General features: G+C 65.3%; 53 protein-coding genes (2 of these 53 only partly in view). 28 read left to right on the forward strand and 25 right to left on the reverse strand.

Annotated features, from left to right (window positions below):
- The 6 genes from ACZ1JW_RS17905 to ACZ1JW_RS17930 all read right to left on the reverse strand — a co-directional run.
- Positions 1-307: the 5' end (the start) of a putative bifunctional diguanylate cyclase/phosphodiesterase gene (locus ACZ1JW_RS17905; protein ID WP_465126648.1), read on the reverse strand. 1,676 nt of this gene lie to the left of the window's left edge; only the first 307 of its 1,983 coding nucleotides appear in the window; it begins with the start codon at positions 305-307; its stop codon lies off the left edge, out of view.
- A gap of 95 nt (positions 308-402) precedes the next feature.
- A complete protein-coding gene (locus tag ACZ1JW_RS17910; protein ID WP_465143007.1) occupies positions 403-1,116 on the reverse strand; it encodes a DUF3142 domain-containing protein in 714 nt (237 codons plus the stop codon).
- Positions 1,113-3,248 (reverse strand): PA5441 family protein, encoded by a 2,136-nt coding sequence (locus ACZ1JW_RS17915; RefSeq protein ID WP_465143008.1) that lies wholly within the window; start codon positions 3,246-3,248, stop codon positions 1,113-1,115. Before ACZ1JW_RS17915 ends, ACZ1JW_RS17910 begins: the two co-directional genes overlap by 4 nt.
- A gap of 90 nt (positions 3,249-3,338) precedes the next feature.
- Positions 3,339-4,994, reverse strand: a complete 1,656-nt coding sequence (locus ACZ1JW_RS17920; RefSeq protein ID WP_465143009.1) for a choline dehydrogenase — start codon at positions 4,992-4,994, stop codon at positions 3,339-3,341.
- Positions 4,995-5,086: 92 nt separating this feature from the next.
- A complete protein-coding gene (locus ACZ1JW_RS17925) occupies positions 5,087-5,845 on the reverse strand; it encodes a glucose 1-dehydrogenase (RefSeq protein ID WP_465143010.1) in 759 nt (252 codons plus the stop codon).
- Between the two features lie 23 nt (positions 5,846-5,868).
- The gene (locus tag ACZ1JW_RS17930; protein ID WP_465126653.1) at positions 5,869-6,372 is read right to left on the reverse strand and encodes a nuclear transport factor 2 family protein; all 504 of its coding nucleotides are present in this window, start codon (positions 6,370-6,372) and stop codon (positions 5,869-5,871) included.
- A 151-nt stretch (positions 6,373-6,523) separates the two neighbouring features.
- Here ACZ1JW_RS17930 and ACZ1JW_RS17935 point away from each other — a divergent pair, with 151 nt between their 5' ends.
- Genes ACZ1JW_RS17935 through ACZ1JW_RS17960 form a run of 6 tightly spaced genes read left to right on the forward strand, consistent with a single transcriptional unit; the run spans position 6,524 to position 12,773 of the window.
- Complete coding sequence (locus ACZ1JW_RS17935; protein WP_465143011.1) at positions 6,524-7,549, forward strand: zinc-dependent alcohol dehydrogenase; 1,026 nt, start codon at positions 6,524-6,526, stop codon at positions 7,547-7,549.
- Complete coding sequence (locus ACZ1JW_RS17940; protein WP_465143012.1) at positions 7,546-8,802, forward strand: sulfotransferase family protein; 1,257 nt, start codon at positions 7,546-7,548, stop codon at positions 8,800-8,802. Before ACZ1JW_RS17935 ends, ACZ1JW_RS17940 begins: the two co-directional genes overlap by 4 nt.
- Positions 8,803-8,804: 2 nt before the next feature.
- On the forward strand, positions 8,805-10,037 hold the full coding sequence (locus ACZ1JW_RS17945) for a DUF1214 domain-containing protein (protein WP_465143013.1): 1,233 nt from the start codon (positions 8,805-8,807) through the stop codon (positions 10,035-10,037).
- Positions 10,037-10,903 carry a sugar phosphate isomerase/epimerase family protein gene (locus ACZ1JW_RS17950; protein ID WP_465143014.1) on the forward strand — a complete coding sequence of 289 codons (867 nt, stop codon included), beginning with the start codon at positions 10,037-10,039 and terminating at the stop codon, positions 10,901-10,903. The genes ACZ1JW_RS17945 and ACZ1JW_RS17950 overlap by 1 nt, the downstream gene beginning before the upstream one ends.
- On the forward strand, positions 10,900-12,024 hold the full coding sequence (locus tag ACZ1JW_RS17955) for a Gfo/Idh/MocA family protein (protein WP_465143015.1): 1,125 nt from the start codon (positions 10,900-10,902) through the stop codon (positions 12,022-12,024). Before ACZ1JW_RS17950 ends, ACZ1JW_RS17955 begins: the two co-directional genes overlap by 4 nt.
- A complete protein-coding gene (locus ACZ1JW_RS17960; protein ID WP_465143110.1) occupies positions 12,024-12,773 on the forward strand; it encodes an SDR family NAD(P)-dependent oxidoreductase in 750 nt (249 codons plus the stop codon). Before ACZ1JW_RS17955 ends, ACZ1JW_RS17960 begins: the two co-directional genes overlap by 1 nt.
- A 209-nt stretch (positions 12,774-12,982) precedes the next feature.
- Here the strand turns inward: ACZ1JW_RS17960 and ACZ1JW_RS17965 are convergent, their stop codons facing one another.
- Positions 12,983-15,547 carry a TonB-dependent receptor gene (locus ACZ1JW_RS17965; RefSeq protein ID WP_465126660.1) on the reverse strand — a complete coding sequence of 855 codons (2,565 nt, stop codon included), beginning with the start codon at positions 15,545-15,547 and terminating at the stop codon, positions 12,983-12,985.
- 321 nt (positions 15,548-15,868) lie between these two features.
- On the opposite strand from ACZ1JW_RS17965, the gene ACZ1JW_RS17970 reads away from it, so the two are divergent.
- Both ACZ1JW_RS17970 and ACZ1JW_RS17975 read left to right on the forward strand, forming a co-directional pair.
- Complete coding sequence (locus tag ACZ1JW_RS17970) at positions 15,869-16,627, forward strand: SDR family NAD(P)-dependent oxidoreductase (protein WP_465126661.1); 759 nt, start codon at positions 15,869-15,871, stop codon at positions 16,625-16,627.
- A gap of 5 nt (positions 16,628-16,632) precedes the next feature.
- A complete protein-coding gene (locus tag ACZ1JW_RS17975) occupies positions 16,633-17,928 on the forward strand; it encodes an MFS transporter (RefSeq protein ID WP_465126662.1) in 1,296 nt (431 codons plus the stop codon).
- Here ACZ1JW_RS17975 and ACZ1JW_RS17980 read toward each other — a convergent pair.
- Genes ACZ1JW_RS17980 through ACZ1JW_RS17995 form a run of 4 tightly spaced genes read right to left on the reverse strand, consistent with a single transcriptional unit; the run spans position 17,925 to position 20,654 of the window.
- Complete coding sequence (locus ACZ1JW_RS17980) at positions 17,925-18,284, reverse strand: type II toxin-antitoxin system RelE/ParE family toxin (RefSeq protein WP_465126663.1); 360 nt, start codon at positions 18,282-18,284, stop codon at positions 17,925-17,927. The two genes, ACZ1JW_RS17975 and ACZ1JW_RS17980, sit on opposite strands and share 4 nt — an antisense overlap.
- Positions 18,262-18,540, reverse strand: a complete 279-nt coding sequence (locus tag ACZ1JW_RS17985; RefSeq protein WP_465126664.1) for a type II toxin-antitoxin system Phd/YefM family antitoxin — start codon at positions 18,538-18,540, stop codon at positions 18,262-18,264. Before ACZ1JW_RS17985 ends, ACZ1JW_RS17980 begins: the two co-directional genes overlap by 23 nt.
- 52 nt (positions 18,541-18,592) lie before the next feature.
- Positions 18,593-19,171, reverse strand: a complete 579-nt coding sequence (gene folE / locus ACZ1JW_RS17990; protein WP_465143016.1) for a GTP cyclohydrolase I FolE — start codon at positions 19,169-19,171, stop codon at positions 18,593-18,595.
- Between the two features lie 4 nt (positions 19,172-19,175).
- A complete protein-coding gene (locus tag ACZ1JW_RS17995) occupies positions 19,176-20,654 on the reverse strand; it encodes a flavin-containing monooxygenase (RefSeq protein ID WP_465143017.1) in 1,479 nt (492 codons plus the stop codon).
- A gap of 159 nt (positions 20,655-20,813) precedes the next feature.
- On the opposite strand from ACZ1JW_RS17995, the gene ACZ1JW_RS18000 reads away from it, so the two are divergent.
- On the forward strand, positions 20,814-21,575 hold the full coding sequence (locus tag ACZ1JW_RS18000; protein ID WP_465143018.1) for an SDR family NAD(P)-dependent oxidoreductase: 762 nt from the start codon (positions 20,814-20,816) through the stop codon (positions 21,573-21,575).
- A gap of 442 nt (positions 21,576-22,017) precedes the next feature.
- On the opposite strand, the gene ACZ1JW_RS18005 is transcribed toward ACZ1JW_RS18000, so the two are convergent.
- Positions 22,018-22,569 (reverse strand): nuclear transport factor 2 family protein, encoded by a 552-nt coding sequence (locus tag ACZ1JW_RS18005; protein ID WP_465143019.1) that lies wholly within the window; start codon positions 22,567-22,569, stop codon positions 22,018-22,020.
- Positions 22,562-23,332: an SDR family NAD(P)-dependent oxidoreductase gene (locus tag ACZ1JW_RS18010; RefSeq protein WP_465143020.1), complete on the reverse strand. Its 771-nt coding sequence runs from the start codon at positions 23,330-23,332 to the stop codon at positions 22,562-22,564. Before ACZ1JW_RS18010 ends, ACZ1JW_RS18005 begins: the two co-directional genes overlap by 8 nt.
- Positions 23,333-23,540: 208 nt before the next feature.
- On the opposite strand from ACZ1JW_RS18010, the gene ACZ1JW_RS18015 reads away from it, so the two are divergent.
- From ACZ1JW_RS18015 to ACZ1JW_RS18030, 4 genes are all read left to right on the forward strand, one after another.
- Positions 23,541-25,259, forward strand: coding sequence for a class I adenylate-forming enzyme family protein (locus tag ACZ1JW_RS18015; RefSeq protein ID WP_465143021.1), 1,719 nt, complete (start codon positions 23,541-23,543; stop codon positions 25,257-25,259).
- A 1-nt stretch (position 25,260) separates the two neighbouring features.
- Entirely contained in the window at positions 25,261-26,127 is an 867-nt protein-coding gene (locus tag ACZ1JW_RS18020; RefSeq protein ID WP_465126671.1) for an amidohydrolase family protein, read from the forward strand.
- 87 nt (positions 26,128-26,214) lie between these two features.
- Positions 26,215-27,288 (forward strand): Rieske 2Fe-2S domain-containing protein, encoded by a 1,074-nt coding sequence (locus ACZ1JW_RS18025; protein ID WP_465126672.1) that lies wholly within the window; start codon positions 26,215-26,217, stop codon positions 27,286-27,288.
- Entirely contained in the window at positions 27,288-28,793 is a 1,506-nt protein-coding gene (locus ACZ1JW_RS18030; protein WP_465143022.1) for an amidase, read from the forward strand. Before ACZ1JW_RS18025 ends, ACZ1JW_RS18030 begins: the two co-directional genes overlap by 1 nt.
- 201 nt (positions 28,794-28,994) lie before the next feature.
- Here the strand turns inward: ACZ1JW_RS18030 and ACZ1JW_RS18035 are convergent, their stop codons facing one another.
- The 4 genes from ACZ1JW_RS18035 to ACZ1JW_RS18050 all read right to left on the reverse strand — a co-directional run bounded on the left by ACZ1JW_RS18035 (position 28,995) and on the right by ACZ1JW_RS18050 (position 32,057).
- Positions 28,995-29,516, reverse strand: a complete 522-nt coding sequence (locus ACZ1JW_RS18035; RefSeq protein ID WP_465143023.1) for an Lrp/AsnC family transcriptional regulator — start codon at positions 29,514-29,516, stop codon at positions 28,995-28,997.
- A complete protein-coding gene (locus ACZ1JW_RS18040) occupies positions 29,513-30,007 on the reverse strand; it encodes an Lrp/AsnC family transcriptional regulator (RefSeq protein WP_465126675.1) in 495 nt (164 codons plus the stop codon). Before ACZ1JW_RS18040 ends, ACZ1JW_RS18035 begins: the two co-directional genes overlap by 4 nt.
- Positions 30,008-30,073: 66 nt before the next feature.
- Positions 30,074-31,246 (reverse strand): acyl-CoA dehydrogenase family protein, encoded by a 1,173-nt coding sequence (locus ACZ1JW_RS18045; protein WP_465143024.1) that lies wholly within the window; start codon positions 31,244-31,246, stop codon positions 30,074-30,076.
- 10 nt (positions 31,247-31,256) lie between these two features.
- Positions 31,257-32,057: an SDR family NAD(P)-dependent oxidoreductase gene (locus ACZ1JW_RS18050; RefSeq protein ID WP_465143025.1), complete on the reverse strand. Its 801-nt coding sequence runs from the start codon at positions 32,055-32,057 to the stop codon at positions 31,257-31,259.
- Between the two features lie 310 nt (positions 32,058-32,367).
- Between ACZ1JW_RS18050 and ACZ1JW_RS18055 the strand changes: the two genes are divergently transcribed.
- Positions 32,368-33,480: an acyl-CoA dehydrogenase family protein gene (locus tag ACZ1JW_RS18055; RefSeq protein WP_465143026.1), complete on the forward strand. Its 1,113-nt coding sequence runs from the start codon at positions 32,368-32,370 to the stop codon at positions 33,478-33,480.
- 150 nt (positions 33,481-33,630) lie between these two features.
- Here ACZ1JW_RS18055 and ACZ1JW_RS18060 read toward each other — a convergent pair whose 3' ends face one another.
- Genes ACZ1JW_RS18060 through ACZ1JW_RS18075 form a run of 4 tightly spaced genes read right to left on the reverse strand, consistent with a single transcriptional unit; the run spans position 33,631 to position 38,276 of the window.
- Positions 33,631-35,085 (reverse strand): flavin-containing monooxygenase, encoded by a 1,455-nt coding sequence (locus tag ACZ1JW_RS18060; protein WP_465143027.1) that lies wholly within the window; start codon positions 35,083-35,085, stop codon positions 33,631-33,633.
- Positions 35,082-36,344 carry a dihydrolipoamide acetyltransferase family protein gene (locus tag ACZ1JW_RS18065; protein ID WP_465143028.1) on the reverse strand — a complete coding sequence of 421 codons (1,263 nt, stop codon included), beginning with the start codon at positions 36,342-36,344 and terminating at the stop codon, positions 35,082-35,084. Before ACZ1JW_RS18065 ends, ACZ1JW_RS18060 begins: the two co-directional genes overlap by 4 nt.
- 11 nt (positions 36,345-36,355) lie before the next feature.
- The gene (locus tag ACZ1JW_RS18070) at positions 36,356-37,339 is read right to left on the reverse strand and encodes an alpha-ketoacid dehydrogenase subunit beta (protein WP_465143029.1); all 984 of its coding nucleotides are present in this window, start codon (positions 37,337-37,339) and stop codon (positions 36,356-36,358) included.
- Positions 37,329-38,276 carry a thiamine pyrophosphate-dependent dehydrogenase E1 component subunit alpha gene (locus tag ACZ1JW_RS18075; RefSeq protein WP_465126682.1) on the reverse strand — a complete coding sequence of 316 codons (948 nt, stop codon included), beginning with the start codon at positions 38,274-38,276 and terminating at the stop codon, positions 37,329-37,331. Before ACZ1JW_RS18075 ends, ACZ1JW_RS18070 begins: the two co-directional genes overlap by 11 nt.
- 306 nt (positions 38,277-38,582) lie before the next feature.
- Between ACZ1JW_RS18075 and ACZ1JW_RS18080 the strand changes: the two genes are divergently transcribed.
- The 5 genes from ACZ1JW_RS18080 to ACZ1JW_RS18100 are packed head-to-tail and all read left to right on the forward strand — an operon-like array spanning position 38,583 to position 44,623.
- Positions 38,583-40,634 carry an oxidoreductase gene (locus ACZ1JW_RS18080; protein WP_465143030.1) on the forward strand — a complete coding sequence of 684 codons (2,052 nt, stop codon included), beginning with the start codon at positions 38,583-38,585 and terminating at the stop codon, positions 40,632-40,634.
- Complete coding sequence (locus tag ACZ1JW_RS18085) at positions 40,631-41,833, forward strand: MFS transporter (protein ID WP_465143031.1); 1,203 nt, start codon at positions 40,631-40,633, stop codon at positions 41,831-41,833. The genes ACZ1JW_RS18080 and ACZ1JW_RS18085 overlap by 4 nt, the downstream gene beginning before the upstream one ends.
- Positions 41,830-42,591 (forward strand): SDR family NAD(P)-dependent oxidoreductase, encoded by a 762-nt coding sequence (locus ACZ1JW_RS18090; protein ID WP_465126685.1) that lies wholly within the window; start codon positions 41,830-41,832, stop codon positions 42,589-42,591. The genes ACZ1JW_RS18085 and ACZ1JW_RS18090 overlap by 4 nt, the downstream gene beginning before the upstream one ends.
- Positions 42,592-42,599: 8 nt before the next feature.
- A complete protein-coding gene (locus ACZ1JW_RS18095; RefSeq protein ID WP_465143032.1) occupies positions 42,600-43,553 on the forward strand; it encodes an alpha/beta hydrolase in 954 nt (317 codons plus the stop codon).
- Complete coding sequence (locus ACZ1JW_RS18100; protein ID WP_465143033.1) at positions 43,550-44,623, forward strand: DUF1214 domain-containing protein; 1,074 nt, start codon at positions 43,550-43,552, stop codon at positions 44,621-44,623. Before ACZ1JW_RS18095 ends, ACZ1JW_RS18100 begins: the two co-directional genes overlap by 4 nt.
- Before the next feature lie 43 nt (positions 44,624-44,666).
- Here ACZ1JW_RS18100 and ACZ1JW_RS18105 read toward each other — a convergent pair whose 3' ends face one another.
- Positions 44,667-45,446 carry an SDR family oxidoreductase gene (locus ACZ1JW_RS18105; protein WP_465143034.1) on the reverse strand — a complete coding sequence of 260 codons (780 nt, stop codon included), beginning with the start codon at positions 45,444-45,446 and terminating at the stop codon, positions 44,667-44,669.
- A 204-nt stretch (positions 45,447-45,650) separates the two neighbouring features.
- On the opposite strand from ACZ1JW_RS18105, the gene ACZ1JW_RS18110 reads away from it, so the two are divergent.
- The 5 genes from ACZ1JW_RS18110 to ACZ1JW_RS18130 all read left to right on the forward strand — a co-directional run bounded on the left by ACZ1JW_RS18110 (position 45,651) and on the right by ACZ1JW_RS18130 (position 49,803).
- Positions 45,651-46,112, forward strand: coding sequence for an Lrp/AsnC family transcriptional regulator (locus tag ACZ1JW_RS18110; RefSeq protein WP_343071083.1), 462 nt, complete (start codon positions 45,651-45,653; stop codon positions 46,110-46,112).
- Positions 46,099-46,566: an Lrp/AsnC family transcriptional regulator gene (locus ACZ1JW_RS18115; protein WP_465126690.1), complete on the forward strand. Its 468-nt coding sequence runs from the start codon at positions 46,099-46,101 to the stop codon at positions 46,564-46,566. The genes ACZ1JW_RS18110 and ACZ1JW_RS18115 overlap by 14 nt, the downstream gene beginning before the upstream one ends.
- Before the next feature lie 95 nt (positions 46,567-46,661).
- Positions 46,662-47,120 (forward strand): nuclear transport factor 2 family protein, encoded by a 459-nt coding sequence (locus ACZ1JW_RS18120; protein WP_465126691.1) that lies wholly within the window; start codon positions 46,662-46,664, stop codon positions 47,118-47,120.
- Complete coding sequence (locus tag ACZ1JW_RS18125) at positions 47,117-48,826, forward strand: FAD-binding protein (RefSeq protein ID WP_465143035.1); 1,710 nt, start codon at positions 47,117-47,119, stop codon at positions 48,824-48,826. Before ACZ1JW_RS18120 ends, ACZ1JW_RS18125 begins: the two co-directional genes overlap by 4 nt.
- Positions 48,823-49,803: an SDR family oxidoreductase gene (locus ACZ1JW_RS18130; protein ID WP_465143036.1), complete on the forward strand. Its 981-nt coding sequence runs from the start codon at positions 48,823-48,825 to the stop codon at positions 49,801-49,803. The genes ACZ1JW_RS18125 and ACZ1JW_RS18130 overlap by 4 nt, the downstream gene beginning before the upstream one ends.
- 36 nt (positions 49,804-49,839) lie before the next feature.
- Here the strand turns inward: ACZ1JW_RS18130 and ACZ1JW_RS18135 are convergent, their stop codons facing one another.
- Entirely contained in the window at positions 49,840-50,406 is a 567-nt protein-coding gene (locus tag ACZ1JW_RS18135; protein WP_196276605.1) for a nuclear transport factor 2 family protein, read from the reverse strand.
- Between the two features lie 123 nt (positions 50,407-50,529).
- Here ACZ1JW_RS18135 and ACZ1JW_RS18140 point away from each other — a divergent pair, with 123 nt between their 5' ends.
- From ACZ1JW_RS18140 to ACZ1JW_RS18155, 4 genes are all read left to right on the forward strand, one after another.
- Positions 50,530-51,693: a sulfotransferase family protein gene (locus ACZ1JW_RS18140; protein ID WP_465143037.1), complete on the forward strand. Its 1,164-nt coding sequence runs from the start codon at positions 50,530-50,532 to the stop codon at positions 51,691-51,693.
- A gap of 3 nt (positions 51,694-51,696) precedes the next feature.
- Complete coding sequence (locus tag ACZ1JW_RS18145; RefSeq protein WP_465143038.1) at positions 51,697-52,518, forward strand: Coq4 family protein; 822 nt, start codon at positions 51,697-51,699, stop codon at positions 52,516-52,518.
- Positions 52,511-52,963 (forward strand): nuclear transport factor 2 family protein, encoded by a 453-nt coding sequence (locus ACZ1JW_RS18150; RefSeq protein WP_465126697.1) that lies wholly within the window; start codon positions 52,511-52,513, stop codon positions 52,961-52,963. Before ACZ1JW_RS18145 ends, ACZ1JW_RS18150 begins: the two co-directional genes overlap by 8 nt.
- Positions 52,964-53,105: 142 nt before the next feature.
- Entirely contained in the window at positions 53,106-55,379 is a 2,274-nt protein-coding gene (locus ACZ1JW_RS18155; RefSeq protein WP_465143039.1) for a TonB-dependent receptor, read from the forward strand.
- Positions 55,380-55,453: 74 nt separating this feature from the next.
- Here the strand turns inward: ACZ1JW_RS18155 and ACZ1JW_RS18160 are convergent, their stop codons facing one another.
- Positions 55,454-55,933 carry a VOC family protein gene (locus tag ACZ1JW_RS18160; RefSeq protein WP_465143040.1) on the reverse strand — a complete coding sequence of 160 codons (480 nt, stop codon included), beginning with the start codon at positions 55,931-55,933 and terminating at the stop codon, positions 55,454-55,456.
- A gap of 23 nt (positions 55,934-55,956) precedes the next feature.
- On the reverse strand, positions 55,957-56,101 hold the final stretch of the coding sequence (locus ACZ1JW_RS18165; RefSeq protein ID WP_465143041.1) for an SDR family NAD(P)-dependent oxidoreductase. Its footprint extends 668 nt past the window's final position; only the last 145 of its 813 coding nucleotides appear in the window; its start codon lies off the right edge, out of view; it ends in the stop codon at positions 55,957-55,959.

Raw genomic sequence — 56,101 nt, forward strand, 5'->3', positions numbered from 1 at the left:
TCATCAGCACAGCCAGCGTGCAGGTACGCCGGAGGTAGTGGCCGATCTGGGCGTCAGTGAGCTTGGCCGGATCACCCTGACGCCACCACCAGACCGCACGCGAGATGGCGATGCTGCAGATCACGGCGGGCAGGACGACCGTCTTGACCATCATTTGCAGATTGAAGAACGAGACCGTGATCGCCACCGCGTTGCACACGAGGATCGCGTAGAGCAGCGGCATGTGAACCGAGAACGAGCGGAATTGCGCGCGGGCAAGCTCGGCATCGCTGGTGTCCAGCCGGAAGAAGTCCAGTAATGCCCGCATCGCGTCGCTTGTTGGCTGCCACCCGTTTCAGCTTGGTTAAGCTGCGGACAATGCAACCGATTTTCTAACAATCCGGACGTGGAGGTTGCGTAACTTCACCTAGGTGCGGCCAGCAGGAACAGCGCATAGCCGCGGAACCCGGGATGGCGTTCGAGGCCCGGCGGGGCCTGCCATTCCCCGCCTTCGACAAGGGCCACGCGGAACGGGATCGGGAAGTTGTCCATCCTTGCGAAATAGGCTTCGTAGCCGGGGATGGTCGTGCGGGCCTGGTAGGTCTGGATGACGACCTCGTCGACAGTTCCAGCCAGCTGGTGGAGCGCCTGCGGATCGCCGTGCGCGCTCCAGTCCATCAGCCCGGTGATCGACAGGCGCACGTCCGTGGGCAGACGGGCGCGCAGGTCTTTCAGGAACGCGGCATAGCCTGACAGGCCCTTGGTCGTGGCGTCGAAATCGACCTGCAGGCCTGCGACATCGTTGCCCGCCGCGCGCCACTTCGCCAGATCGGCAAGGATCGCGGCGCGTGTGGCGTCGGTCCAATCGAGCCGTTCGGCGCGCACCACCAGCCAGAGGGTGCGGCCGGGCAGGCGCGGGGTGCCCATGCGCAAGCGGTGAAGCCGCACTGCGCCTTCGCGGCGGATTTCGCCATCGAGCAGATAGACGGTGCGGGCCTTGATTCCGGGCGCGGGGTGGACGCCGGGCCAGACGAAGATGGCGTCGGCGGTTTCGGCAGTCACGCGCGGGGCCTCAACCTGCCGTTCGCAGCAGGCCAGAAGCAGCGACAGCAGCAGGATGGGCGCGCGCCAGTTCACCAGTAGAAGCGCAGCGCCCTGGCCCACTGGCTTTGCGGGTAGCGCTTCTTCAGCTCGTCGTACCAGCCCTTGCGCGTGGCCAGCGGCACCTGAGCGGCTTCGAGTTCCGCCGTGGTGTGCGCTGGCCCTGCACAGCCGTTGTAGCCCGCAGGCGCATAGCAGCGGACGGCGCGGTAGAGCGCATAGGCGCGGATGTCAGCAGGCGCGGCCTTGTCGGCAATGATCGCAGCGTAGATGGCGTCGCGATAGCTTGCCTTGCCGGGGAAGAGGTCCGGCCCCTTCCCAAGCACGTTCGCACCATCGCCGGGCGCGTGCAGGGCGAAACCATCGAACCCGTTGAGGCGCCAGAAGTCGCCAAGGCACAGGCGGGCGCGCTGGTCGGCAGGGTTGCGGGCGAGCGTGGCGGCGGTCTGCGCGATGGAAGGACAGACAAAGCCATCGGACCACCGGCCCTTGGTGAACAGGCCGACGGGCACGCGCTCCTGCTGGGCAAAGCCCCACAAGCCACCGTCGACATTCGCATCGGCAGGCACCAGCGCCACGTCGCGCGTGAAATCGGCAAAGGCACCGCGCGTCAGGTCCTTGTGGAGCAGGGCGAAGCGGGCGACGTCGCGTTCATGGCCTGAACGCGAGGCGTCCGCCGCACTGGCGCGCAGGATCGCGGGGCTGGCCACGGTCTGCAGCAGCACTTCGCGGATCGATTGCTCCTGCACCGGCGATCCGGGGGCGAAGACCTGATCGACCCGCCCGTCGCGCTGCCAGCGCAGGGCAAGGCCAAGTTCGGCCAGCGGGCGTTGGTGGAACGGGCTGGCGGCACCGATCAGCTCGCGCCAGAACCCGGCCTCGTTGGGATCGCGCAGGGCGGAAAGCGCCTGTCCGCGCACGAACTGGCGGCTGAAGGCGAGCGGGGTCATGCCTTTTGCCCGCGCGGCATCGGGCAGGAGGGCGAGGATCGGCCTGGCGTTCTCGCCCGCATAAGTGATGCGGGTCGCTTCGAGCAGGCCGTAGAGATCGGGATGGGCGGCGAACTGCGGCTGGTGCGCGGCCAGATCGGCGGCGGAAAGGCCCACCGCTGGCCCGTCGTAAACAGGCCGCATCTTCTTCATGTCGGCCAGCGCCAGCAGCAAGGGCGCGTTGCCCTGCTTCGCTACCACGGCAGCAGCGTCTTCGCGGTCGAGCAGCTTGCGGTCGATCTCCTCGGCGAGATAGGCCGCCTCGACGCTGGTGGCCGGCGTTGCCCTGAGCAGCGCTTCATAGGTGGCGACGAGCGTATCGGTATCGCCGCCAAGCCATGCCACGCGGCGCTTCAGGCCTCGGGCGGATGCGGCGTAGCGGCCCTTGGGATAGGCGGCGAGGTAGGCGTCGATCGCCTTGGCCGCCGAGGTCAGTGCTGCCCGGTCAACCTTGTCCGGACCGGCAAAATCGCCCCATTCATCGAGCGACGTTGCCGCCGCGCCGCGCAGGCCGATGCGGATCGGCATGTAGCGCGCGGTTTCAGCGATCCATGCGTTTTCCGCCTTCTCCAGCGCGGCAAAGCCTGCTTCCGCCGCCGCATAGTCTGCCTTGTGGAATGCATCGGCGGCCTTGAGATAGGCGAGGAAGGCGCGGCCCTGTTTGCTGGTGATGGCGGCATCGTTCCATTCGCCCTCGTGGCATCCGGCGGCCTCACGCATGGTCTTGAGCAAGGCGCGTTCGCCTGCGGGAACAGACGCTTCAGCCGCCAGCGCGGCGAGGAAATCGGCGCTTCCGGGTTCGGCCTCGTAGCATTTCTTCTCGTCGTACTCCGCCGTCTCGTCCACGGCAGGTTCGGGCCAGAGCGACCCGCGCAGGCCTTCCCATGACAGGAACACCTTGCCGAACTGCGGATCATTGGGATCGACCCTCGCCTCGGCGGGCAGCGCCGCGCCCGGCTGAACGCTCTGCATCAGCATGACGAGATTGATGCGGGTATCGTTGCCGGGGCTGATCAGCGCGCGGCCTGCGCAGTCATACTCCAGCGCGCCCAATTGCCAGCCGGGATAGCAGGAACTGTCGGCACAGGCCCACACGGCCCCGCCAATGCCTGCGCTGCCCAGAACGAGCGCGCCGACCGTGCCGAGAACGGGATGCTTGCGGAAGAATGGCTTGATCATGGCCGCAATTCTTGCGCGCGCGACCGGCGCGGCGCAATGGCGTTCGTCACATCGTCACTGGCATCACATCGGCACGCGCTTCGCCTTGCGTCAGACGAACTCCGCCGCCCTTGTCTCGGCGGGCGCAAGCGGAGGCAGGCCGCGCAGCTGGTCGGCGATCTTTTCCGCGATCATGATCGTGGGCGCGTTGGTGTTGCCGCCGATCAGCGTGGGCATGACCGAGGCATCGATTACGCGCAGGCCCTGAAGCCCGATCACGCGGCAGTCCTTGTCGACCACGGCCATGGGATCGTCGCTCGTGCCCATCTTCGCGGTGCCGACGGGGTGGTAGATCGTCTCGCCCTTGGCGCGGACCCAGGCGTCGATCTCCTCGTCGCTCTGCACGTGCGTGCCGGGCCAGATCTCCTCGCCGCGATAGGGGGCGAAGGCCTCCTGCGCCGCCACATGCCGCGCGATGCGGATGCCTTCGCGCACGGCGCGGCGGTCTTCCTCGGCGGCCATGAAGTTGGTGAGGATTGCAGGATCGGCATAAGGGTCTGCCGAGGTCAGGCCGACGTGCCCACGGCTCTCCGGGCGCAGCTGGCAGACATGGATGGTGAAGCCGTCGCGGTTGGCCTTGACCTTGGCGTGCTCCTGCATGATCGCGATGACGAAGTGGATCTGCAGGTCGGGCCGGTCGAGATCGGGGCGGGACTTGAGGAAGGCGCCTGCTTCCAGCCCGTTCTGGCGGCCGGTGCCCTTGCCGGTCAGCAGGTATTGCAGTCCGACCTTCAGCTGCCGCAAGCCCTTGATCTCGTTGTAGAGCGAGATCGGCTGGGTGCAGGCCCAGTTGAGCGTGACGTCGAGATGGTCCTGCAGGTTCTCGCCCACTCCCTTGAGCGCATGGACCGGGGCAATGCCGTGGGCCTTGAGCTTGTCCGGATCGCCGATTCCCGAAAGCTGGAGGATCTGCGGGGACTGGAACGCACCCGCGCTGAGCAGCACTTCGCGCCTGGCATCGGCGCGGGTCACAGGTTTGCCCTGCCCCAAGGAATACTCGACGCCAGTCGCTCGCCCGTTCTCGACGACGATGCGGTGGACGCGCGCGCCGGTCACAACCGTCAGGTTGCTGCGCTTGCCAGCAATCGGGGCGAGGTAGCCGCGCGCCGCGCTCCAGCGCTGGCCGTCGTGGATGGTCAGCTGATAGCGGCCGAAGCCTTCCTGATCCGCGCCGTTGAAATCGGGCGTGACCTTGTGCCCGGCCTGCCGCCCCGCCTCGATCACGCCGCGATAGAGCGGATGATCCGAATTCTCGCCCCAGCTGACCTTGAGCGGGCCGCCTGCGCCGTGGAACTGGTCGGCGCCGCCAACGTAATCCTCGGCCTTGCGGAAATAGGGCAGGACATCGGCATAGGACCAGCCTTCGAGGCCCAGCTGCCGCCACTGATCGTAATCGCGGGCGTGGCCGCGGATATAAACCATGCCGTTGATCGCCGACGATCCGCCAAGGCCCTTGCCGCGCGGGTGCCACATGCGGCGGTTGTCCATGTGCGGTTCTGGTTCAGACCAGAAGCCCCAGTTGTGCTTGCTCTTCTGCTTGATCAGCGTGCCCACGCCTGCGGGCATGCGCACCAGCACCGAGGTGTTGCGCCCGCCCGCTTCGAGCAGGAGCACGCGCACGTGGGGGTCTTCGGTCAGCCGTGCGGCCAGAACCGATCCGGCACTGCCCGCACCGATCACGATATAGTCGAACGCGCCTTCAGCCATTTCGCCACCTGTCCCGAATCCGCTTGTTCTGCGGTTACTGCTTTGGGGTTATTGGCACAGGGGTAATTAAGCGGCCGATTAAAGGCAAGTGATCAGAAGGCTGTAGCGCCCCCGTCCACCACCATGGCATGGCCGGTGACAAAGCTTGCCGCAGGCGAGCAGAGCCAGACCACGGCTTCGGCAATTTCGCTAGCCGAGCCCATGCGCCCCATCGGCGTCATCGAGTCCATGAGGGACTTGATTTCCGGGTTCTGCAAGAGTGGCGCGGTCATCGGGGTTTCAATCACGCCAGGGCACACCGCGTTCACACGAATTCCAGCCTTCGCCCAGCGCAGAGCGCCGTGGCGGGCAAGGCCGACGACGCCGTGCTTGGCGGCGGTGTAGGCAGGCTGTGCGCCATTGCCGACAAGGCCGTTGATCGAGGCAGTGTTGACGATGGCACCGCCCCCGGTCTGCAGCATGACCGCGGCTTCCTCGCGCATGCAGCGCATCACGCCCGAGAGGTTGATCGCGATGTCGCGCTCCCAGATGGCGTCGTCATACTGGTCGTCGGTCACGCGGTTGATGCCGGCGTTGTTGAACGCGCAATTGAGCCTGCCGAACGTGGCAACAGTGGCGGCGACCATGGCCTTGACCTGTTCGGCGTTGCTGACATCGCAGCGCACGAAGGCCGCCTTGCCGCCTGCCGCTTCGATCAGCGCGACAGTTTCGGCGCCGCCTGCCTCGTTGACGTCGCTGACCATGACGCTGGCGCCGGAACGCGCGAAGACTTCCGCCGCCGCACGGCCAATGCCGCCACCTGCGCCGGTGACGAGCGCGACTTTGCCTTCGAGGCCGTAATTGATTGCCATGTCAGGGGTTCCCTCTTGAAAGTTCAGGCTGCGGGCGGCTCGGCCAGCGCGATCACGGTGACGCTGCCGTCCTCGCCGACCTGTTCGGTCAGCATCGAGGTGACGTGGCTGACCGTCTCGACGATCCACCAGCGGCCATCGCGCTTCTCGTAAACGTCATCGTATTCCACCGCGAGACGGACCACCTGGCGGGGCCCTGTCAGGATCGTGCGGAAGTTGAGCGACCATTTGCCGGTGGCGCGTGCGTCGCTCTCGAGGTCGATCTGCCAGTTGGTGGCGTGGTGAAGGTCATAGACGCCGCCGTTGCAGGCCATCTGTTCGTAGATCGCGACGAAGGCATCGCGGTCGTCGAACTCGGGGAAGTTTTCGTAGGCGATGCGGATCTTGCCGGTGGCAAAGCAGTCACGCACGTCCTCGACCTGCTTGAGATCGCAGGCGCGCAGGTAACGGGCCTTGAGCGCGCGGATGGCCTCCTTGTCCTCCAGCGCGGACAGGCGAGCGGCAAGGTCTTCAAGGCTGATCGTCATCTCGGCTCTCCCCGAATGTTTTTGCATGATTCGGCTTTACAATTGGCTATAGTGATACGCATTCATAAGCGAAAGAGCGAATCCAGCCAATGAACGCGTAATAAGCGGAGCCCGAAGCAATCGGCCCGCAGGAAACGGGAAAGGGAGCCTGATGCAGCTTGCCCGCGTGCATGGACCCGGAGACGTCCGGCTTGACGAGGTTCCCGTGCCCACTTGCGGTATGGGCGAAGCGTTGGTCCGCGTCCACGCCTGCGGCATCTGCGGCAGCGACCTGGGCTATATCGCGCAAGGCGGGCTTGGCGGGGTGGAGCCGCTCTTGCAGCCCTTGCCCATCGGCCATGAATTTGCCGGCACCGTCGAGGCCGTCGGTCCGGGCGTTGCCGGGGTTGCGCCGGGGATGCGCGTCGCGGTCAATCCCGACCGGGCCTATATCGGCGGTGGCGGACCCGATGGGGCGATGGCCCCGTTCATCCGCGTGGCCGGTGCCGAGATCGGCGAGACGCTGTTTGCCCTGCCCGATCACCTCTCCTTTGCCCATGCCGCACTGGCCGAGCCGCTGTCGGTGGGCCTGCACGGATTGCGGGTCGGCGGGGCCTGTGCCTCTGACAGGATCGCCATTCTCGGCGCTGGCCCCATCGGCCTGTGCACACTGGTCATGGCGCGGCATCTGGGCGCAACGGACATCGCGATTTTCGACCGGGTGCCCGAGCGGCTCGAGCGGGCGCGTGCTCTGGGCGCAGGCCTTGCGGTGAACGTCGGCAATGAGCCGCTGACCGAGGCGCTGGCACGGTTCCACGGGCGGGGCGAGCGGTTCGGCAGTGCCTTTGTCGGGACTGACCTGTTCGTCGATTGCGCTGGCTCGGCAGGCGCGCTGGCGGAAGTCGTTGCCGTGGCGAAGTACCGCGCGAGGATCGCGGTGATCGCGCTGCATCACAAGCCGCTGGCGCTCGACCTGTGGCGGATGATGGCCAACGAGATCACCGTGGCCGGCTCCATCGCCGACAACCGCGCCGCCGAGTTCGGCGAGGCCATCGCGATGCTGGCGCATGGGGGCCAGGACCTGTCCGCGCTGATCAGCCACAGCTTCGAGTTTTCCCGCTTTCACGAGGCGCTTGCCGTGGCCGCCGATGGTGCGCGCGCGGCCAAGGTCATGCTCACGTTCCCGGAGGCCGCATGACCAGACTTATCGAGATTGCCGACATGGCCGATCCGATGGTGACGCCCGAGCTTGCCGCATGGCGCGAGGGCCCTGCCGACTTCCCCTGCCCGATGAGCGCCGACGAAGTGCTGGCGCGGGCGATGGCCGAGACCGGCCTCTCCGATTTCGGCGAGGACACCGGCTTCCGCACCCGCCTCGCCGTGATCCTCGAAGCGCTTTACGAGGACGAAGGGCTGACGCGCGGCGGACGGGTCTTCGTGCTGCAGCAGGCGGTGAGGGCCATGGCCAACCGGCTGCGGATCGAGGACCTGATCCGGCGCAACCCCGAGATCCTCGACGTGCCAGTGGAGCGCCCGATCTTCATCGCCGGGCTGCCACGTTCGGGCACGACGCATCTGGTCAACTGGCTCTCGCGCGACGAGCGGCTGGATTCGCTGACGCTGTGGGAATCCGAAGAGCCGGTGGCGGGCGACCCCGTCCCGCCCGGCGAAGTCGATCCGCGCATTGCCCGGTCTGCGGCTTACTGGGGCGCGTTCGGCGCGCTCGTGCCGCACATGGCCGCGATGCACGAGATGGCGGCGAACGACATCCACGAGGACAACGAGCTGCTTTTCATGGACATGAACTGCTACAACTGGGAGTTCTCCGCCCGCCTGCCGCGCTGGACACGCCATTATCTCGCGCATGACCGCACGGGGTCCTATGCCTACGAGAAGAAGGTGCTGCAGGCGATTGCGTGGCAGCGTGGCAAACCAATGGGCGTGCGCTGGCTGCTGAAATCGCCGCAGCACATGGAGAACCTGTCCGCGATCAGGGCGGTGTTCCCCGATGCGACGATGGTCATCACCCACCGCGATCCGGTGGACGTGCTGCGCTCGCTGACCACCATGCTCGGCTATTCCGACCGCACCCGCCGGTCGAAGATCGATCCGCCTGCCCTCGCCCGCCTCTGGACCGACCGCATTGAGGCGCTGCTGCGCGAATGCGTCGCGCAGCGCGAGGCGTGGGGAGCAGACCAATCGCTCGACGTGCTGTTCCACGAATACATGGCCGACCAGCAGGGCATGGCGCGGCGGATCTATGCGCTCGCAGGTCTCGATCTGCCGCCCGAAACCGAAGCGAAGCTGCTCGGCTACCTCGCCGAGAACCCGCGCCACGCCCACGGCAAGGTCGCCTACGATCTCGAAGGCGTGTTCGGCGTCGACGTTGCGGCGCTGCGCCAGCGCTTCGCCTTCTACTACGACCGCTTCCCGGTGAAGCAGGAGCATTGACCATGAGCCGCACCGACACTGCCCGCCAGCGCCTGCTTTCCGGTCAGGCCTGGGACGATTTCTGCGATACGCTCAAGCTTGCCGGGCGACATATCGAGGCCTTCGACGGCCCGCTGTCCGATCTCGACCGCGCCGAATGGTATCGCTTCATGACCCGCCTTGCCCGGTCCAGCATGGAGCGCCTGATCGAGAACGCCGAGCCGACCCGCCCGCGCCTGCGCGACATGGTCTGGCGGCAGTCGATCAACGTCCAGACGGTGGACCAGGACCACCTGATGTGCCAGTTCGACGAGGCGCGCGACTATCGCATCACCGGCACGCGCGGCACGATCCCCTACTTCGTCATGGCGCTGTGCACCTGTCCTGCGCCCGATGCGCCGGGGGCCGAGGACTGGGCGCCGCAGGGCTTCGCCGGGCTGGATCGCTTCGATCCATCGAACCTCAAGACCACCGGCTTCCTGCATTCGCGCCAGATGACCTTTGCCGAGGACGGCAGCTTCGAGGTGATCCTTTCGCAGAACGATCCGGGCGAGGGCCGCAACTGGCTGCAGCTTTCGGCGGAAACCAACTGCATCCTGATCCGCCTCGTCTGGTCGGACCGGAGCAGCGAGATCGCGCCTGCGATGACCATCGAGCGGCTGGACCAAGCGCCGCCCGAACCCGTCAGCCCTGCCCTGATCGCCGATGGCCTTGCCTGGACCGCGCAGGCGGTGGTCGGTTACGCCGAACTGGTGCGCAACTGGTGGCAGGGCACCCAGGGCAACTTCGCCGCCCGCCTCAACCGGCTCGACTACAGCCGCGCGCAGTACCTTTCGAACGGCGGCGTGCCCGACCGGCACGTGGCGTTCGGCGGGTGGGAGAAGGGGCTGGACGAAGCGCTTGTCCTCGAGTTTACGCCGCCGGAATGCGAGTACTGGAACTTCCAGCTGTGCAACATCTGGCAGGAGAACCTCGACACCTTCGAGGACGGCAACGGCTGGATCAACAACTACCGCCACGTTGCCGAGGCCGATGGCCGGGTGCGCGTGGTGATTGCCGAGCGCGATCCGGGCCTCGGCGGCAACTGGATCAACTCTTACGGCCACGAACGCGGGATCTGGGGGCTGCGGCTGGTGCTGACCGAGCAGACCGTGCCGGTCCAGCTCTGGCGCTTGCCATTGGCGCGGCTGGAGGCCGAAGGCCTGGGCGCGCTTGACCCGGCCCAAGCGGTGCTCACCGGCCAGTTCGTAGACTGATGGCGATGGTCCTGACGCCCGCAGACCTTGTCCTGTCCTCCGCGCCGGTCTCTCGCTTTGCGCTGCTCGAACGGCTGGTGCCCTTTGCCGAGGCCGGGTTCCGGGCGATCTCCATTCAGCCAAGCGATGTCTGGGCCCTCGAAGCGCAGGGCATGAGCGCCCGCGAGATCGCCGCGCGGGTTGCCGATGCCGGTCTCGTCATCACCGAGGTCGATTGCACCGCGTGCTGGATGGAGCACCAGACGCAGGTGGAGCACGTCGGCGGCCTCGCAGAGTTCCTGCGCCAGCTGACGCCCGAACCGATCATCGCCACCGCCGCGCGGATCGGTGCGCAGTCGGTCTCGGCAATCGATCTTTCGGTGGTGCCTGCATCGCTTGACGAGCAGGCGGAAGGCTTTGCCCGGCTGTGCGCGATGGCAGCGGACCACGGGCTGAAAGCGCAGATCGAGTTCCTGCCGACGGGCGGCATCCGCTCGTTGGGCGAGGCCATGGCCGTGGTCGAGGCGGCGGGATGCAGCAATGGCGGCGTGACGCTGGACGCGTGGCACTTCTTCCGCAGCGGATCGACGCTCGAGGAACTGGCGAGAGTGCCCGGCCACCGCATCCATGCGGTCCAGCTGTGCGATGCGCCTGCCGAGCCGATGGCCGATGCCTGGGCCGAACTGATGACCGCGCGCCTGCTGCCGGGGGAAGGCGCGCTCGATGTCGTCGGCCTCGTCCGCACGCTCGACGCCATGGGCTGTACTGCGCCTGCCGGGGTGGAAGTGTTCCACACGCGGCAGGACACGATGAGCCTTCCCGAAATCGCCCGCGACTGGGCGCAATCCACCAATGCCCTGCTGGCCAGAGCGAGGAATGCAACATGACTGATTCATCGATAGGCGCAGTCGTCGTCGGCACCGGCTTCGGCCTGTTCACCCACGTGCGCGCCCTGCGCGATGCCGGGTTCGAAGTGCGCGCGATTGTCGGGCGCGATCTCGAGAAGACCCGCGCGCGGGCCGCGCCGCTCGGCATTCCGCTGGCCGCCAACGATCTGGAGCAGGTGCTGGCCGATGATCCGGCGATCCGCCTCGTCACCGTCGCCACGCCGCCGCACGCCCACTACACGCCGGTGATGCAGGCCATCGCAGCGGGCCGCGCGGTGATGTGCGAGAAGCCCTTTGCCCGCGACACCGCACAGGCGCGCGAGATGCTGGCGGCGGCGGAAGCTGCAGGCGTCGCCCATGCGCTGGGCGCGGAGTTCCGCTATGACAGTGCGCAGGCGCTGCTCTCGCGGCTGGTGCGCGAAGGCGCGATCGGCGAGCCGCTGATGTTCCACCGCATCTACCAGCAGCCGGGCGGTGACCCTACCGAGCCGCTCGCCGAATGGTGGACCGATGCCGCGCAGGGCGGCGGCTTCCTCGGCGCATTCGGCACCCACATGATCGATCAGGCCCGCGCCACGGTGGGCGAGATCGTCGCGGTCAGCGCGATCCTGCGCAAGCTCTCGCCCGGCCGCCCGGCGATGACCTCGGACGATTACTACAACATGCAATTCCGCACCGCAGCAGGTTGCATGGGCGTGCTCGAAGCGGCCATGTGTTTCCCCGGACCCTTCGTGATGACCTGCAAGGTCGCGGGCACGAAGGGCGCAGCGTGGATCCAGTCGGGCGCGGCGTTCGGCGATCCCGAGCAGGTCTGGCTTTCCGACGAGAACGGGCAGGCCCGGCAGATCGAGATGCCCGCCGAACTGGTCAATCCGCCGCCTGCGCCCTTCCCCATTGGCGAACTGGTGCAGAGCGAGATGGACCGCTGGCACAGCCAGGGCTTCGATGTCGCGCCCTATGCCAAGCTGTTCGGGCAGCTGAAGGCGCGGATCGAGGGGCGCAGCCCGCCCCTGCCCGATCCGGCAGCGGACTTCCGCGATGCCGTGGCCAACCAGGCCATCCTCGATGCCGCGCGCCGCTCGGCCGCGGAAGGGCGCTGGGTTGAAGTGGAGCAGGCATGATGGGACCGAAACACGATTTTGCAGGCGCGCACGTTCTCGTCACCGGCGGCACCAGCGGCATCGGCGCTGCGACAGCGGCTGCGTTTCTCGAGGCGGGGGCGGAGGTCACGATCACCGGCACGCGCGGCGATGCCGCCGACTATGACGCCAACCTTTCGGGCTTTCGCTACCTGCAGCTCGATGTCGAGAACAGTGCGCAGATCGACGCGGTGGCCGCCGCGCTGCCCCGGCTCGACGTGCTGGTGAACAACGCCGGTATCGCGCTGCCGTCGCTCGGGCTTGACGAGTGGGAACCTGACGTCTTCGACCGGGCCGTGCGGATGCTGCTGAACAGCGCCTTCCGCATGGCGCGGCGCACGGTCGACCTGCTGGCGCAGAGCACTGTTCCGGGCGGTGGCTCGGTGATCGGGATCGCCTCGATGTCGAGCTTCTTCGGCATTCCCATCGTGCCGGGTTATGGCGCGGCCAAGACCGGCCTCGTCGGGCTTACCCGGACAATGGCGGCGCATTGGGGTCCGCGCGGGGTGCGTGCGAATGCGGTGGCGGCAGGCCTTACCCGCAGCGGCATGACGGCAGGAACCTTTGCGCAGGACGCATGGACCGCCCCCACCCTTGCCCGCACGCCGCTTGGCCGGCTGGGCGAGGCGGAGGACATTGCCGGCGCGATCCTTTTCCTTGCCAGCCCCGCCGCGAGCTGGATCACCGGGCAGACGCTGGCCGTGGATGGCGGGTACACGATTTCGGGATAGGGGCACGCCTCGCGCCGTCATTGCGAGGAGGCGAAGCCGACGAAGCAAGCCAGAGGGTCACGCAATCCGCTCTGGATTGCTTCTCCCGCTTCGCGGGCTCGCAATGACGCAAGGGGTTTAGCACAAAGGAAAACCCCGCCCCTGCGCGAGCAGGAGCGGGGTTATCCGAAGACGGGTCCGGCAAGCCGGAACCCATCCTCCCCAATCGATCAGAACTTCACGCCGACGGTCACGCCGTAGGTGCGCGGATCGGCGTAGTAGCCGCCGCCGTAGCCCAGCGCGCCGAAGTCGATGGCGCGGACGAGGTTGTTCTCGTCGGTCAGGTTCTTGACCCAGAAGCGGACCATGGCCTCGCTGCCCGCAAGCGGGATGCGATCAATGGCGACCTGCGCGTCGACGATGTTGCGGTTCTCGCCCTTGAGCGCTTCGTTGAAGGGCGAGGCCAGCACGTTCGAGAAGCTGTACTTGCCGTCTTCGTAGGCATAGCTCACGCGGCCGGTCAGGCGCATGCCGTTGTCGCTCAGCGGGAACTGCGCATTCATCGCAAGATTGGCGGTGAACGGCGAGGTGTAGCCCGGCGTTGCGAACTGCGCGATATTGACCAGCGGCTGACCTGCGGCGACGGGGAGACCTGCGAGGAACTCCTTGTACTTGATGTCGACGTAACCGGCATTGGCTTCGAAGGTGAAGTTGTCGGTCAGCACGGCGGTCAGTTCGGCCTCGACGCCGGTGTAGGTCACCTTGCCCGCGTTGGTGATCTTCGTGGCGAAGGTTCCCGGCGCGAGGTTGGTGATCGGCACGGCCAGCGCCAGATCCTTGTATTCGTTGTAGTACCCGGCCAGGTTGAAGCGCACGCGGCGATCAAACAGTTCGGACTTGAGGCCGACTTCGTACGAGGTCACGTTCTCCGACTTGAACGAAGGCAGCACGCCGCCGACCGACGGGTCCTGTGCGTTGAAACCGCCCGAGCGGTAGCCGGTGGCGATGCGGCCATAGACGTTGACGTTGTCGCTCACGTCATAGCCGACCATCAGGTTCCAGGTGAACTTGCTGAAGCTCGACTGGCCCTGTTCGGGCGTGGCAAGCGGCGTGGTGCCGTTCTGGCGGCGGACCATCGACTTGTTGTCCCAGGTATAGCGTCCGCCTGCGGTGAGGCGAAGGCCGCTGTCCTTGCCGCCGGGATAGAACGTCGCCTGGCCATAGATCGCGGTGCTTTCAGCCGACGCGGTATAGTCGAGCACCGAGAGGGTCTGGACGAGACGATAGCGGGCCGGGTTGGCCGCGACGAACGAGGGTCCGAGCGGACCGAAGTTGCCGAGGAAGATCGAGTTCGTGTCGAGCACGAAGCCGCTGTTCTGCGGGTTGTACTCCGAACCCTTTTCCCAGAAGTAGAAGCCACCGAGGACCCAGTCGAGATTGTCGGACTCGTTGCCGATTTCGACTTCCTGGCTGAACTGCTTGTGACGGCGCTTGTTGTTGGTGTCGAACAGGTTCTGCTGGACTGTCGGCACCGGCGCTGCGGCCACGAAGGGCGCAAAGGCAGGGTTCGGCAGCACGAACTGCAGCAAGCCGGCCGGCATCCCGTTCAGCAGCGAGGCCGATGTAAAGCGCGGCGCAGTGAACGCACCCATGCCGTCGAGGTCGGTGACGCTGTCGTTGTTCCAGAAGCGGTAGCCAGTGGTCGACTTGACGTGGAAGGCGCCGAAGTCGTTCTGGACCTGGAGGTTGTGGCCCCAGGCCTTGTCGGTCGAACGGCTGTTGATGTCGTTGCAGACTTCACGGCGCCATTCGCGGGTTGGCGTGGCAAGCGCGGCGCAGCGCGCGTCAAGGAAGTTCACCGTCTGCAGGAACGGTGCGACCGGAGCCTGCTGCGTAACGACGACGGGAACGCCACCCACCGTCACCGGAGGACGCACGCCGCCCGGTGCAACGTTGGTCAGCTGGAAGTTGATCGGCGAGGCATCGGTGCGGCTCCAGTCGAAGATGTACTGGATCGAACCGGTTCCGCCGATGTCCGCCTTGGCGGCAACGCGGAACGAATCCGTGTTCTGCGCACCCGGATCGCGGGAATCGTCGGGCTCGTTGAGGTTGTCGACGATGCCGTTGCGCTGGCGGTGCGAGTAGGTGAAGCTGGTCGAGATCCCGGCGATCTCGCCCGGATCGAGCGTGATGCGGCCGTTGAACGCCTTGTAGTTGCCATAGCCGCCCTGCGCGGTGAGGCGGAACTTCTTCGACGGTGCGCGCGAGATGAAGGCGATGCCGCCACCGGTGGTGTTGCGGCCGAACAGCGTGCCCTGCGGCCCGCGCAGCACTTCGACGCGTTCGATGTCGGTGACGTCCAGCGCGCTGCCACCCGAGCGGGCGATGAACACGCCATCGATATAAAGGCCGTTTGCCGTGTCGAGACCGAAGGTTTCGGTGGCGGGCGTGGGAATGCCGCGGATCGAGATCACGGCGGCATTGGCATTGGTCGTGCCCTGCACGATGGTCACGTTCGGGGCGAGGCCGGTCAGGTCCTTGGCATCGCGGATACCGAGCGAGGAAACCTTCTCGGCGCTGATCGCGCTGATCGCCAACGGCACGTCCTGAAGGTTCTGTTCGACCTTCTGCGCGGTGACGACGATCTGTTCGAGCTGGCCCTGATCATCAGTAGCCTGCTGCTCTGCCGCATCGGCCGGAGCTTCGTTCGCAAAAGCGGCTCCGCCAATCGCAGCGAGGCTGGCGCCAAGCATGAGGCGCACGGCGAAGTGTGCGCAGTTCCTGGTGTTCATCATAACTCCCCCAAAACCTTTTGTCGCCGCGGAACATAGCGAATGCGTAGATGATGACAAGTCAAAATGCGCAAACGTGTCTTTATGCGCAGATTTGTGCGCTTTGTCAGAGTTCCTGCATGGGCTTTCAGCGCAAACGACGTTGCAAAAACCGCTCCTGCAGGTGCCTCCGGAGCGGCGAGCCGCGAATCGAATGACCCACTCAATGCGGAATGATTGGCGCAAAATTACACCGATTGCGCACTCACAAATCTGGTGATATGCAGTTTTGCATAATTCCGGCGGCAATATGATCCGCAAATCTGCAATTACGGGAGAATCGGGATGAAGGGCCTCAAGGGCAAGGTCGGTATCGTTGCGGGCGGCGGGCGCGGCATTGGCGCAGCCACAGCGCGGCGCCTTGCCGAGGAAGGCGCCCATGTCGTCATCGGCGACCTGATGGGCGACTGGGCCGACGAGGTGGCCGAGAGCATCCGCGCCAGCGGCGGCAACGCCACCGGCATGCAGCTTGACGGCACGCAGGCGGACTCGCAAGCGGCAATCGTCGCCTGTGCGGTCGAGACCTACGGCGGGCTGGACTTCTACCACTCCAACCTGGCCGGCGGCACCGGGGGTGACAACGACATCCTCGATTGCCCCGAGGACGTTCTCGACCTCAGCTTCGCGATCAACACCAAGAGCCACTTCCTCGCCACGCAGGCCGCGCTGCCAAAGATCATCGAGCGCGGTGGCGGGGCAATGATCTACACTTCCTCTGGCGCGGCATCGGGCGGCGCGCCGTGGCAGGTCGCCTATCCGATGACCAAGAACGCGATCCACGCGCTGGCCCGCCATGTTGCCGCCAAATTCGGCAAGAAGGGCATTCGCGCGAACGTGATCTGCCCGGGCCTCGTCCTGACCGAAGCGGTCAAGCAGCACCTCACCGACGAGTATGTGACGCGCGGCCTTGCCGCCGTGCCGCACGTCCGCCTTGGCCAGCCTGAAGACATCGCCGCCGCCGTGACCTTCCTCGCCTCGGACGATGGCGCGTGGGTCAACGGGCAGGTCTGGCACGTCAACGGCGGCGCGCAGATGCGGGATTGAGCCGCGTGGCCGCGCCCATCCCGGCAACTGCCGCCGCAAGTTTCACGGCCAGCGGCAAGCCCCTCACCAACCGCTGGCTGGCGCTGACGCTGCTGGTCCTGGTGGCGGTCCTCAACTATGCCGACCGCTTCCTGATCCCGGGGCTCGCCCAGCCGATCAAGGCGCACTTCGGCATCAGTGACACCATGATGGGCGCGCTGATGGGACCGGCCTTCGCGCTGCTCTACAGCGTCTTCACCCTGCCGATCGCCCGCGCCGCCGACCGCCGCTCGCGCGTGATGATCATCGCGATGGGCTGCGGCTTCTGGAGCTTCTTCACCCTGCTTTCAGGCCTTGCGACCAGCCCGGCAATGCTGGCGCTCGCCCGCGTCGGCGTCGGCATCGGCGAGGCCGCGTACCAGGCCCCCGCCGCCGCCCTGATCGCCGCCTATTTCCCCGCGTCTGAGCGCGGCCGCGCATTCGCCCTGCTTGGCACCGCAATCTATGTCGGCCAGATGGCGGGCCTCGCCGGTGGCCCCGCCATCGCTGCGACGTCCACATGGCAGACCGCCTTCCACGTGCTTGGCATGGTCGGCATTGTCATCGCGCTGGCGACTTGGTTGATCGTGCGCGAACCGGCGCGCGACGCGGTCGATACCGCTGCGCCCAAGCTGGCGCTCAAGGACACGATGCGCCTGCTGATCGGCACGCCGTCGGTCATGCTGCTGGCGACGATCATGGCGCTGGGCTCGCTCTCGGGCGTGACCTTCGGGATGTGGGCCCCGGCCCTGTTCGAACGCGCCTATGGCCTGTCGACGCAGGCTGCAGGTGCCACCTTCGCGCTGTCGTTCGGCCTGCCCGGGCTGCTTGGCGTGCTCGGCTTCGGCTATCTGGCCGACCGGCTCGGCAAGGGCGACGCCACGGTCCAGCTGCGCCTGACCGCGCTGGCGCTGGGCGGCGCAACAACCGCGATCCTGCTCGTCACATGGAGCGACAACCTGACCGTCGCCCGCCTGATCGCCATTCCCGCTGGCCTGATGGGTGGAGGCTGGTCGGTCGGCGTGCTGGCCGGGCTGCAGCACATCCTGCCCAACAACCACCGCGCCACCGGCACCGCGCTGGTCATGCTGATCTCCAGCATGTTCGCAAACGTGCTCGGCCCGGTCGTCGCGGGACAACTATCCGACTGGATCGCCGGAGCGGGGCCGCAGGGCCTGCGCATCGGCCTCTCGGTCGCCATCCCCACCGGTTACATCGGCGTCTGGGCCGCCCTGCGCGCCGTGCGCACGCTGGAGCGGGACAAGGCCGCGCTGGCGGGTTAGCGCTTCAGCGCGAGCAGGCGGCGTTGCAGGAGCGTGGAGAAATCCCGCCGTCCGTCCGCGACCAAGGCGACGGTGACCACGCCATCGTCCAGATGGTACACAACACGATATGGCGCATGGAGCACCTGCCTCCACCGCTTGTCGCCCAGATCGTCGAGTTCCGGGACTTGCGGCCCACGCTCGGGATAATTCGCCAGCCCATCAATCGTGGCCAGGATCTCGGCAATCAGCGCCCGCGCACCATCCCAACCATCAGCGCCACGCTGCGCCAGACGTTGCTCGAATATCTGCCTTAGATCGATCCGCGCCTGCTCGGTATAGCGAATGCTCGCTTCAGGCATCGGCAGGCCGCTCACCGGTGATACGGTCAAGCATGCCCTCGGCAGGATAGGTCCGGCCCTCGTCCATGTCTTCCTTCGCCAGCGCCAGCAGCTTGAGCAGCGCCATCGTCTCCTGCATCTGGTAGTAGCTCGCCGCGTCCTGCAGCACGGCCTTGGCCTCACCGTTCTGGGTGATGACGAGCGGCTCTGCGCCCTCGTTCAGCTCGCGCAGCACTTCGGCAGCGTTGGCCTTGAGGTAGCTGATCGGCTTGATGCGGCTTTCAAGGCCCATGACACGGCTCCATCCAAATTCGGACTGAATGTAGTCCGAATGACGACCGCCATCAATAGCCCATCAGGCTCAGCACTTCCTTGCGGCTGCGGTTGTCTTCAAGAAACGTGCCCATCAGCCGGCTCGTCACCATGCCCACACCCGGCGTGCGCACGCCGCGAGAGGTCATGCAGCCGTGGCTCGCCTCGATCACTACTGCTACGCCGTGGGGCCTGAGGTTGTCCCAGATGCACTGCGCCACTTGCGCGGTCAGTCGCTCCTGGATCTGCAGCCGCCGCGCATAGGCGTGGAGCACGCGGGCGAGCTTGGAGATGCCCACCACCTTGTCGCGCGGCAGATAGGCGATGGCCGCCTTGCCGATGATCGGGGCCATGTGGTGCTCGCAATGGCTCTGGAACGGAATGTCCTTCAGCAGTACCAGCTCGTTGTACCCGCCCACTTCCTCGAACTGGCGTGAAAGGTGCGCCGCCGGGTCTTCGCCATAGCCCTGGCAATATTCCTTCCATGCCCGCGCCACGCGCCTTGGCGTATCGAGCAGACCCTCGCGGGCGGGGTCGTCCCCCGCCCAGCGGATCAGCGTGGCAATGGCCTGTTCGACTTCGGCAGGCACCTCCGGCTTGGTGGTCTCCATGGGATCAGGCCGCGAAGGCGAACTCTTCGGCTACCGGCTTGGCCATGGCATTGGCAAAATCGTGGTAGCCCCAGGGCCAGGTTGCGGGGATGCCGGTCTTGTCGAGATACCAGCTGGTGCAGCCCGATCCGAAGATCGTCTTCTTCGCCGCCTCGATCCGCCGCGCCTCGTAGGCCTGATAGGCGGGCTCCAGCGGTTCCACCGTGCGCGCCTCGCCGCGGCGGACGGGTTCGAGCAGCTGTTCGATGTATTCCCACTGCCGCTCGGCAATGTCGATCAGCGGGAAGTTGCCGACCGGCGCGCCGGGGCCGTTGAGCATGAACAGGTTCGGGAAATCGGGCATCGCGATCGCATAGTGCGCGGTCGGGCGGGTCGCCCAGAAGTCGTCGAGCGAACGTCCGTCGCGCCCCGTGACCACGGCCGGGCGGATGAAGCTGTCGGCGCGGAAGCCGGTGGCCAGCACCAGCACGTCCAGTTCATGGAGCGTGCCGTCCTTCATCAGCACGCCTTCAGGAACGATCTTCTCGATCGCGCCGACTTCCACCGAAACGCCGGGGCGCTGGACGCACTCGTAGTATTCCCAGGAATAGATCAGGCGCTTGCACGCGGCGTGATAATCGGGCCGCAGCTTTTCGCGCAGTTCCGGATCGTGGACGTTCTGTTCGAGGTTCTGGCGGCAGTAGCCCTCGATTTCCTGCATCTGCGGGCTGGTGAAATCGGTCACGCCCTCGGTGAAGCGATAGACCGCTTCCCAGTACTGCGGATCGTTGCGGATCGCCTCTATCAGCGAGGGATCGGCGGCAAAGGCGGCGCGCTGTTCGGGGGTATATTCGAACTGCACCACCGGCATGATCCACTGCGGCGAGCGCTGGAAGTGGACCAGCCTGGCCGCGCGGCTGCTCAGCGCGTTGACGATCTGGATGCCGGTGGAACCGCAGCCGATCACGCCAACCCGCGCACCGTCGAGCACCGCGCTGTCATCCCAGCGCGCCGAATGGAAGGCCTTTCCGGCAAATGTTTCCAGCCCCGGCAGGTCGGGCATCTTCGGATGGTGCAGCACGCCGGTGGCGACGATCACCACGTCCGCCTCGTAAGCAGAGCCATCGACAATGCCGACCTTCCACGTCCTGGTCGCATCATCGAAAGTGCACGAGGTCACTTCGCTGTTGAAGCGGATGTAGGGCATCACCCCGAAGCGCTCGGCCACGCCCTTGAAGTAGGCATGGATTTCCGGCCCGGTCGCGTAATAGGCGCTCCAGTCCGGGTTCAGGGCAAAGCTGTAGCTGTAGGCGTGCGAGGGCGTATCGCAGGTCAGCCCCGGATAGCGGTTGTCGCGCCAGGTGCCGCCCAGTTCCGCGCCCTTTTCGAACACCGCGAAATCGGCATCGCCGCGCTGCAGCAGCTTGATCGCCGCCATCACGCCCGACATGCCTGCACCGATCACCGCATAGCGCAGTCTGCGCTGGCCACTGTTCTCAGTCATTCTCTTCCCATCCCGATAATTCGCAACTTGTGGCCATACACTCTTCGCAAGCGCATCCGGGCTCATCACCCGAACGGGTTACGCGTAATGTTTATTTCCTGTTGCTACGCATTATCCGCCTCTATACGCCTTGGGGAAACGGAATCGAAAGGGAGATCGATGGCAAATCTGGCAGGGAAGGTCGCACTGGTCACCGGCGGCGGGCAAGGCGTGGGCCAGGGCATCGCGCTGGCGCTGGCGAGCGAAGGCGTGGCCGTGACGATCACCGGGCGCACGCTGGCCAAGGTGGAAGAGACCGCGCGAATGATCGCCGAGCGCGGCGGCAAGGCGCTGCCGCTTGCTGGCAACGTCAAGGACGCCGCCGACCTAGCCGCGGTGGTCGACCAGACCGTCGCCACGTTCGGCGGGCTCGACATTCTCGTCAACAATGCGCAGGAAGTGCCGCTCGGCAAGCTCGAGGACGTGACCGACGAGGCGTTCATCGCAGGGTTCGAATCCGGCCCGCTCGCCACCCACCGCCTGATGAAGCTCGCCCGCCCGCACATGGCGGCCCGCGGCGGCGGCACGATCTTCAACCTGTGCTCCTCGGCCGGCATCCGCTGGGACATGACCGGCTACGGCGCCTATGCTGCGGTCAAGCAGGCGATCCGCTCGCTCACCCGCGCCGCCGCCGCCGAATGGGGCCGCGAAGGCATCCGCGTCCTCACAATCGCGCCGCATGCGGAATCGCCGGGGCTGAAGTATTGGCTGGAAGCCAATCCCGAGGAAGCCCGCGCCTTCTTCAAGACCATTCCCCTGGGCCGCATCGGCAAGCTGGAAGAGGACATCGGCCGCGCCATCGTCGCGCTGTGCGGACAGGATCTGGGCTATCTTACGGGCGCGACGATCCCGTTGGATGGCGGACAGGCAAACTTCGACTGAGCTTCAACCACCGTCATCCCGGCGTAGGCCGGGACCCATTTGCTATCGCGCAGAGGTGACACGGCAACGGTGACGTGAGCTATCCGGCGAGGTTGCGCAGCCGTTCGGGCGGCGTGCGTGCCGTGAGGTCATGGGCCCCGGCCTGCGCCGGGGCGACGCCGGTTTCAAGGACCGAAAGCCCGTATATACCCCGAGTGAGTTATCGTCACCCCGGCGAAGGCCGGGGGCCATTCGCTATCGCGCAGGTGCAACACCGCGAGCCTGGCGCGTACTGCCCGGCAAGATTGTGTGCAAACCCGGACGGAGCGCGGTGGCGTGAGGTCATTGGCCCCGGCCTGCGCCGGGGCGACGGTCATCTTGGTGGTCTGCGGCGCGCCTTCCGGTCTCTCCAATCGGCGTCACTCCGGCGCAGGCCGGGGTCCATGACGGTGGAGCGCAGACCTTACCGCCCGAACATCCCCAGCCGCGCATAGACCGGATCGTCCGCCCCCGCCCGCCCGGTGCCAACGCCCTCGCTACCGAAATCATCGCCCACGTTGGCGGGCAGGTCCTCGGCATGATCGAGAATGAACGAGCGGCGGGCGAAGCGCCACACGCCATCGCGCCGCTCGTAATGGTCGGCATAGCGGCCCCAGGCGACGAACTGGCGCGCGCCATCCAGCGTCAGATGCCACGCCCGCGCGGTCACTTCACCCTCGGCGCGATCCCCGTCGATCACCAGCAACTGCGTGAACGCGGTGTGCATCGTCGCGCGCCAGTTGGCCATCATTTCCGGCAGCCAGTCGATGTAGCCGCTGGCAGGGCCGCAGTAGTACGGCGTGTGATCGTCCACCGCATCGTCGTGATAGAGCGTGCGCAGCAAGTCCCAGTCGCGGCGGTCGATGCCGTGGCCATAGGCGTCGACGAGGTGGCGCAAGGCCGCGCGCGTCGCCGCCTCATCGGGCGAAATCACGCGCGGGGAAAGCGGATGTGGCCCAAGCGGATGCTCAGACACCGAACCCGCCCGAGACCGAGATCGTCTGCCCGGTGACGTAATTCCCTCGCGCCGAGGCGAAGAACACGGCGGCCTGCCCGATATCTTCCGGCGCGCCCCAGCGGCCGAGCGGCAGCATGGCTTTCACCGCCGCTTCCCATTCGGGGGTGAAGGTGCCCACTTCCTTGTGGACCTTGAACTGCCCTGCGTCGATCACGCCCACCAGCACAGAATTGGCGCGGATGTTGAACTTGCCCTCTTCCTTGGCGATGCCCTTGATCAGCGCTTCATTGCAGGCCTTTGGCGCGACCGAAAGCCCGTCCTGCGCAGGCCACCAATCGTGCCCGGCAGAGCCGAGATGGACGAAGCTGCCCCCGCCCATCTCGCGCATGTGCGGCAGCGCGGTGTGGACCGCATTGTTGAAGCCGAAAGCCTCGATCTCCATCGAATCGCGGAACATCTGCTCGGTCCAGTCAGCGATGTGGACTTGCGGCACAACAGGCCCTGCGCCCCAGACGACCGTGTGCACGCGGCCATGCGCAGCGACCGCTTCGGCAAACACCGCCTGCACCTGTCCGCGCTCGCGCACGTCGGCCTGATGGATCGTGACCTTGCGGCCCATCGCCGCGATCTGCGCCGCCGCTTCCTCGGCCACGGCCTGCTTCGAACGATAGACGATGGCGACGTCGGAACCTTCGCGGGCGAACTCCAGCGCCACGCCGCGCCCCAGCCCGCCGCTGCCGCCGAACACGATCACTGCGCCATCGGGGAACCGGTCCGTCATCCTCAATCTCCTGCCATTTTCTGTCTTGCACCTGGCGCGGCTGCGCTCTGCTTCGCTCAAACCTGCCAGATTTGCGTAGACCATGCCACAAAACCTTGCGCATATTCGGCAGAATGAGGCAGAAAACAGCCAATGCGCAAATTTTATCGCTTTCAAATCCGCATATGCTGTCATAGACCATAGTGAAACGATGGCCTGCATCGATTCGATGGGAGAAGTTCAATGCATCACCGGTCCCGGCATGAGCGCGCCTGACGCCCTACTCGCCGCCGACCCGGTGCTGGCCAAGGTGGCCGGGCCCGGCTCCCCGTTCGAGATCGGCGATCGTGACGGCCTGCGCCAGTTCGTCGCCGCCCCGCCCGACCTGAACCTGCTGATCGAATCCGCACGGTCCTTTGGTGACCGCACCTGCGTCGTCGATTTCGACAGCGCGGGCAACGAACGCCGCCTCAACTACGACCAGTTCTTCGCCTGGCGCGACCAGCTCGTGCCGATCCTGCACATCGCGCGCGGAGACCGCGTCGCCATCGCCATGCGCAACCGCGCGGAATGGCTCGTCGCCTTCCTCGCCGTGATGAAGGCCGGCGGCGTTGCCGTGCTGGTCAACAGTCGCGGCTCGGGGCCCGAACTCCTTGCGATGCTCGAGGACGTCGATCCCGCTGTGGTGCTGGCCGACAGCGAACGCGCCAGCGGCATCCGCGAGGCAGGGTTCAAGGGCCGCGTGCTAGACCTGACCAAACCGCTCGACGCCGACGAAATCTCCCGCCGCGCGGCGGATACCGGTCCCGATGCCGGTGTGGCCAAGGCCACCGACCCTTGCGCCATCCTGTTCACCTCGGGCACCACCGGACGGGTCAAGGGCGCGGTGCTTTCCCACCGCAACGTCATCACCGGTCTGATGACCACGCAGATGTCGGGCATGGTCGTGCTGGGCAACATGGCCGCGCAAATGGGCACGACGCCCGAAGCCCTGATCGCGCAGATGCCGCAGCAGGCCTCGCTGCTGGTCTATCCGCTGTTCCACATCTCGGGCCTTGGCTCAGGGTTTCTCTCGCCGTTCCTCGGCGGCGGCAAGGTCGTGATCATGCGCCGCTGGGATGCCGAGGAAGCCGCGCGCCTCATAGCTGCCGAACAGATCTCGATGTTCAGCGCAGTGCCGACAATGCTGTGGGACATCCTCCACCGCGCCCGCATCGACGGCACCAGCCTTTCCAGCTTGCGCAACATCGGCTGCGGCGGACAGGCGCTGCCGGTCAACCTCGTCGAGGAAGTCCACGCGCTCTGCCCCCATGCGCAGATCGGCACCGGCTATGGCATGACCGAATGTTCGGGCGCGATCGCACAGGCGGTCGGCCCCGAATTCATGGCGCGGCCTGCTGCGGCAGGACGTAAGCTGCCGATGGTCGAAGTGCGCATCGAAGGCGCTGACGGCGCGGTCCTCCCTGCTGGCGAGACCGGCGAGATCGTGGTGCGCGGCGCGCAAGTCATGTCGGGTTACTGGAACCGCCCGGAAGAGACCGCAGCCGTGCTCACCGACGACGGCTGGCTGCGCACCGGCGACATCGGCATGGTGGACGCGGACGGCTATGTCTTCATCGTCGACCGCAAGAAGGACATGGTCATCTCGGGCGGCGAGAACATCTACTGCGCCGAAGTCGAGCGCGTGCTCGGCCAGATCCCCGGCCTCACCGAATGCGCCGCCTTCGGCCTGCCTGATGAACGCCTTGGCGAGCGCCTGGTCGCTGTCGTGATCGCTCCCGACATCGACGAGGCCGGCGTGATCGAATGGGTTGCCAGCCACCTCGCCCGCTACAAGGCGCCCACCCGGGTTGCCGTTACCACCACCCCATTGCCGCGCAACGCGCTGGGCAAGGTCGACAAGATCGCCCTGCGCAAGTTGTGGCCTGCCCTTTCCGGAGAACAATGACATGGCCATGCCCACCAACATCGGCATCATCGACTGCATGCTCGGCATCCCTGACGCCGAGGACCGCGCCGAGTGGTTCGCGCCGTTCCGCGCCCTGATCAAGGACAAGCAGACGCTCGGCCAGTTCGCCATGCCGGCGCAGTACATGTTCAAGGACATTCCGCAGTCGGGCAAGCAGGACGATTACCTCGCCTGGACCGTGGCGCAGATGGACAAGCACAATGTCGAGAAGGCCCTCGTCGGCTGGAACGAGAACGACACGTCCTATCGCGCCAAGGAGCTTTACCCCGACCGCTTCTTCTTCGACCTGCCGATCAATCCCAACAACGGCACCGAGGAAGTCCGCCGGATCAAGCGCATCCACGCCGAAGTCGGACTCTCGGCGGTCTCGTGCTTCCCTTCGGGCACGCTGCCGCAGGTGGCGATCAACCACAAGTACATGTGGCCGATCTACTCCGCATGCGAGGAACTGGGCTTACCGATCCTCCTGAACGTCGGCATCCCCGGCCCGCGCATTCCGATGGAAACGCAGAAGGTCGAGCACCTTGACGAAGTCTGCTGGTTCTTCCCGGAACTCAAGGTGGTGATGCGCCACGGTGCCGAGCCGTGGGAAGCGCTTGCGGTCAAGCTCATGCTCAAGTGGCCGAACCTCTATTATTCGACCAGCGCCTTTGCGCCCAAGCACTACCCCAAGGCGATCATCGACTATGCCAACACGCGCGGCGCCGACAAGGTGATCTACGCCGGGTACTTCCCGATGGGCCTCAGCCTCGACCGCATCATGTCCGACATGCAGAACGTCCCCTTCAAGGACGAAGTATGGCCCAAGTTCCTGCGCGAGAACGCGATGAAGGTCTTCGGGCTCTGATATCCCAGGGAGCCGGGAAGTCTGCTCCCCCCAGTGATCGCCGGAATGCGGAGACAACCCCCGCCCCGGCAATTCAGGAGTGAAACCATGGGCGATACTGTGGCAACTGATGCCCGCACCGCTCCCGTCGCGGTGTGGCAGATTCTCGAGAAACTGAAGGGCAAGGACCTGACCGACTGGCGCACCGCGCCGGTTCCGGGCCGTGCTTCGGTTAAGGAGCGCAATCTCGACATCGGCTTCCCGTTCGGCTGGTATCCGATCGAGCTTTGCGCCAACCTTGCCGTGGGCGAGGTCAAGCCGCTGCGCTACTTCTCGCAGGATCTGGCGATGTGGCGGGGCGAGGACGGCAAGGTCCGCGTGCTCGATGCCTATTGCAAGCATCTGGGCGCACACATGGGCCATGGCGGCAAGGTGCACGGCAACCTGCTCGAATGCCCGTTCCACGCCTGGCGCTATGACGGCGAGGAAGGGACCGTGAAGGAGATCCCCTACTCCAAGTCGATCCCGCCGCAGGTGAAGCGCAAGTGCACCCGCACCTGGCATGTGACCGAGGCCAACCGCTGGATCTGGGTGTGGTATCACCCCGAGGATGCAGCACCGCTGTTCGACGTGGTCCATCTGCCCGAGGCGACCGACCCCGAGTGGACCGATTACGACATCTACGAATGGAACGTCTATGGTTCCATCCAGAACATGGCCGAGAACGGCGTCGACGTCGCCCACTTCAAGTACATCCACGGCACCGCCAACGTGCCGCTGGGCGATCTGCGCTGGGGTGACTGGGGCCGCGGGGCCGACGTCAAGGCCAAGATGGGCACGCCCTGGGGCGAGGTCGATGGCCAGATCAGCTATGACACGATGGGCCCCGGCCAGAGCTGGACGCGCTTCACCGGCATTTCCGAAACGCTGCTCGTCGCCTGCATCACGCCGGTCGAGCTGGACCATGTCCACGTGCGCTTCTGCTTCACCCAGCCCCGCGCGCAGGCCGAGGGCGAGCGCGCTGGCGTTGCCAAGGCGATCATCCGCGACATCTGCAAGCAGTTCGATCAGGACAAGGTCATCTGGGATCGCCAGAAGTTCGAACCCAACGCCCTGATCTGCGAGGGCGACGGCCCCATCGCGCAGTTCCGCAAGTACTATTCGCGGTACTACGTGAAGTGATGAAAGCCACCAGAAGGGAAGCCCTCGCCGGCGGAATCGCGCTTGCCGCGACCGCCGGCCTGCCGGGAAATGCACACGCCATGAGCGAAGTACTCGATACCCACGACAGCCTCGGGCTTGCAGATCTGGTCAGGAAGCGCAAGGTCTCGGCCAGCGAACTGCTCGAGGCAGCCATCGGCAGGGCCGAGGCCCTGGACCCGCGCTTCAATTTCATGGCGCAGAAGCACTACGATTATGGCCGCAAGGCCATTGCGGCGGGCCTGCCGCAAGGACCGTTCAGCGGCGTGCCGTGGCTGCTAAAGGACCTCAACACCTATATCGCGGGCGAAGTCACCGAGAATGGCAGCCGCCTCTACAAGGGCCAGCGCGCGAGCATTACCTCGGAACTGGTACGTCGCATCGAGCGCGCGGGCTTCGTCATCTTCGGCAAGACCACCACGCCCGAATTCGGCCTCACCGGCTCTACCGAAAGCGTGCTGAAAGGCCCGACGCGCAATCCGTGGAACCCGGAACGCATCGCCGGAGGCTCGTCCGGCGGCGCGGCGGCAGCGGTTGCCGCAGGCGTGATCCCTGCAGCCCACGCCACCGACGGAGGCGGTTCGATCCGCATTCCGGCCTCGGCCTGCGGTCTGTTCGGCCTCAAGCCCTCGCGCGGGCGCGTGCCGATGGGGCCTGCTCGCACTGAAGGCTGGGGCGGCATGTCGGTCCACCACGCGGTCAGCCGCACCGTGCGCGATTCCGCTGCGATCCTTGATGCGACGCACGGCATCGAACCCGGCTCGCGCTACAGCGCTCCCACGCCGGAGCGGCCTTTCCTTGCCGAAGTCAGCCGCGATCCCGGCAAGCTTCGCATCGCGCTGATGCTTTCACCCTACTCCGGCGCACCGGTCGATCCCGAAGTCGTGGAAGCGACGAAGGCGGCGGCAAAGCTGCTCGAAAGCCTCGGCCACCATGTCGAGGAAGCCGCGCCCAAGATCGACATGGCAGTAATCGGCGCGAGCAGCTTCGCGCTCATGGCCTCGTCGGTTGCGGCGGACTGCATGGACCGGGCCAAGCTGCTCGGCATCGAACTCGGCCCCGACGTGGTCGAGCGCACAACGCTCGACATGATCGCGATGGGCAAGTCGTACTCCGGCATGGACTTCGCGCGCGGCAACAACGCCTACCAGACCGCCGCGATCACCATCGCGCAGTTCATGGAACGCTACGACGTGATCCTCTCGCCCACCCTTTCGGCCCCGCCGTTGCCGCTCGGCCGCATCGGGCTCGATACCGGGCGCTCGATGATGGACTGGGGCCGCGAGGTCGGCGCCTACACCGCGTTCTGCGGCATCTACAACGGCACCGGCCAACCCGCCATGTCGCTGCCGCTGGCCATGTCGAAGGACGGGCTGCCAATCGGCATCATGGTCACCGGCCGCTATGGCGAGGAAGGCCTGCTGTTCCGGCTGGCCGGACAAGTGGAAAAGGCCGCGCCTTGGGAAGGGCGACGGGCGAAGGTCTGACCCCCAACGCAGCCTAGCCACCAAACCAACCCCGTCACCCCGGCGAAGGCCGGGGCCCATGGCCGCGCGTCACACGCAACCTCGCAATCCAAACCGCACCATCGATCACCAGCAGCGCAGCGCCAAGCCGCACCCTCGTGGCCCCCGGCCTTCGCCGGGGTGACGGGTGTGTTGGATAACTGTTGGAACCGGCGATCTTGTTCAGTCTTCGCTGAGGCTATCCATCCCGCGCAAGTCCTCGACCGTGGCAATAGGGCCGATGGCGGCGTTGTATTTCACCGTCTGCAGCACCAGTTCGGTCTCGGCCTCGCGGATGCCGTCCAATGCCAGCACCTGGTTGGTCACTGCCGCTGCCTCGTCAAGGCTCGGCAGCACGCAGACCGCGATCAGGCGCAGCGCGGCATTGGCATCGTAGAGCGCACGCACCTGCGGCAGCGCGAGCAACCCGTCGCGCACCTGATCGAGCTTGCCGCTGGCGCACTTCACCGTCACGAACATCATGTGGTGTCCGGCGTTGGTCGCATCCATCCCGCGCGCGATATCGATGATCGGCACGAGCTTGAGCAGCCCTGCATTCTGCAGCCGCTTCACCCGCCCGCGCACGGTGCCTTCGGTCACGCCAAGATCGGCCGCGATCTTGCGGAACGAAAGCCTTGCATCCTCGGCCAGTGCTTCGGCGATCTGGCGGTCGAGTTCGTCGGTCTGGGGAAAGACGCCGTTCATGCCGCAAGCGGTCCCACGGCAGTATTGTAGCGATAGATCGTGTTGAGCAGCTCGACGTCAACGTCCTCCACGCCCGCGATCCCTGCCGAAACGTCACGCGCCGCCTCGATCATCTCGCGCGCGGCGTGGAAGGCATAGAGGCAGCTGACCGGGTAACGGCCCGAGGTGATGTGCACCGAAAGCACGTGTTCGCGCTGCGCCAGTTCCTGCGCCACGTCGAGCGGCGCGCGCCCGCTCACCTGCAGGCGGATGCGCGCAAGCAGGCGATAGCCGTGGACGCGAAAGTCGGCGAGCGCCACCACCCGCATCAGTCCCGCCGCTTCCATCGCGCGGATGCGGTTGGCCACGAGATTGCCGGTCAGCCCCAGTTCCTCGCCGATCACCGTCGATTGCGCGCGACCGTCGCGCTGCAGCACCTCGATGATGCGCAGGTCGATCTCGTCGAGCGCGGCAGTCTTTGCACGGCGCGTGTTGGGCTTGTCGTCGGCCAAGTGGTTCCCCCCGGATTGCGTAAACAAAGCCTAGAGCGCGCTACGCATCGGGGCAAGGGTGTGCCGCTATCCGCGCGGCTCCCTCGGCAGGCCCAGCCCGCGTTCGGCGATCAGGTTGCGCTGGATCTGGTTGGTCCCGCCATAGATCGTGTCCGCGCGGCTGAACAGGAACAGGTTGGGCAGGATGTCCCACTCATAGGCATCCCCGGCCGCCATTTCGCCAGCCTGCCCGAGCACGTCCATGGCCAGTTCGCCAAGCCGCCTTCGCCACGAGGCCCACTGGATCTTGTAGGTCAGCGCCGCGCCGTCGATGCTCGAATGGTCGGAGTTCGAGAGCATCCGCAGCGCGCCATAGCGCATCAGGCGCAACCCGATCTCGGCGCTGGCGATGCGCTGGCGGATGACCGGATCGCGGTCCTTGCCCGTCTCCTTGGCCGCCTTGATGATCTCGTCCAGCTCGTTGCGGAAGCCCATCTGCTGGCCGAGCGTGGAGACGCCGCGCTCGAACGCGAGCAGGCCCATCGCGATCTTCCAGCCATCGCCGGGTGCGCCGATCAGGCTGTCGGCCGGGCAGCGCGCTTCGGTGAAGAAGGTCTCGTTGAATTCGGCATCGCCATTGATCTGGCGGATCGGGCGGACCTCGATGCCGGGCTGACGCAAAGGCATCATCAGGAAGGTCAGCCCCTTGGGGCCTTGCGAGCCTTCCTGCGTGCGGGTGACGACGAAGATCCAGTCGGAAATGTGGGCAAGGCTCGTCCAGATCTTCTGACCATCGACGATCCATTCCCCATCTTCCAGCCTGCCCTTGGTGCGCACGCTGGCAAGGTCAGACCCTGCGCCCGGCTCCGAAAAGCCCTGGCAGAAGATCGTCTTGCCCGCCGCGATGTCGGGCAGGAAGCGGCGCTTCTGCTCGTCAGTGCCGAAGGTCAGGATCGTCGGCCCGGCCAGCTCCACGCCGATGTGGTTGATGCGCCCCGGAACCCCGGCACGGGCATATTCCTCGGCAAAGATCACCTGCTGGGCGAGGCTGGCATCGCGCCCGCCCCACTGCTCCGGCCAGCCGATGCAGCCCCAGCGGTGTTCGCCCAGCTGCTGTTCCCACTCGCGCCGCCGCTCGGGCATGGCGGTGAGCTGGGTGACGCCCTTGATATCGCGGAACTCGCCCGCCATCTGGCCCTGCAGCCAGTCGGCGCACTCTGCGCGAAACGCCTCGTCGGCGGCGGAAAATCCAAGCTTCATCTGTCGTGCCTCAACCCGGCATGTAGAGTTGCGCAGCCTTGCCGCCATCGACCGGAAGCGCGGTGCCGGTGATGTAGCTCGCCTTGCGCGAGAGCATGAAGACGATGGCCTCGGCCAGCTCGTCAGGCTCGCCGCCCCGCTGCATCGGGATCGCCCTGGTGGTGGCGGCGGCGAAATCGGGTGCCTTGCTTTCGAAGTCCTGAGTCGCGGCAGTCTGCACCTGACCCGGCACGATCGCATTGATGCGGATGCCGAGCGGAGCGCCTTCCATTGCAGCGGCGGCGGTGAAGTGTACCAGCGCCGCCTTCGAGGCCGAATAGCTTGCCATGTTGGCCAGCGCCTTGATCCCGCAGGTCGAGGCGATGTTGACGATCGAGCCGCGCTGGCGACCTTCGAGGTCCTGCTTGCCCATGACCTTCATCGCCGCCTTGGTGCCCACGAACACCGCATCGGCATTGACCGCAAAGTCCTTGCGCCAGTGCTCCAGCGTCAGCTTGCCGATGGGGGCGTAGTGCACCGACATCGCATTGTTCACCAGCATGTCGAGCCGACCGTGACGCGCGGCCACGTCCTCGATCAGCGCGGTGAAGGCATCGAAGTCAGACACGTCGAGCTTGGCCGCTTCGACCGTGCCGACCTCTGCGATCTCCGCGCGCGCGGCTTCGAGCTTGTCGTCACGGCGGGCGCAGATCACCACGGTTGCGCCGCGTGCCGCCAGCAGTTTCGCGGTGGCGAGGCCGATGCCGTCGCTGCCGCCGGTCACCACGGCGACCTGGCCTGCAAAGTCCTGCACGTTCGAATCCTGCGCCATCACGGCCTCCTCTTCCAACCCTTCGGGCGTTTCCGCGCATCTGCGACGATTCGGGCGCTGATGTCAATCCAATGCGTAATCCATGATCATGATTTTTACGAATCAGTGGATCAAAAGCGGCGTGGCGACCCGGCTATGCGAAGGCGCTGCCTCAAGATTTGCAGAAATTGTCCTTATTCCCCTGTCACTTTGGGCATTGCGTGATTTTTTCGCTACAATCTCACGCATAAGACAGTATGACTCGCTGAAAGGCCGTATATGCGGAGAAAACAATTCCGGCATGTGCGCACGAGATTTGGGGAGACTACCGATGGCCATTTCCGCTTCCACGCTTGATCTGGTGGCCGCCCATGCCGCCGAAGGCCGGAAAGCGCGGCGCATTGCGCAGCCGGTGGTCGATGCGCTGACGGCTGACGGCTTCTTCCGCCACTTCACGCCCAAGCAGTACGGCGGTCACGCCGGACGTCCGCAGGACTTCTTCCTCGACCAGATCGCCATTGCGGAACGCGACATGAGCACCGCCTGGGCGCTGGGCATCGTCGCGGTCCACAACTACCAGGTCGCGCTGATGGCGGAAGAAGCGCAGGCAACCCTGTTTGCCGACGGCCCCGACGCGATGATCTCCAGCTCCTACAACCCGGTCGGCGCCAAGGCCGAAAAGGTCGATGGCGGCGTGATGCTCTCGGGCCGCTGGGGCTGGTCGAGCGGGTCGGCCCACTGCAACTGGGTGCTGCTCGGCGGCGTGATCCCCGGCGAAGGCTACCGCACCCACCTCGTGCCCAACACCCAGTACCGCATCGACGACACCTGGTTCACCATGGGCCTGCAGGGCACCGGCTCGAACGACATCGTCATCGACGAACCCATCTTCGTGCCAGACCACATGACCCACAAGCAGATGGACGGGTTCAACTGCATTCACGGGCAGGGCCCGGGCGTCTATGACCTGCCCTGGGCGCAGGTCTTCGTGCGCGTCGTCAACACCAGCGCGATCGGCGCGGTGCGTCATGCCATCACCCTGATGCGCGATCGCGCCGGGATGACCACCACCGACATGACCAAGAGCAACGCCGACCCCGACGTGCTCGGCCGCATCGCCCGCGCCGCCAACCTTGCCGACGAAGCCACCGCCGTGATGGTCCGCGCCTATGACGAGATGGAGGCCGCCAACTGGCGCCCGACCATGCTCGACCGCGTCCGCTACCGCTATCAGGCAAGCCTCGTCGGCGACCGCTGCATCGAGGCGATGAACCTGCTGATGGACGTTGCGGGCGGCCGCTCGGTCTATACCGGCAGCGAATTCCAGGACCTGTGGCACGACGTCCGCATGGCCCGCGCCCACGTCGCCAACAACCCGGTCGGCTTCGCCCGCAACTATGCCAACGTCCTCATGGGCGGCGAAAACGGCGACCTGTTCCTTTGATCAGGTGAAGTGCCAATCTGTGGGTTCAGCCGTCGGAGGACCGGCGCTGAACCCCGGCGAATTCATGAAAGAAGATTCGGCGTCACCAGCAGTCAGACGCGCGCAGTGCGCCTTTGGTCATGGCCGATGTCGACAGAGCCGTGCAGGGCGTCAGGCCCAGCGGTACTCCTCAGGCACAGGCCGCGCCATGGCCTCGGCAAATGCGTCATAGCTCCATGGCCAGGTCAGCGGCACGCCGTCCTTGTCGAGATACCAACTGGTGCAGCCCGAGCCGAAGATCGTCTGCCGTGCCGCTTCGGTCCGGCGGCGGTCGTAGTCGGCATGGGCTTCGGCTGTAGGCTCGACCGTCCGTGCTTCGCCACGCAGAATCGGCTCCATTAACTGCGCCAGATAGTCCCATTGCCTCTCGGCGATATCTATCAGTGAGAAGTTGCCGACCGGACCGGTTGGCCCGTTGAGCATGAAGAAGTTGGGAAAGCCGGGCAACGTCACCGCATAGTGCGCGGTCGGGCGCTCCTTCCAGAAGTCGTCAAGGTCGGCCCCGCTGGCACCCTTCACAGTCGTCGGTCGGATGAAACGGTCGGCGCGGAAGCCTGTGGCCAGGACAATCACGTCGAGCGGATGGAAAGTACCATCCTTCATCCGGATGCCATCCGGTTCGATCCGGTCAATTTGCCCTACTTCAACGTCGACATTGGCCTTCTGCACGGCGTCGTAATAGCTCCACGAATAGATCAGCCGCTTGCAGGCTGCCCGATAATTCGGGCGCAGCTTCTCCCGAAGCGCCGCGTCGCGCACCGATTCCTCGAGGTTGCGGCTGCAAAGCTCCTCGATCTCGCGCATCGCCGGGCTGTCGGGATCGACGATGGCCGAATTGAAGCGGCGGATTCCGTTCCAGTAATCATCTCCGAACCGGATCGCATCGATCCGGCCGGGATCGGCACGAAAGGCGGCGCGATCTTCGTCCGAATAGGCAAACTGCTGGACAGGCATCACCCATTGCGGAGACCGCTGGAAATGAACGAGGGTCGAGGCCACATCGGCCAGTGCCGTCACGATCTGGACGCCGGTCGAACCGTTGCCAATAATCCCGATCCGCTTCCCTTCCAGCGCCACGCTATCGTCCCAGCGCGCGGAGTGGAACATCGCGCCAGCGAAGCTTTCCTTGCCCGGAATCGCCGGATCGTTGATGTGGTGGAGCACGCCAGAGGCCGCGATAACGATGTCGGCGCTGTCGCGCGTTCCGTCGGCCAAGGTCACCTGCCAGCGCGAACCGTCCCATTCGCAGGCGGTGACTTCGTGGTTCAGCCGGATGAAATCGCGCACCGCGAAATCGTCGATCACCTTTTCGAAGTAGGCCTTGATCTCGGGGCCGGGCGCATAGAACGCGCTCCAGTCGGCATGGGGCGCAAAGCTGTAGGTGTAGCAATGCGCAGGCACGTCGCAGGTCAGACCGGGATAGCGGTTCTCGCGCCAGGTCCCGCCGATCGAACTGCCCTTTTCATAGACCACGAAATCGGTCTGCCCCGCCTCCTTCAGCCGGATAGCCGCCAGAATGCCGGACATCCCGGCACCGATCACGATGAAACGACGCTTTGCAGTCATAGCGATTCAATCCGGGACTTGAGAGTGCTGAGGAAACGGATGACCGGGCCGCCATCAATCGCACGGTGATCGAAGGATAGCGATGCGCGGATTACCGGCCTGACCGCCATCGCCCAATCGTCACCATGGCGAACAGCAACCGGCGTGCGAACGATTCCGGGCAGGCCCAGCAGGGCTACCTGCGGCGGATTGAGCAGTGCCTCGGCCCGGATGACCGGACCGATCGAGCCGGGGTTGGAGATCGTGAAGGAGCCCCCTTCCATTTCCTCGGGGCGCAACTGCCCTGCCCGCGCTCTGGCGGCAAGGTTGGCGATGGCCTCTGTTAGTCCAAGCGGGCTGAGACGTTCGGCATGGCGGATGACGGGAACGACCAACCCGTCCGCCGCATCCACCGCTATGCCGAGGTGCACCGAACGGAACGCCACCATCGCATCATCGCGCCAGTGCGCGTTGAGACGGGGATGCTCCATTAGCGCCGAGGTTGCCGCGTGCGCGATCAGGCCAAGAACGGATGTCCCCGCTCCCTGCGGCGACTTGCGAAACGCCATCAGCGCGCCAAGGTCGATCTCCATGTCCGCCGTCAGCGTCGGGATCGACCCGGCAAGCGACATGCGCTGGGCAATCGTGCGACGGCGCACGGTGTGCGGCACAAGCTCGCCGTCCTCGGCGACCGGTGCAGAAACGGCAGGCGGCGGCTGCATCGCCGGAGCAGCGAGCGGCGCTTTCACCTGACCTGCATCGCGCGCGGCCAGCACGTCGCTGCCACCGATCTTTCCGCCAAGGCCTGTCCCGTTGACCTGGGCCAGATCGACACCGAACTGCGCGGCGAGCCGCCGGGCCAGAGGCGAGACTTTCCGTCCTCCGGCCGCAGACCGCGGCAGTGGCCGGACATCGGTGGAAACAAATGCACCAATCGCCGGAGCAACCACGACGTTCGTCGGCTGTTGCGCTGCCGGTTCCGCAGCGACGTCTTTCAGCGCGGCGTCTTGCCCGAGCGTCTTGGCGATGGCCGTGGGCGTGGTGCCCGGCGCGGCCCAGAGGCCGACCTTGTCGCCGACCTTGAACTCCTCGCCTTCGCTGGCCGTACGTTTTGCCAGGATCCCCGCCGCATCCGCCTCGACCTCGACGGTGGTCTTGTCGGTCTCGACTTCGTAGAGGATTTGCCCAGCTTCGAACGTTTCGCCTTCGGCCACGCGCCAGCCCAGCAGGCGCGCGTTCTCGACCGAGCCCATGCGAGGAATGCAAAGGTCATTCAACATGGCGCGCACCTTCAGATCGCGGCCAGTCGACGCGCTTCCGCGGCGATGGCATCGACGGAGGGAATTGCCGCCTGTTCAAGCTCGGCGATCTGGCAAAGCGGAAAGTCCTTGGCTCCAAGCCTGAGTACAGGCGCTTCGAGATCGAAGAACGCCCGCTCCACGATCTGCGCGGCGATTTCCGCACCCGGCCCCGCAGTCCGGAAAGCCTCATGCACGACCATCGCGCGATGCGTGCGGGTCACCGATTCAAGTACGTGGTCCCAATCGAGCGGGACAAGGGTCCGCAGATCGACGACTTCCGCGTCAATGCCCTCACCCGCCAACCGCTCCGCCGCTTCCAGCGCGCGCGGCACCATGGAACCGTATGTCAGGATGGTGAGATCCTGCCCTGCCCGGCGCGTTGCCGCCTTGCCGATAGGCACGACGAAATCGGGATCAAGTGGCACGTCTGACCGCGTCCAACCGAGCCCTTGCACCGAATGGAACAGGACCGGGTTCGGTTCGCGCAGAGCGGCCTTCATCAGACCCTTGGCATCCTCCGCTGTCGAAGGAACCACGACCTTGAGTCCAGGGAAATGCATGCCCAGCACTTCGGTGCAGGACGAATGCTCCGGCCCCGCGCCGCCCATCGCCCCGATGGGGAAGATGATGACGGCGGTCATCGGCACGTCGAGCCCGTGCATGTAACGCCACTTGGCCAGCTTGTGGTAGATCTCGTCTCCCGCGATGAGAGCAAAATCGCCGAAGCCCATGTTGATCACCGGCTTCATGCCCGCAATCGCCGCGCCTGCCGCAAGGCCGGCCTCGAAGGCTTCGGCAATGCCGCAATCGAGCACGCGGTCCGCACCGAATTCGTCGACGAGGCCTTTCTCCATCCCGAACCAGCCGCCGGTGACGACGCCCTGGCCCATGATGAAAATGCTGTCGTCGCGGCGCATTTCCTCGACAAGGCCCAGCCCCATCGCCGCGTTGTAGCCCATCACCTCATGCGACATGGTAGAGATCCCTCTCGATGACAGACACGTCGGCATCGGGCGCCGCCTTTGCGGCCTCGTAAGCATCGGCAACTTCGGCGTCGGCCTGCTCGATGATGCGCGCGGCGGCATTGCCGGAAAGCTGCGCCGCAAGGATGTCCACCGGGTCACGGTAGTCCTTCAGGTAGTCCGGATCGCGATAGTGCTGGGGATCGCCGGCATAGTGGCCATGCTTGCGGGTCACCTTGGCCTCGATCAGCGTGGGGCCTTCCCCCGCCCGGGCCCGCGCCGCCGCTTCACTGGTCGCTTCATAGACCGCGATGGCGTCCTGCCCGTCCACCACCACGCCGGGAATGCCATAGCCCTTGGCGAGGTTCGCGATATCCGCGCTCGCCGAAACCTGTTCGGTGCGCGTGCCCACCAGCAGTCCGTTGTTCTCGCAGAAATAGATCAGCGGCAGCTTCCACGCCACTGCATGCATCATGGTTTCATGGAACGTCCCGCGCGAAGCCGTGCCGTCTCCGAAGTCGGCAATGCTGACCCGGCCGTCCTTGCGGATCTTCGACGCTAGCGCCGAGCCCGCCGCGAGCGGATAGACCGAGCCGAGCGTTGCACCCTCGCCCATGATGCCAAGGCTGTAGTCCGCCCAGTGCGGAACGCCGCCGCCCTTGCCACGGGTCGCCCCGTTCATCTTGCCAAGAAGGTCTCCCAGGATCGGCAGCGGGTCCATGCCCTTGCCGATGGCCCAGGCGCAGCCCCGGCCCTGATACCAGACGTAGTCATCATGGCGCAGCGCAGCTGTCGCGCCGATGGGAGCCGCCTCCTGCCCTTCGCCGGGATGCCACCAGCCGGAAAAGCGCTCCTCGCGCGTATGGCGCAGCATCAATCGCTCGATGGCGCGCGATATCGCCATGCGATGGAACATCTGCTCCAGCAGCGCAGACTCAGGCGCAGCCATCTTCTCTCTCCCAGCTTGCGATCACGGGACGGCCTTCGCGCCGTCCTCATCCACTTCGGGAATACGCATTCCGTCAAATCTGTCAACACAGACTACATTTTGCGTAACAATTTGTCGCCCATCTCTGCGCTTTATGATTGAGAAAGGCGCCAGACCTCGATATGTCATCGCAAAACACATCCGCACCGCGCGGGAGAGAACGATGTCGAGGCTATTCCTGTCATGAGTCAACGCAGTTACCGCCACCTCCTGAGCCCGGGCCGAATCAACCAGCTCGAGCTCAGGAACCGCATCTTCTTCTCGCCTATGGGATCCAATCTGGCGGAAGAGGACGGCTCGGTCGGCGACCGTTTGCGGACCTACTACGTGGCACGCGCGAAGGGCGGCGCTGCGCTGGTCACCATGGGCTCGGTCTCGGTCGGCTTTCCCGAAGGGGCAAGCAACTGGCGGCAGGAAGCGATCAGCGACGACCGTTTCCTCCCCGGCCTGAAGCAGCTGGCCGACGAAGTGCATGACCATGGTGCAAAACTCTGCGTCCAGCTCCATCACGGCGGCCTCGTCGCGATGACCGACATGCTCGACGGACGTCCGGTCGCCTGCCCCAATCCCCCCCCTGCATCCAAGGACTCCGGCGATTTCCTCGACGTCATGCTGCCCGAGGAGCAGGCCAAGTTCTTCGAACCTTACGCCAAGATGGGCGAGGTGCAGTACAATTCGCTGGACGAGGCGGGCATCGAGCACATCGTCGATCTCTTCGCCCGCGCAGCCGATCGGGCCGTGCGGGCCGGGATCGATGCGGTGGAGATCCACGCAGGCCATGGCTACATTTTCTCGACGTTCCTATCGCCCGCCTACAACCATCGCACCGATGCCTACGGCGGCTCGGTCGAGAACCGCGCGCGCCTGCTGATCAAGACAATCCGCGCCGTGCGTGCCGCCGTGGGTCCCGACTATCCGGTGTGGATGCGGTTCGACAGTCAGGAATTCCTGATGGACTATGGCATCACGCTGCAGGATGCCGTCACCGTGGCCCGCCTCGCCGAGGAAGCGGGGCTCGACGCCATCCATGTTTCTGCACACGGCGATGGCAATTACGGACGGACCTATTCGACCGGCCACGCCACAGACATGCGCAACGGCTTTGTCAGCAACGCCGAAGCGATCAAGGCCGCCGTTTCGATCCCGGTGATCTGCCCGGGCCGGATCGAGCCTGAAGACGCCGACCGCTTCATCGCGCAGGGCAAGCTCGATTTCGTCACGATGGGCCGCAAGCTCCTTGCCGATCCCGAACTGCCCAACAAGCTTGCCGCGGGCAAGCCCGATGCCGTGCGCCCCTGCGTCTATTGCTACACCTGCATCAGCGCGATCTTCAATTCGAGCCACATCATGTGCGCCGTCAACCCGCTCACCGGACACGAGACCGATCGCCAGCAGCTTCCTTCGCCGCGTCGCAAGACCGTGCTCGTCGTGGGCGGAGGCCCCGGCGGCATGGCGGCCGCGCGCGATCTGGCCGACAAGGGGCACAAGGTCATCTTGTGCGAGGCGACCGACCGTCTTGGCGGCACGGCGCAATTCGCCTCGGTTGCCTATGCCCCGAACCAGCGCATCGTCGACTGGCTCAAGCGCGAAGTCGCCTCGCGCGATATCGATGTCCGCCTGAACACACGCGCCACGCCCGATCTTGCCCGTTCGCTCCAAGCCGATGAAGTGATCGTCGCCACCGGTGCCCGGCGCGACATGCCGCCCATTCCCGGAGCCGATCGCGACTTCGTGTTCTCGGGCGATGACATGCGCAATCTGGTCCTCGGCCAGAACCTTGATACGCTCGCTGCCAAGACCGGCGCGGGCACGCGCCTTGCGATTAAGCTGGGCAAGATGACCGGCCTGACCAAGCGCCTGCCGCTGCTCCGCCTCGGTTCGAAGGCGTGGATGCCGCTGGGCGAGCATGTCGTCGTCATCGGCGGTGAACTGGTCGGACTGGAACTGGCCGAATTCCTCGCCCATCGCGGCCGCAAGGTGACCGTGCTCGAGGAATCGCCGCGCGTCGGCAAGGGCATCCCACTCGTCCGCCGTTTCCGCGCGGTTGACGATTGCCACGACCTTGGCGTCGCGATGCTGACCGAGACCGGCAACTTCCACATTGGCGATCACACCGTCACCTACAGCAACGCCCACGGACAGGAGCGCACCTTGCGCGCCGATACCGTCATCGTCGCGATGGGAGCCACCGGGGACGAAAGCCTTGCCGACCAGATGAAGGCCGCTGGCCTGCCGGTCCACGCCATCGGCGATTGCACGGGCGTCGGGTACATCGAAGGCGCTATGCGCGATGCAGCCCTGGCCACCCGGACGATATGACCGTGGCCGCCCCACAGGCTGCTGACCGCAACGGCGGCGGTCTGGTCGCTGCCGTCTGCGTTGCAGGACCTGCGCTCGTCGCGCTCATCCCGATGGCTGCGGCGCCCGCGCTTGTCGCCATGGCCGCGCATTTCGGGCAGAGCGCGGGTAGCGAACTGTTCTCGCAGATCGTGATGACGCTGCCTGCGGCAATGTTGATCCTCGCCGCGCCGCTGGCAGGGATGCTGGGCAATCGTATCGGCCAGCGCGCGGTCCTGCTGGGCTCGCTCGTACTCTACGTGATTGGCGGCGCAGGCGTTCTGGCCATCACCAGCGAAACGGCGCTGCTCGCCTTGCGGCTGCTGCTGGGCATCGCCGGCGGGGGTGTGCTGACGTCGAGCCTCGGACTGATCGGCGATCACTTCTCCGGCCATGCCCGTGAAAAGGTGCTGGGCTGGGCCACCTCGCTGTCGTCGCTGCTCGCGGCGCTTGCGCTCGTCTTCGGCGGCTTGCTGGTCGACATCGGCGGATGGCAGGCGCCATTTGCCCTCTATCTGCTCGGCATCCCCACGCTGCTGATCGCCTTCCTGGTCATCCGCAACGTTCCGCGCGAAGTGCACACAAGGGGAGAGAAGGGCGCTCTGGCGGAACTCGCACGCGTCTGGCCCTATTACCTGCTGCTGATCCTTCTCACGCTCGGCATGTTCACGCCTGCAATCCAGGCCGGATTCCTGCTGGCTGAGCGCGGCATGGGCAGCGCGCAGATGATCGGCACGGTGATTGCCGCCACGTCGATCGTCGCGATGGTCACCGCCTGGTCTTTCGGATACTTGCGCAGCCGCATCGGACTCCACGGATTCCTCGTGATCGATGCCGCCTCGATGGGCATTGGCATCCTGATCATCGGGCTGGCATCGCAAACCTGGCAGGTCTTTGCCGGGTGCTGCCTCGTCGGCATCGGCGCGGGCATGTCGGAGCCAGCCATCGCCTCGCTGATCTTCCGCAAGGCGCCGCCATTCGTCCATGCACTGGCCATGGGCGTCATCGTCAGCGCCCTCAACGCCGGACAGTTCCTGAACCCGCTGGCGTTTGACGTCCTGCGCCGCGTCGGCGGCCTGTCCGGCGCATTCATCGTCTTTGCCATCATACTCCTTGCCGCTGCGGCCTTTGTCGCGCTGCGCAATCGCGGCGATCTTGTCGAAAGGACTATCCTGCCATGACCTCTCGTTTCACCGGAAAGCGCGTGCTGCTCACTGGCGGCGCGTCCGGCATCGGTCGTGCCACAGCCGAGCGCTTCGCCGCCGAAGGCGCGCGGCTGGCCATCGGCGATGTCGATCTTGCAGGCGCGAGCGCCGTGGCTGACCCACTTGGCGGTGTCGCCTTCGCCTATGACGCCCGCGATCCCGCCGCCGCAGCCAGGCTCGTCGATGCTGCCGCAGGCGCGCTGGGCGGCATTGATATCCTGCTCAATGTCGCAGGGATCATGGCGTGGGGCCGGTTCGAGGAAACCTCGCCCGAAGTCTGGCAGCGCACGCTCGACATCAACCTGTCCGGCCCATTCTACTTGATTCAGGCTGCAATCGGCCACCTCAAGCAGAGCAAGGGCAATATCGTCAGCGTCGCCTCGGCAGGCGGCCTGCATCCGGTTTATGGCACGTCGGCATATGGCGTCAGCAAGGCCGGAGTCATTGCCGTCACGCAAGCGGCCAGCCTTGAGTTTGCCCGCTACGGTGTGCGCGTCAACGCCGTGGCGCCCGGCGGTGTCGCCACGCCCATGCACGAGAAATCGACCGCAGGCGGCGGCGTCGATCCGGCGATCTTCGCAGAAGCCGCAGGGCGCAACATGCCCAAGCTGACCGACCGTCCCGCCTGCACGCCCGAGGAAGTGGCAGCGGCCATCGCCTATCTCGCGAGTGACGAAGCTCGCTATGCCACCGGCACCGTCCTGGTGCTGGATGGCGGGCAGATCACCGGCTGAACCGGAGCATGGATACACGCCACCTCGTTGACCCGGAGCTACTGTCCGCCTTGGCGCTGTTCCCGACTTTCGATATCACCGGACCGGGCCTTGAGCACCTGCGGGCAACGATGGATGGCTTTGCAGCGGCGCCCGAAGCGATGGCCTGCGACGACATAGTCCTCCAGCAGATCTCGGTTCCGGCGTCCACCGCCGGACCGGAGCTAAACATCATCCTCCACCGACCGGTCGGCCAGACGGGCCACCTGCCATTGTATTTCCACATCCACGGCGGCGGCTTCGTCCTTGGCAACGCGATCATGTCCTCGCCGACCAACATCGCGCTGGCGCGGGAGGTCGGCTGCATAGTGGCATCGGTGGACTATCGCCTTTCACCCGAAGTGACCGGCCAGCAGCCGGTAGAGGACTGCTATCGCGCGCTTTGCTGGCTTGTCGAGAATGCGCAAAGCCACGGCATCGATGCTTCGCGGATCGCCATCGGGGGCGAGAGCGCCGGCGGCGGCCTTGCCGCATCGCTGGCCCTGATGTTGCGCGACAGAGGCACGATTGCGCTCGCCATGCAGATGCTGATCTGCCCGATGCTCGACGATCGGACGCAGGGAGACCATCCCCATTGCGGCGAGTTCGTCTGGACGGCCGAGGCCAATGCAGCAGCATGGGCGCTGCGCATCGGAAGCGAAGATGTCGAGCAAGACAGGCGCGGCTACATTGCCGCCGCCCGTGCCGACGACCTCGAAGGATTGGCCCCGGCCTATATCGCGGTCGGTTCGCTCGATCTCTTTCTCGACGAGGACATCGCATACGCCCGGCGACTGGCCCGCGCAGGCGTCCCCGTCGATCTGCATGTCTACGCCGGCGGCTACCATGGCTTCGAACTGGCAGCCGATGCCAGCGTCACCCGCAGGACGATGGAAGACCGTTACGCCGTCCTGCGCCGCACATTTCAGGGAGAGAGATTGTGACCGTTTTCGGCGCCGACTTGTGGGACCGCTTCACCCGCCGCATCGGCGAAGCCCAGGCAACGCTTGGCGCGCAAGGTGCGCCCCTGTCCCTGCTCGATCAGGCCGAAGGCGCGCGCTACCTCAGCCGCATCGTCAGGCTCGGCCTCGAGATGTACCTCGAAGGCGGCGATCCCGATTTTCCGTCCTTCGTCCTGCCCAGCCATGAAACTGCCAAGCTCGGCGGCGACAACCCCGACAACCTCTATCTTTCGGCCACCATTCTGGGTGACCGGACATACCGCCTGACAGGCAACATCGGCACGATCCATTACCTGTCGATCGGGTCCAAGGCCAACCGCTACGCCATCGACGGCACCATGGCCTCCACCGGAGAGCTTCAGAAGGAAGCGTTCGGCGCCGATGCCAACGGCGATTTCACCATGATCGCCAGCGCGACCAGGCCTGAAGGCGATGTCCCCTGGCTGCCGCTCGCGCCCGATTCCAACATTCTGCAGGTGCGGCAGACGTTCCTCCATCGCCCGGCCGAAACACCCGCCCGCTTCGCGATAGAGCGCGTCAGCCAAGGTCCTGCCTTTCCCCCACCGACCGACCCTCAGGCCATCGAGCGGCGGATGATGGCTGCGGGCGACTTTGTCGTGAACGCCACGCGCATGTTCGCCAACTGGACGGCGATGTTCATGCCCTACCCCAACGAAATGCGCGATTGGGGCCAGGACATGTTCCACCAGGCGGGCGGCGATCCGGCGATCTTCTATGTTCACGGCTACTGGAAGCTGGCACCCGACGAACGCCTCGTGATCGAAACCGACGTGCCGGATTGCGAACACTGGAACATCCAGGTCGACAACTGGTGGATGGAATCGCTCGACTATCGCTACGTGCCCGCCTGCATCAATGCCGGAAACGCGGTGCGCGAAGCCGACGGCAGCGTGCGCATCGTCCTGTCCGCCACGGACCCGAGCGAACCCAACTGGCTGACCACCCATGGCCATGGCGAAGGCCACCTGCTGCTCCGCTGGGTCCGTGCGGCAAGCCACCCCATCCCGCGCCTGCGCGTCGAACGCGTGTGACGCCCAGCGTTCGGGGGGGCTTGGCGCCCCCCCGCGCATGTCCTCACAGCGGCAGGTAATCGCCCCCGTTGATGTCCAGCGTTGCGCCGGTGACTGCCGAGAGCGTGTCCGAGAGAAAGACCAGAATGCCCTTGGCGCATTCGGCATCGCTCGGCACCCGGCCCAGCGCCATGGTCGCGGCAATATCCGCCTCGGCTTCGGCGACGCTCGGCCCGCCACGCGCAGCCTCGCTTTCCAGCCATGCCCGCGCGGGCGCGCTCATCGTCCAGCCGATGGCGGGCGTGTTGAAGCGGATGCCTTTCGCGCCCAGTTCTGCCGCCAGATAGCGCGTCAGCGAGGCCTGCGCCGCCTTGGTCGCCGCATAGCCGCCCTGATTGGCCACGACCTTGCGCGCCACCTGGCTGCCGACATTGACGACCGAGCCCCCGCCGCGGGCTTCCATGTGCGGCACGACGGCGCGGATCATCCGGATCATCCCCATGACCGTCACCTCGAAGGCGCGTGACAGCGCATCGAGGTCAAGATCGAGCACCGGGGCCAGGGCGCCCGGAAAATAGGCGCTGTTGACCAGTCCGTCGATGCGTCCGAACGCAGCAACCGTCTCCGCTGCGGCCCGGTCACAATCGTCCTGCGACGTGATATCGGCACAGATCCTGATCGACTCCCGGCCCAGAGCGGCAATCTCCTCGGCCACTTCCGCCATGATCGCGTCGGTCCGCGATACCATCGCCACGTTCGCACCCGACCGCGCCGCCTCGACGGCAATGGTACGTCCCAAACCCGGGCCAATGCCCGTCACGATCACGATCTTTTCGGCCAGCACGCTCAGAATCTCCCACTTCCTTATCCTGTGGGCAATAAATCGCAGGGATGATGAGCAATGTCGACACGCAAAAACGATGTTTTCGATATGGATTTATCATTTTGCGTATTTCATCACCCGCAGAAGCCACCCGTGCCATGTTGATTCTCCAACAGGCATCGCATAGCGCTAGGCCAAGCAGAGGGAGCACCGGCCATTTCCAAAGTGCGGCTAGACGAACACGACGAAGCCATCATCGCCCTGCTGCGGGTCGATGGACGCATGGCGGTCCGCGATCTCGCGCGCGAAGTCGGCCTCAACGAGGCGACCGTCCGCGCCCGCATCCGCCGTCTCGAACAATCGCAGACGATGCGCGTGGTCGCGCGGCTCGATCTTCCGTCGATAGGCTTTCCGTTCACGGCGCTAGTCGGCGTGCGCATCAGGGGCCGGTCGCTCGAGGATGTCTGCGCAGACCTGCTGAAGCTGGAGCAGGTCCTCTCGGTCCTCTCCGTAATCGGTCGCAACGACCTCGAAATCCAGGTCATTGCCAAGACGATGGACGATCTCGATCACCAGCTGACCGACGTCATTCCGGCCATCGAAGGCATTGTCTCGCTGGAATCGGCGCTGGCGATGAAGGTTTACAAGTACATTCAGCCGTGGGGCCGTTTCGATGAAGCCGATTGAGCTCAACTCTCTCGACCAGCGCATTCTCGAACGCCTCTCGAGCGATGCCCGTGTCAGCAATCGCGAACTCGCGCGCGAGCTGGGCGTCACCGAAGGCACGATCCGCGTGCGCCTCAAGCGGCTGACCGACGAGAACGCCATCCAGGTCGTCGCGATCACCAATTACGACCACATGATCGATCCCGTGATCGCCTATCTGTGGATCGAACTTGATGCCAACTACCCGGCACGGCCGGTGATCGACGCGCTCGTGGCCGAGCCCCAGATCACCTATGTCACCTCGCTGCTGGGCCGTGCCGACCTCATGGCCATCACCTGGGTCCGCGATTCCAGCCAGCTGGTCGAATACCTGCACAACCGAATCGACACGATCCCGGGCATCGCGCGGATTCACTACGAGCTGACCCACAAGCTCATAAAGCACGACTTCCGCACCACCAACATCGTCAAGTGATTACGCAAAGCGTCGCTTTATACATAGATATTGACGTTTTGCGTTGACATTCACCCCTGTCTGCCGACAATCGCTCCCGATAACGGAGAGATTGCATGACCGACGAGGCCAGCCGCCGCGCGCACCTGAAAGCCCAGTTCACGCGCCTGATAACCGCCTATGGCGAAAAGGATTTCGCCACCTTCGCCACCGGCGTTCATCCCGATGCCGAGTTCGACTGGCCCTACCTGCCCATTGCCGACTTCCCCGAGCGCATGATCGGCCGGGACAATTTCATCGCCGCATCGCGCGCCGGGATGGCCGATTGCGACGGCTACCATCACAAGATCGACCGCTTCTACGACATGGCCGATCCCAACATGATGCTGGTGGAATACCATTCCGGCACGGTGCTGCGCTCGTCCGGTCGCCCCTACGCCAACAAGTATCTTGGCATTCTGCGGTTCGAGGGTGATCTCGTCGTCTACTGGCGCGAATACGTCAATCCGCTGCCGATCATCGAAGCCTTCGGGCTGGGCTTCCGCAACGAAGCCCTGTCGGAGATCGGCGCATGACCGGTTCGGTGACCGCAGCGCAGTGGGACAAGGAAGTGGACGTTCTGGTCGTCGGATCGGGTGCCGGAGCGATGGCGTCGGCGCTGTTCGCATCGGATCGCGGGGCACGGACGCTGATCGTCGAGAAGAGCGATCTTTACGGCGGTACGAGCGCGACATCGGGCGGCGGCGTGTGGATTCCGGCCAGCGATTCCGCGCTAGAGCAGGGCCAGCAGGACAGCCCGGACGAGGCCTTCACCTATATCAAGGAACTGGTCGGCAACACCGTGGCCGATGGCCGCATCCGGGCCTTCGTCGAAAACGCCCGCGTGATGAAGCGCGAGATCGAAGCGCGGTCGGACCTGCGCTTCACCGCCATTCCCTATACCGACTATCAGGCCGAAAAGCCCGGCGGCAAGATGGGCTACCGCAGCCACGCCTGCAACACGATCCACGCCGATGACCTGTCGCCCGAGGATTTCGCCACGCTGCGCACTACGCACAAGTCGGCCATGCTCTTCGGCAAGATCCCGTGGACGATCATGGAATCCGCCCCGATGATCACGCGCGGCCCGGGCTGGAAAGGCACGATGGCGCGCGTGCTCTGGCGCTATTACGGCGACATCGCGCAGCGCCTGAAAAGCCCGCGCAGCCGCTTCATCGTCTTTGGTTCGGCGATCGCCGCCCACCTCAAGAATGCGCTCAACCGCAGCGGCGGCGAACTGTGGCTGCGCACCGCCCTTGTCGAACTGCTGCGCGGCCCGGACGGCGCCATCGAAGGCGCAATCGTTGCCCGCGATGGCCAGCACCTGCGCATCCGCACGCTCAATGGCGTGATCCTTGGCGCAGGTGGCTTCGAGCGCAACCAGGCGATGCGCGACCAGTACCTGCCCGGCGACAGCCGCGAGACATTCTCGGCAAGTCAGGAGAACAACACCGGCGATGCCATTCAGGCCGGCATGCGCATCGGTGCCGCCACCGATCTGATGGACGAGGCATGGTGGGCACCCACCGTCCGTGTACCGGGCGAGGACACCGCGCGGCCGCTGTTCTACGAGCGCGCCCTTCCCGGCTGCATCATCGTCAATCAGGCGGGCGAGCGCTACATGAACGAGGCGCGGAGCTACGATATCGCGGGCAAGGCCATGATCGATGCCGACCGTCCCGATGCGCGGTCGATCCCATCGTGGATCATCCTCGATGCCCGCTTCCGCAAGAAGTATCCGATGGGTCCGATCATTCCCCTCCTGCCCGATTTCCTGCAATCGTCCGCCGCCCGCAAGGCGTGGCGCAAGGCCTCGACCGTCGCAGGCCTCGCCCGCAAGATCGGCGTTGATCTGGAACGGCTCGAACGCACCATCGCGCGCGTCAACCACTTCGCGAAGACGGGGGTGGACGAGGATTTCGGACGCGGCTCGGCACCCTATGACCGCTACTATGGCGACCAGTCGGTCCAGCCCAACCCGAACCTTGCCCCGCTCGACCAGCCGCCGTTCTACGCGCTGGAGGTCTATCCCGGCGATATCGGCACCAAGGGTGGTCTGGCGACCGACGAGGCCGCGCGCGTGCTCGATACCGCAGGCCAGCCCATTGCGGGCCTCTATGCCATCGGCAATACCGCCGCCTCGGTCATGGGCCCCTCCTATCCCGGAGCAGGCTCCACGCTTGCCCCGGCCATGACCTTCGGCATGCTCGCCGTGCAGGACATGCTGGACGCAAAGCCATGAGCCAGACGCTTCTGGTAACCGGTGCTTCGACCGGCTTCGGCGCGGACGTGGCATTGGCCATGGCGGCGAAGGGCTGGACGGTATTTGCCTCCATGCGCAATCCCGCCAAGGCAGCGCCTCTGGTCGACCGCGCGCGCGAGGCCGGTTGTGCAGGCAATGTGGTGCCGGTTCAGATCGATGTGACGGATGCGGCTTCGGTCGCGTCAGGGGTGGCTTGCGCTCTCGAACAGACGGGCGGCAGGCTTGACGCGCTGCTCAATAACGCCGGCTTCTCGGTCATCGCTTCCTTCGAGGAGATGACCGATACCGATGTCCGCGCGCAGATGGAGACCAACTTCTTCGGCACGCTGGCCGTTACCCGCGCCGTGCTCCCTGCCATGCGCGCGGCGCAATGCGGCCGAATTCTCACCGTAACCAGCAATGCGGTAAACACGCCCCATCCGATGCTGTCGCTCTATGCCGCATCGAAATGGGCGCTTGAGGGCTGGGCCGAGGGGCTGGCGATGGAAGTCGCACCCTACGGCATCGAGGTGGGAGTGGTCCAACCCGGCGCGCACCGCACGCCCTTTGCCAGCAATGTCCAGTTCGCCATGCCCGAAGGCAGTGCCTATGCGGCATGGCTGGAAGCGGCGGGACCGAGCCTTGGCGAGCTTGATGCCTGGGGTCGCGATCCGGCTCTGGCTGTTGCGGCGATTGCGGAGCTGCTCGAGGCGCCCAGACTCCCGTTCCGCACGCTGGTGGGCGAAGACACGCAGATCTTTGCGGCACTCAAGGGCGCAGCACCGTTCGAAGTGCGCGCAATGGCGCTGCGGGCGATCACCGGCACCCCTGCCGCCGGAGCCTTCACGATGCGGGACCACGAGGACAGCGCCAACGAATGGCCCGTCGCATCGCAAATCGCCAAACGCGTTGCGGGCAAGTTGGCAGACGATCCTGAACTCGCGTCCGTGCTGGCGCAGGCGTTCCGCCTCGGTTGAAATGGCCGGGGGCTCGATCTGCCCCCGGCGCTCGGTTCAGTGCGTTTCGCCGGGAGCCGATGCCTGCGCGGCGGGGGCAATGCCCTGGTTCATGCTGTCGATGATGCGGCGCTTCATCGGGGCCACCCAGTCGCGCTCCAGCACGGGATCAAGCAGGCCCGCTTCCTTCAGCTCGTCACACAGCTTCATCTGGTGACCGATGTCGAACAGGTCGAGCTGCGAGCTGAATTTGCCGTCGCCGCCATAAGTGATGAAGCTGACGCCTTCAGTTTCATAGAACGAACCGTCCGGCCGCTTGCCCGGCCCGCGATTGACCCAGCGGCTGAAGATGCGGTCACCGTTGACTGCGAATTCGAGGATCGGGAAACTCCACCCCGCCCAGCCAGAGCCGACGTCCATGTCGCGGCCATAGTGCGTGGCGCGGATCTCGTCGCGGTTGCGCGCAAAGACCGGCATCGAACCGCCATAGGGGCAATAGTAGGTGGCGTTCTCGTGATAGAACTCATCGGCAATCCACGCCCAGTGGTTGCGGCGTTCGGCCTCGACGAAGGCCTCGCGAAGGCCCTGGATCGCAGCTTCGACTTCCTCGCGTGGATATGACACGTCTCGTCTCCTCTCATCACGGCATCCGCCGTTTGTTTGCATGCACATGGGCATTGCATATTGCGTCGCCTTAATCCATAGATAATTACGCAAAACAAGGTTTTTGAGAGGATTTTACACGTTATGCGTTTTCTTGACCAGCTCGATGCCGATGCGCTGATCAGCCGCGCCCGCGCCTCGACGGGCCTCGCCGATCTCGGCCCCGATCACTTCCGCGAACCTCTCGATGTACTCCTGCGCTCGATGCGGGACGAGGCGCAACTTAACGAGGCTGGCGCCAGCACGCACGCCGCGCGGATCGTCAATGCGCTCGAAAATCGCCTGCGCCGGGTGGATCTGGTCAAGCGCCATCCTGAAATCCTCGACGAGCAGGTCGATGTCGGCGTGATCATCGTCGGCCTGCCCCGCACCGGCAGCACCATGCTCCAGCGCCTGCTTGCCGCCAGTCCCAAGGCGACGGCCATGGTCTGGTGGGAGACCATCTTTCCGTTGCCGCGCGACACCAGCGGTGCCGCCGACATTGCCGCGCGCAAGGCCGATGCAAAGCAGCTTTCGGACGATCTGGTCGCAGCCTCGGCGGGCTTCGAATCGATCCACCCGATGGATGCCTTTGCCCATGACGAGGAACTGCCCCTGATCGAGCAGTCGTTCATTTCCAACATTCCCGAAGCGATGCTCTACCTGCCCAGATACGGCGAATGGCTGCTCGATGCCGACCAGACCGCCGCCTATGGCGAACTGCTCGAATGGCTCAAGATCCTGCAGTGGCAGGATCCGTCGCGGCGCGGGCGCAAGTGGATTCTCAAGGCGCCCCACCACCTGACCGCAGTCAGCACCACGCTCGACACGTTCCCGGGTGCGATCATCGCGATGACCCACCGGCGCGTCGATCACGTGATGGGCAGCTATTATTCGATGGTCGCCTCGCTCACCAGCGGCAACACCGATGCCGACCTGTCGAAGGAACAGGCCGCCCACTGGACCCGCCGCTTGCGGCGCAATCTCCTCGACATGATCCCGGTTCGCGAGGCCCGGCCCGAACGCTTCTTCGACATCCAGTATCGCGATCTCCTGACCGACCCTGTCGGCAGCGCGCAGGCGATATTTGCCGCTGCCGGCATCACTGCTGACGACGCCGACGTTGCTGCCTGGCAGACTTGGCTCGGCGGCAACAAGCGCGACAGCCGTCCGTCGCACAAATACGATCTGGCCGACTATGGCGTCGACCGCGAAGCGCTGATGCAGGACTTCGCTTTCTATTCAGACATCTATGTGCCGGAGGCCTGAGTCATGGAGATCACGGGAGAGGAAGCGGCCTATCTCAAAGGCTCTGCCGAGCCTCTGGCAGGCTCGGTCCTGATCAGCACCTCGCGCTATCTCAACAATCCGCGCTTTCGCGATGTCTATGCGCAGATGGGTCTCAAGCGCGACGGATACGATCTGCCGGCTGCCTACCTGATCCCCGAGGTCAATCGCGCCGTCTCCGAGGAAATGGACTATCCGCGCCTCCATGCCCTGCTTGCGGCCGAGCGCGAGCGTCTGCCGGACTTCGCCCGGTGGCTCGACGAACGCTTCACGTCGGACTGGACGCCTGAGAAGGTGGCCCATTGCGCGCCCGGCACGGTCGGGGCGCTGATCCACGATTTCATCGTGACCAGCGGCATGGACATCGACTTCATGTTCCGTGGCGAGCCTGCTGACGACTTTGCCTACCTGATCAAGCGCCGCGTCCAGAACCACGATATCGAACACATGGTCACCGGCCTCGACACGAGCCCGGTTGGCGAGATCGCGCTGATCGTCGCTAACACCGTTGCCGTGTTCAATTACTTCGAACCCGAATTCGCCAACATGCTGTCGTTCCAGCCGATGTTCCTGGCATCGACCAGCCTGATGCGCGCCGCCTGTCATTATCCCACGGTCACCCCGGCGATGATCGAAGGCTTTGCGCTGGGCCATGCTCTGGGCGCGAAGCAGAAGCTCCCGCTGTTCATGCTGCGCTGGGAAGACTGGATCGACGTGCAGGTCGCAGACGTGCGCGAGCAACTGGGGTTTCAGGATGGTCCTGCCCCCGGACATTGGACATGGACATACGAGGCTTCGCATGGATGACTTTTCGATCACCGATTACCTCGCCATCCAGGCGCTGGTGCACCGCTACCCGCGCCACCTCGACAGCGGCGATCTGACAGGCCTCGGCCAGCTCTTCGCCCACGCCACCGTGCACTTCGAAGGGCGGCCCGATCCGGTTGTCGACGATCCCGCAGAGATCACGCGCATGTTTGCGGATTTCGTCAGGCTCTATGAGGGCATTCCCCGCACGCGGCACATGATCTGCAACCTGATCGTGGAGCCCGATGGGCCGGGCGTGGCCCGCGCGACCAGCGCAGTCTTCGTGCTGCAGGACGCGCCCGGCGTTCCGCTCCAGCCGATCATCACCGGCGACTATGCCGACCGCTTTTCGAAAGTCGAAGGAATCTGGCGCTTTAGCGAGCGCTTCATCACCAATGACCTGTTCGGCAACCTGACTGCCCACGGCAAGTACGCTCTGGAATGAGCGACACCTGATGCCGAAATGATACGCAAAGCGAATCTTTGAGATTCACGATTGTTGTTTTGCGTAGTCCATATCTTGAAATTCGACGGATTTGGCGATAACGCTTACCTGAGACCAACAAAGGTCGACAGGGAGGGTTATCATGCAGATCTTCAGGGCCGCGCTGCTCGCCAGCGCCGTCGCAAGTTTTTCTCCGGCTCCGGCCTTCGCCCAGCAGGCGCAGGCCGAGCAGGCGGAGGAAACTCCGGCCATCGCCGACATCATCGTAACAGCGCGCCGCAAGGAAGAGAGCGCGCAGGACGTCCCGCTGACGATCACCGCGATCTCCGGGCAGGAGTTGGCAAAGCGCGACATCCGCAACGTCTCGGATCTCGTGCGCAGCGTGCCGAGCGTTTCGTTCTGCTGCCAGCGCGGCGAAGTGCAGTTCCCGTTCGTGCGCGGCATTCCCGGCGTGAAGGGCTATTTCGCCGAAGTGCCTGCCACGCTCGACGGCAACGCCTACTATTTCGATCCCGCCAGCGTCCAGGTGCTGAAGGGTCCGCAGGGCACCCTGTTCGGCACGGCCACCAACGGCGGCGCCATCCTCAACGAACCGCGCCGACCGGAAAAGGACTTCGGCGGTTATGTGTCGGGAACGGTGGGTGATTATGCGCGCACCGGCGTCGAGGCGGTGATCAACGCGCCGCTCTCTGACAAGCTGCAGGTGCGCGGCGGCGTCTCCTACAACAAGTCGCGCGGCTACGTCCGTGACGGATCGAATGGCCGCCGCTACGGCAATGAGGACTACGTCACCGCACGCCTCGGGGTGAACTTCGATTCCGGCCAGGGCCTGGCGAACTACTTCGTGGCGAACTACTTCGACTCGAAGGGTGACCGCCCATCGTTCACGCCGTTCCGCGCTAATCCGGCCTTCGCCGGCATCTTCCCTCGCCTCGGTCCCATCGTGGCAGAACAGAACCTGCGCGGACCCTACGATCTGGTCGGCACCGGCATCCAGGGCGGCAATGATGATCGCCGCCGCCTGCTCAACATCGTCAACCAGACCACGCTCGATCTCTCCGACAGCCTCAAGCTGCGCAACATCTTCGGCTACAACCGCACGAAGTTCTTCTCGCGCTTCGATGCCGACGGCACGACGCTTGCCATTTTCGACAGCAACGTCGGACCGACGGTGGCGCCGGGCGCCGATCGCCAGGTCAGCGAAGAACTGCAACTGCAGGGCAAGATCGGCGATCGCTTCGATTTCACGGCCGGCACCTTCAACCTGTGGTTCAAGGCGGGCACCTCGGGCAAGGTCGCTTACAACGATCTCAGCGATGCGTTCGGCATCCTGACCGGCTCGCTGCTCCACCGCAGCACCTCGCGCACCAACGCGGTCTTTGCCGAGGGTACCTACAACTTCGGCGACGATGACCGCGGCCTGCGCCTCACCGGCGGGGTCCGCTACACGATCGACCGCGTCGAGCTTTCCCAGACCAACTCGGTCTGGATCCGCCTCTCGCCCACCAACCTGCTCAACCTCGCCGATATCGGAGCCGTTCCGGAAACCAATCTGAACCTTGGCGAGACGTTCAAGAAGTTCACCTTCAAGGGCGGCCTACAGTACCAGTTCGACCGCCGCCGCATGGCCTACTTCACGGTCAGCCGGGGCTATTCGGCAGGCGGCTTCAACACCGGAAACCCTGCAGGCTTCGAAACCTTCCAGCCCGAAAGCCTGACCAACTACGAACTGGGCCTCAAGGCCGACTGGGGATCGGGCGAGTTCCGTGCGCGCACGAACGTCGCGCTGTACTTCGGCAAGTACAATGACATCCAGGTCTCGACCACGCAGTCCAACTGCACCGACCCCAGCAACGTCGCCACCTGCCGCTTCGCCGTCGGCACCTTCAATGCCGCCAAGGCCGACATCAAGGGCATCGAGGGCGAATTCATGCTCTCGCCCGTCCGCTTTGTCGAAGTTGGCGGCGCTGCCTCCTACAACGACAACAAGTACACCAACTACGTCAACGATCCGGACGGTCCCGGCCCGCAGCCTGCGCAGGACCTGAGCGGTCAGCCCTTCGTGTTCAATCCGAAATACAAGGTCAGCCTCTACGGTACGCTGCGCCTGCCGGTCGAAGGTGCTGGCGAACTCGCCCTGACCGCCAATTATTCGTGGCAGGACAAGCTCGTGACGACCGCCACTCCGGTGCCGCAGGTATGGGACAGGCAGCGGGCCTATTCCAACCTCGACCTCCGACTCGACTGGAACGAGGTCATGGGCCAGAAGGGTCTGAGCGGGTCGGTCTTCGTCACCAACGTCACGAAGAACACCATCTCTGACGGTGGCTTCGGCGCCTACAATTCGCTGGGTCTGTGGGGCATCAGCGCTGCGGTCCCCCGCCAGTTCGGCGTGCGCCTGCGCTACGATTTCTGATCCCTCCCAAGCGCAAGGAAAAAGCGCCGGTCTCGCAAGAGACCGGCGCTTTTCTATTGGCTCCAGGTCAGGCGTCAGGCCTTCAGGTCTGGCAAGTCCAGGAAGGTCGCATAACCATCAGCGTTGTGCTGCGCGAACCAGAACGACGTGCCGAACGGCGCCGGTTCAAGTTCGTTGCCCCGTCCCATCTGGTATTCCTGCGGCTCGCCATGGCGGAAGCGCAGCCCCCGCTCGATCATCGTGCGCTGCACTTCGTCGATATCCTCCACCGTGAACCCGATGGTGGCAACGCCTTCGCCATTGCGATCGAGAAAGGCCTTCATGGCCTTGCCGGATTCGGTCTGGGGATCGTCCACCGTCAGCTGGAAGAAGCCCACCGAATGCACCCCTGCCCCGTTTCCGGGCGCAACGAAGTGCGCCATGCGAAACTCCTGAACGCCCGGCCCTACGCCCGAGGTGTCCTTGGGGTCGCACCCGAAGATCTTGCGGCCATAGGCAACCGCAGCATCCAGATCGCGAACGATCAGGTCGATGACGTAGATTTGCTTGAGCATGCCCGTCTCCCTTGGGCGCGCGGTCAGGCCAGGTAACCGCCGTCAGCCATGATCGTCGCACCGTTGATGTAGTCTGCCTGATCGGACAGCAGCCAGAGCACCGCCTTGGCGATGTCCTCCGGCGTCGCGAACCGCTTCAATGGGATCGGCGCGAGCAGCATATCCTTG

The sequence above is a fragment of the Novosphingobium sp. BL-A-28-Hi1-0D genome, from assembly GCF_055521755.1.

Bases quoted from the DNA above. Each gene is read 5' to 3' on its own strand.
- ACZ1JW_RS18035 (WP_465143023.1), bottom strand. From the start codon at position 29,516: ATGAACGGCGTCTTTCCCCAGACCGACGAACTCGACCGCCAGATCGCC.
- ACZ1JW_RS18095 (WP_465143032.1), top strand. From the start codon at position 42,600: ATGGATACACGCCACCTCGTTGACCCGGAGCTACTGTCCGCCTTGGCG.
- ACZ1JW_RS18155 (WP_465143039.1), top strand. From the start codon at position 53,106: ATGCAGATCTTCAGGGCCGCGCTGCTCGCCAGCGCCGTCGCAAGTTTT.
- ACZ1JW_RS18045 (WP_465143024.1), bottom strand. From the start codon at position 31,246: ATGAAGCTTGGATTTTCCGCCGCCGACGAGGCGTTTCGCGCAGAGTGC.
- ACZ1JW_RS18090 (WP_465126685.1), top strand. From the start codon at position 41,830: ATGACCTCTCGTTTCACCGGAAAGCGCGTGCTGCTCACTGGCGGCGCG.
- ACZ1JW_RS18060 (WP_465143027.1), bottom strand. From the start codon at position 35,085: ATGACTGCAAAGCGTCGTTTCATCGTGATCGGTGCCGGGATGTCCGGC.
- ACZ1JW_RS17915 (WP_465143008.1), bottom strand. From the start codon at position 3,248: ATGATCAAGCCATTCTTCCGCAAGCATCCCGTTCTCGGCACGGTCGGC.
- ACZ1JW_RS17930 (WP_465126653.1), bottom strand. From the start codon at position 6,372: ATGACGATCAGCCTTGAAGACCTTGCCGCTCGCCTGTCCGCGCTGGAG.
- ACZ1JW_RS17935 (WP_465143011.1), top strand. From the start codon at position 6,524: ATGCAGCTTGCCCGCGTGCATGGACCCGGAGACGTCCGGCTTGACGAG.
- ACZ1JW_RS18050 (WP_465143025.1), bottom strand. From the start codon at position 32,057: ATGGCGCAGGATTCGAACGTGCAGGACTTTGCAGGCCAGGTCGCCGTG.
- ACZ1JW_RS18160 (WP_465143040.1), bottom strand. From the start codon at position 55,933: ATGCTCAAGCAAATCTACGTCATCGACCTGATCGTTCGCGATCTGGAT.
- ACZ1JW_RS17970 (WP_465126661.1), top strand. From the start codon at position 15,869: ATGAAGGGCCTCAAGGGCAAGGTCGGTATCGTTGCGGGCGGCGGGCGC.
- ACZ1JW_RS18085 (WP_465143031.1), top strand. From the start codon at position 40,631: ATGACCGTGGCCGCCCCACAGGCTGCTGACCGCAACGGCGGCGGTCTG.
- ACZ1JW_RS18150 (WP_465126697.1), top strand. From the start codon at position 52,511: ATGGATGACTTTTCGATCACCGATTACCTCGCCATCCAGGCGCTGGTG.
- ACZ1JW_RS18025 (WP_465126672.1), top strand. From the start codon at position 26,215: ATGGGCGATACTGTGGCAACTGATGCCCGCACCGCTCCCGTCGCGGTG.
- ACZ1JW_RS17950 (WP_465143014.1), top strand. From the start codon at position 10,037: ATGGCGATGGTCCTGACGCCCGCAGACCTTGTCCTGTCCTCCGCGCCG.
- ACZ1JW_RS17985 (WP_465126664.1), bottom strand. From the start codon at position 18,540: ATGGGCCTTGAAAGCCGCATCAAGCCGATCAGCTACCTCAAGGCCAAC.
- ACZ1JW_RS17965 (WP_465126660.1), bottom strand. From the start codon at position 15,547: ATGATGAACACCAGGAACTGCGCACACTTCGCCGTGCGCCTCATGCTT.
- ACZ1JW_RS18075 (WP_465126682.1), bottom strand. From the start codon at position 38,276: ATGGCTGCGCCTGAGTCTGCGCTGCTGGAGCAGATGTTCCATCGCATG.
- ACZ1JW_RS18115 (WP_465126690.1), top strand. From the start codon at position 46,099: ATGAAGCCGATTGAGCTCAACTCTCTCGACCAGCGCATTCTCGAACGC.
- ACZ1JW_RS18030 (WP_465143022.1), top strand. From the start codon at position 27,288: ATGAAAGCCACCAGAAGGGAAGCCCTCGCCGGCGGAATCGCGCTTGCC.
- ACZ1JW_RS17995 (WP_465143017.1), bottom strand. From the start codon at position 20,654: ATGACTGAGAACAGTGGCCAGCGCAGACTGCGCTATGCGGTGATCGGT.
- ACZ1JW_RS18000 (WP_465143018.1), top strand. From the start codon at position 20,814: ATGGCAAATCTGGCAGGGAAGGTCGCACTGGTCACCGGCGGCGGGCAA.
- ACZ1JW_RS17925 (WP_465143010.1), bottom strand. From the start codon at position 5,845: ATGGCAATCAATTACGGCCTCGAAGGCAAAGTCGCGCTCGTCACCGGC.
- ACZ1JW_RS17960 (WP_465143110.1), top strand. From the start codon at position 12,024: ATGGGACCGAAACACGATTTTGCAGGCGCGCACGTTCTCGTCACCGGC.
- ACZ1JW_RS18020 (WP_465126671.1), top strand. From the start codon at position 25,261: ATGGCCATGCCCACCAACATCGGCATCATCGACTGCATGCTCGGCATC.
- ACZ1JW_RS17945 (WP_465143013.1), top strand. From the start codon at position 8,805: ATGAGCCGCACCGACACTGCCCGCCAGCGCCTGCTTTCCGGTCAGGCC.
- ACZ1JW_RS17920 (WP_465143009.1), bottom strand. From the start codon at position 4,994: ATGGCTGAAGGCGCGTTCGACTATATCGTGATCGGTGCGGGCAGTGCC.
- ACZ1JW_RS17955 (WP_465143015.1), top strand. From the start codon at position 10,900: ATGACTGATTCATCGATAGGCGCAGTCGTCGTCGGCACCGGCTTCGGC.
- ACZ1JW_RS18065 (WP_465143028.1), bottom strand. From the start codon at position 36,344: ATGTTGAATGACCTTTGCATTCCTCGCATGGGCTCGGTCGAGAACGCG.
- ACZ1JW_RS18125 (WP_465143035.1), top strand. From the start codon at position 47,117: ATGACCGGTTCGGTGACCGCAGCGCAGTGGGACAAGGAAGTGGACGTT.
- folE (WP_465143016.1), bottom strand. From the start codon at position 19,171: ATGGAGACCACCAAGCCGGAGGTGCCTGCCGAAGTCGAACAGGCCATT.
- ACZ1JW_RS18070 (WP_465143029.1), bottom strand. From the start codon at position 37,339: ATGTCGCATGAGGTGATGGGCTACAACGCGGCGATGGGGCTGGGCCTT.
- ACZ1JW_RS18055 (WP_465143026.1), top strand. From the start codon at position 32,368: ATGGCCATTTCCGCTTCCACGCTTGATCTGGTGGCCGCCCATGCCGCC.
- ACZ1JW_RS18130 (WP_465143036.1), top strand. From the start codon at position 48,823: ATGAGCCAGACGCTTCTGGTAACCGGTGCTTCGACCGGCTTCGGCGCG.
- ACZ1JW_RS18140 (WP_465143037.1), top strand. From the start codon at position 50,530: ATGCGTTTTCTTGACCAGCTCGATGCCGATGCGCTGATCAGCCGCGCC.
- ACZ1JW_RS18080 (WP_465143030.1), top strand. From the start codon at position 38,583: ATGGGATCCAATCTGGCGGAAGAGGACGGCTCGGTCGGCGACCGTTTG.
- ACZ1JW_RS18120 (WP_465126691.1), top strand. From the start codon at position 46,662: ATGACCGACGAGGCCAGCCGCCGCGCGCACCTGAAAGCCCAGTTCACG.
- ACZ1JW_RS18015 (WP_465143021.1), top strand. From the start codon at position 23,541: ATGGGAGAAGTTCAATGCATCACCGGTCCCGGCATGAGCGCGCCTGAC.
- ACZ1JW_RS17940 (WP_465143012.1), top strand. From the start codon at position 7,546: ATGACCAGACTTATCGAGATTGCCGACATGGCCGATCCGATGGTGACG.
- ACZ1JW_RS18145 (WP_465143038.1), top strand. From the start codon at position 51,697: ATGGAGATCACGGGAGAGGAAGCGGCCTATCTCAAAGGCTCTGCCGAG.
- ACZ1JW_RS18010 (WP_465143020.1), bottom strand. From the start codon at position 23,332: ATGACGGACCGGTTCCCCGATGGCGCAGTGATCGTGTTCGGCGGCAGC.